The 57,671-nt window shown below is 41.6% G+C and carries 50 protein-coding genes and 2 pseudogenes (1 of these 52 running past the window's edge); 4 read left to right on the top strand and 48 right to left on the bottom strand.

The window, feature by feature from the left end:
* From uvrC to ligA, 29 genes and pseudogenes are all read right to left on the bottom strand, one after another.
* Positions 1–533, bottom strand: partial view of an excinuclease ABC subunit UvrC gene (uvrC, locus tag E4T79_RS03010; RefSeq protein ID WP_135027549.1) — the 5' end (the start) only. Its footprint begins 1,249 nt before the window's first position; 533 of the gene's 1,782 nt are visible here — the first part of the coding sequence; the start codon lies at positions 531–533; the stop codon falls past the left edge of the window.
* Positions 534–748: 215 nt separating this feature from the next.
* On the bottom strand, positions 749–1,609 hold the full coding sequence (gene ldcB / locus E4T79_RS03005; RefSeq protein ID WP_135027546.1) for an LD-carboxypeptidase LdcB/DacB: 861 nt from the start codon (positions 1,607–1,609) through the stop codon (positions 749–751).
* Positions 1,610–1,616: 7 nt separating this feature from the next.
* Positions 1,617–2,090: pseudogene (locus E4T79_RS03000) on the bottom strand (hotdog domain-containing protein).
* Positions 2,091–2,102: 12 nt separating this feature from the next.
* Positions 2,103–2,798, bottom strand: coding sequence for a YjjG family noncanonical pyrimidine nucleotidase (locus E4T79_RS02995; RefSeq protein ID WP_135027543.1), 696 nt, complete (start codon positions 2,796–2,798; stop codon positions 2,103–2,105).
* A gap of 1,235 nt (positions 2,799–4,033) precedes the next feature.
* On the bottom strand, positions 4,034–4,921 hold the full coding sequence (locus E4T79_RS02990; RefSeq protein WP_135027540.1) for an ROK family protein: 888 nt from the start codon (positions 4,919–4,921) through the stop codon (positions 4,034–4,036).
* A 41-nt stretch (positions 4,922–4,962) separates the two neighbouring features.
* Positions 4,963–5,880, bottom strand: a complete 918-nt coding sequence (locus E4T79_RS02985) for a dihydrodipicolinate synthase family protein (RefSeq protein WP_135027537.1) — start codon at positions 5,878–5,880, stop codon at positions 4,963–4,965.
* 25 nt (positions 5,881–5,905) lie between these two features.
* Entirely contained in the window at positions 5,906–7,009 is a 1,104-nt protein-coding gene (locus E4T79_RS02980; protein ID WP_135027535.1) for a Gfo/Idh/MocA family oxidoreductase, read from the bottom strand.
* 12 nt (positions 7,010–7,021) lie between these two features.
* The gene (locus E4T79_RS02975) at positions 7,022–9,115 is read right to left on the bottom strand and encodes an exo-alpha-sialidase (RefSeq protein ID WP_135027532.1); all 2,094 of its coding nucleotides are present in this window, start codon (positions 9,113–9,115) and stop codon (positions 7,022–7,024) included.
* A gap of 23 nt (positions 9,116–9,138) precedes the next feature.
* Positions 9,139–9,972 (bottom strand): carbohydrate ABC transporter permease, encoded by an 834-nt coding sequence (locus tag E4T79_RS02970; RefSeq protein WP_135027529.1) that lies wholly within the window; start codon positions 9,970–9,972, stop codon positions 9,139–9,141.
* A 2-nt stretch (positions 9,973–9,974) separates the two neighbouring features.
* Entirely contained in the window at positions 9,975–10,856 is an 882-nt protein-coding gene (locus E4T79_RS02965) for a sugar ABC transporter permease (protein ID WP_135027526.1), read from the bottom strand.
* A 64-nt stretch (positions 10,857–10,920) separates the two neighbouring features.
* Complete coding sequence (locus E4T79_RS02960; RefSeq protein ID WP_135027523.1) at positions 10,921–12,270, bottom strand: sugar ABC transporter substrate-binding protein; 1,350 nt, start codon at positions 12,268–12,270, stop codon at positions 10,921–10,923.
* A 12-nt stretch (positions 12,271–12,282) separates the two neighbouring features.
* Positions 12,283–12,735: a YhcH/YjgK/YiaL family protein gene (locus tag E4T79_RS02955; protein WP_135027520.1), complete on the bottom strand. Its 453-nt coding sequence runs from the start codon at positions 12,733–12,735 to the stop codon at positions 12,283–12,285.
* A gap of 165 nt (positions 12,736–12,900) precedes the next feature.
* Positions 12,901–13,611 (bottom strand): N-acetylmannosamine-6-phosphate 2-epimerase, encoded by a 711-nt coding sequence (locus E4T79_RS02950; RefSeq protein ID WP_135027517.1) that lies wholly within the window; start codon positions 13,609–13,611, stop codon positions 12,901–12,903.
* A 633-nt stretch (positions 13,612–14,244) separates the two neighbouring features.
* Positions 14,245–15,099 carry a MurR/RpiR family transcriptional regulator gene (locus tag E4T79_RS02945; protein ID WP_167752609.1) on the bottom strand — a complete coding sequence of 285 codons (855 nt, stop codon included), beginning with the start codon at positions 15,097–15,099 and terminating at the stop codon, positions 14,245–14,247.
* 92 nt (positions 15,100–15,191) lie between these two features.
* Positions 15,192–16,406 (bottom strand): amidohydrolase, encoded by a 1,215-nt coding sequence (locus E4T79_RS02940; protein ID WP_135027511.1) that lies wholly within the window; start codon positions 16,404–16,406, stop codon positions 15,192–15,194.
* A 900-nt stretch (positions 16,407–17,306) separates the two neighbouring features.
* The gene (locus tag E4T79_RS02935) at positions 17,307–18,140 is read right to left on the bottom strand and encodes a DNA/RNA non-specific endonuclease (protein WP_135027508.1); all 834 of its coding nucleotides are present in this window, start codon (positions 18,138–18,140) and stop codon (positions 17,307–17,309) included.
* 30 nt (positions 18,141–18,170) lie between these two features.
* Positions 18,171–18,365 (bottom strand): DNA-directed RNA polymerase subunit beta, encoded by a 195-nt coding sequence (locus E4T79_RS02930; protein ID WP_135027506.1) that lies wholly within the window; start codon positions 18,363–18,365, stop codon positions 18,171–18,173.
* Positions 18,365–19,639: a UDP-N-acetylglucosamine 1-carboxyvinyltransferase gene (gene murA, locus E4T79_RS02925; protein WP_135027503.1), complete on the bottom strand. Its 1,275-nt coding sequence runs from the start codon at positions 19,637–19,639 to the stop codon at positions 18,365–18,367. Before murA ends, E4T79_RS02930 begins: the two co-directional genes overlap by 1 nt.
* Positions 19,640–19,711: 72 nt before the next feature.
* Positions 19,712–19,942, bottom strand: coding sequence for a DUF1146 family protein (locus E4T79_RS02920; RefSeq protein ID WP_135027500.1), 231 nt, complete (start codon positions 19,940–19,942; stop codon positions 19,712–19,714).
* Positions 19,943–20,947: 1,005 nt separating this feature from the next.
* Positions 20,948–21,364, bottom strand: coding sequence for a F0F1 ATP synthase subunit epsilon (locus E4T79_RS02915; protein ID WP_135027497.1), 417 nt, complete (start codon positions 21,362–21,364; stop codon positions 20,948–20,950).
* 9 nt (positions 21,365–21,373) lie between these two features.
* Complete coding sequence (gene atpD / locus E4T79_RS02910) at positions 21,374–22,780, bottom strand: F0F1 ATP synthase subunit beta (RefSeq protein ID WP_135027494.1); 1,407 nt, start codon at positions 22,778–22,780, stop codon at positions 21,374–21,376.
* Between the two features lie 747 nt (positions 22,781–23,527).
* Positions 23,528–24,403 carry a F0F1 ATP synthase subunit gamma gene (locus E4T79_RS02905; RefSeq protein ID WP_135027491.1) on the bottom strand — a complete coding sequence of 292 codons (876 nt, stop codon included), beginning with the start codon at positions 24,401–24,403 and terminating at the stop codon, positions 23,528–23,530.
* Between the two features lie 12 nt (positions 24,404–24,415).
* Entirely contained in the window at positions 24,416–25,921 is a 1,506-nt protein-coding gene (gene atpA / locus E4T79_RS02900; RefSeq protein WP_135027488.1) for a F0F1 ATP synthase subunit alpha, read from the bottom strand.
* Between the two features lie 21 nt (positions 25,922–25,942).
* Positions 25,943–26,476 (bottom strand): F0F1 ATP synthase subunit delta, encoded by a 534-nt coding sequence (locus tag E4T79_RS02895; protein ID WP_135027485.1) that lies wholly within the window; start codon positions 26,474–26,476, stop codon positions 25,943–25,945.
* Positions 26,476–26,979: a F0F1 ATP synthase subunit B gene (atpF, locus tag E4T79_RS02890; RefSeq protein WP_135027482.1), complete on the bottom strand. Its 504-nt coding sequence runs from the start codon at positions 26,977–26,979 to the stop codon at positions 26,476–26,478. The genes E4T79_RS02895 and atpF overlap by 1 nt, the downstream gene beginning before the upstream one ends.
* 17 nt (positions 26,980–26,996) lie before the next feature.
* Complete coding sequence (atpB, locus tag E4T79_RS02885; protein WP_135027479.1) at positions 26,997–27,713, bottom strand: F0F1 ATP synthase subunit A; 717 nt, start codon at positions 27,711–27,713, stop codon at positions 26,997–26,999.
* A gap of 36 nt (positions 27,714–27,749) precedes the next feature.
* A complete protein-coding gene (locus E4T79_RS02880) occupies positions 27,750–27,953 on the bottom strand; it encodes a F0F1 ATP synthase subunit C (RefSeq protein WP_067089042.1) in 204 nt (67 codons plus the stop codon).
* A 141-nt stretch (positions 27,954–28,094) separates the two neighbouring features.
* Positions 28,095–29,126, bottom strand: a complete 1,032-nt coding sequence (locus tag E4T79_RS02875; protein ID WP_135027476.1) for a diacylglycerol kinase family lipid kinase — start codon at positions 29,124–29,126, stop codon at positions 28,095–28,097.
* 9 nt (positions 29,127–29,135) lie between these two features.
* Positions 29,136–31,094: an NAD-dependent DNA ligase LigA gene (gene ligA / locus E4T79_RS02870; protein ID WP_135027473.1), complete on the bottom strand. Its 1,959-nt coding sequence runs from the start codon at positions 31,092–31,094 to the stop codon at positions 29,136–29,138.
* A gap of 244 nt (positions 31,095–31,338) precedes the next feature.
* On the opposite strand from ligA, the gene E4T79_RS10970 reads away from it, so the two are divergent.
* From E4T79_RS10970 to zwf, 4 genes are all read left to right on the top strand, one after another.
* Positions 31,339–31,479 (top strand): SPJ_0845 family protein, encoded by a 141-nt coding sequence (locus tag E4T79_RS10970; protein WP_167752608.1) that lies wholly within the window; start codon positions 31,339–31,341, stop codon positions 31,477–31,479.
* A gap of 10 nt (positions 31,480–31,489) precedes the next feature.
* Positions 31,490–32,392, top strand: a complete 903-nt coding sequence (locus E4T79_RS02865; protein ID WP_135027470.1) for a permease — start codon at positions 31,490–31,492, stop codon at positions 32,390–32,392.
* Position 32,393: 1 nt separating this feature from the next.
* Entirely contained in the window at positions 32,394–33,209 is an 816-nt protein-coding gene (locus tag E4T79_RS02860) for a TIGR03943 family protein (protein ID WP_135027467.1), read from the top strand.
* Between the two features lie 95 nt (positions 33,210–33,304).
* Positions 33,305–34,789: a glucose-6-phosphate dehydrogenase gene (zwf, locus tag E4T79_RS02855; protein WP_135027428.1), complete on the top strand. Its 1,485-nt coding sequence runs from the start codon at positions 33,305–33,307 to the stop codon at positions 34,787–34,789.
* A 1,325-nt stretch (positions 34,790–36,114) separates the two neighbouring features.
* On the opposite strand, the gene E4T79_RS02850 is transcribed toward zwf, so the two are convergent.
* The 19 genes and pseudogenes from E4T79_RS02850 to E4T79_RS02755 all read right to left on the bottom strand — a co-directional run.
* Complete coding sequence (locus tag E4T79_RS02850; RefSeq protein ID WP_135027425.1) at positions 36,115–36,552, bottom strand: hypothetical protein; 438 nt, start codon at positions 36,550–36,552, stop codon at positions 36,115–36,117.
* A 426-nt stretch (positions 36,553–36,978) separates the two neighbouring features.
* Complete coding sequence (locus E4T79_RS02840) at positions 36,979–37,368, bottom strand: hypothetical protein (RefSeq protein ID WP_135027422.1); 390 nt, start codon at positions 37,366–37,368, stop codon at positions 36,979–36,981.
* A gap of 1 nt (position 37,369) precedes the next feature.
* Positions 37,370–38,053 (bottom strand): ribonuclease domain-containing protein, encoded by a 684-nt coding sequence (locus E4T79_RS02835; protein ID WP_135027419.1) that lies wholly within the window; start codon positions 38,051–38,053, stop codon positions 37,370–37,372.
* Between the two features lie 375 nt (positions 38,054–38,428).
* The gene (locus E4T79_RS02830; protein ID WP_135027416.1) at positions 38,429–38,746 is read right to left on the bottom strand and encodes a hypothetical protein; all 318 of its coding nucleotides are present in this window, start codon (positions 38,744–38,746) and stop codon (positions 38,429–38,431) included.
* Positions 38,746–40,650, bottom strand: a complete 1,905-nt coding sequence (locus E4T79_RS02825) for an RHS repeat-associated core domain-containing protein (protein WP_245168034.1) — start codon at positions 40,648–40,650, stop codon at positions 38,746–38,748. Before E4T79_RS02825 ends, E4T79_RS02830 begins: the two co-directional genes overlap by 1 nt.
* A gap of 300 nt (positions 40,651–40,950) precedes the next feature.
* Positions 40,951–41,412, bottom strand: coding sequence for a hypothetical protein (locus tag E4T79_RS02820; protein ID WP_135027413.1), 462 nt, complete (start codon positions 41,410–41,412; stop codon positions 40,951–40,953).
* A 4-nt stretch (positions 41,413–41,416) separates the two neighbouring features.
* Positions 41,417–43,309, bottom strand: coding sequence for an RHS repeat-associated core domain-containing protein (locus tag E4T79_RS02815; RefSeq protein WP_245168031.1), 1,893 nt, complete (start codon positions 43,307–43,309; stop codon positions 41,417–41,419).
* 39 nt (positions 43,310–43,348) lie between these two features.
* Positions 43,349–43,822, bottom strand: coding sequence for a hypothetical protein (locus E4T79_RS11275; protein WP_228063771.1), 474 nt, complete (start codon positions 43,820–43,822; stop codon positions 43,349–43,351).
* 60 nt (positions 43,823–43,882) lie between these two features.
* Entirely contained in the window at positions 43,883–44,245 is a 363-nt protein-coding gene (locus E4T79_RS02810; RefSeq protein WP_135027410.1) for a hypothetical protein, read from the bottom strand.
* Between the two features lie 9 nt (positions 44,246–44,254).
* Entirely contained in the window at positions 44,255–45,100 is an 846-nt protein-coding gene (locus tag E4T79_RS02805; RefSeq protein ID WP_135027406.1) for a hypothetical protein, read from the bottom strand.
* A 340-nt stretch (positions 45,101–45,440) separates the two neighbouring features.
* The gene (locus E4T79_RS02800) at positions 45,441–45,818 is read right to left on the bottom strand and encodes a hypothetical protein (protein WP_167752607.1); all 378 of its coding nucleotides are present in this window, start codon (positions 45,816–45,818) and stop codon (positions 45,441–45,443) included.
* Positions 45,811–47,928, bottom strand: a complete 2,118-nt coding sequence (locus E4T79_RS02795) for an RHS repeat-associated core domain-containing protein (RefSeq protein ID WP_228063770.1) — start codon at positions 47,926–47,928, stop codon at positions 45,811–45,813. The genes E4T79_RS02800 and E4T79_RS02795 overlap by 8 nt, the downstream gene beginning before the upstream one ends.
* Positions 47,929–48,764: 836 nt before the next feature.
* Positions 48,765–49,232 carry an SMI1/KNR4 family protein gene (locus E4T79_RS02790; protein ID WP_135027400.1) on the bottom strand — a complete coding sequence of 156 codons (468 nt, stop codon included), beginning with the start codon at positions 49,230–49,232 and terminating at the stop codon, positions 48,765–48,767.
* A 28-nt stretch (positions 49,233–49,260) separates the two neighbouring features.
* A pseudogene (locus E4T79_RS11505) lies at positions 49,261–49,911 on the bottom strand (HNH/ENDO VII family nuclease).
* 333 nt (positions 49,912–50,244) lie between these two features.
* Positions 50,245–50,499 carry a hypothetical protein gene (locus tag E4T79_RS02775; RefSeq protein ID WP_135027395.1) on the bottom strand — a complete coding sequence of 85 codons (255 nt, stop codon included), beginning with the start codon at positions 50,497–50,499 and terminating at the stop codon, positions 50,245–50,247.
* An 11-nt stretch (positions 50,500–50,510) separates the two neighbouring features.
* Complete coding sequence (locus E4T79_RS02770) at positions 50,511–52,847, bottom strand: RHS repeat-associated core domain-containing protein (protein WP_228063769.1); 2,337 nt, start codon at positions 52,845–52,847, stop codon at positions 50,511–50,513.
* Positions 52,848–53,372: 525 nt separating this feature from the next.
* A complete protein-coding gene (locus tag E4T79_RS02765; protein ID WP_135027391.1) occupies positions 53,373–53,621 on the bottom strand; it encodes a hypothetical protein in 249 nt (82 codons plus the stop codon).
* A 20-nt stretch (positions 53,622–53,641) separates the two neighbouring features.
* Positions 53,642–53,848: a hypothetical protein gene (locus tag E4T79_RS02760; protein WP_135027388.1), complete on the bottom strand. Its 207-nt coding sequence runs from the start codon at positions 53,846–53,848 to the stop codon at positions 53,642–53,644.
* A gap of 1 nt (position 53,849) precedes the next feature.
* A partial coding sequence (locus E4T79_RS02755) for an RHS repeat-associated core domain-containing protein (protein ID WP_194183771.1) occupies positions 53,850–57,671 on the bottom strand: 3,822 nt, incomplete at its 5' end.

The following is a 57,671-nucleotide window of genomic DNA, read 5'->3' as shown; positions in this document are numbered from 1 at the left end:
TTGCGACTTGGCATCTGTTCACCATGCGCCAGACATTGCCCTAAGTGGTAATACAGACAATATTTGTTTTCTGGCAACTTGCATTTCCGAAATGGATAGAGGCGCTCCAGAAGTTTCAAGGTCTGATTAGCAGCACCTACATCAGGATAGGGGCCAAAATATTGTCCACCATCCTTAAGAACCTGACGAGTAATGACCAGCCGTGGATGTCGCTCATTGCTAATCTTGATAAAGGGATAAGACTTGTCGTCTTTGAGCATGATATTATAGCGCGGCTTATTTTCCTGAATCAGGTTGATTTCTAACAACAGGGCTTCAATGTTAGACTCGGTCACGATAAACTCAAAATCAGCAATTTCTGATACTAAGGCCGTTGTCTTGGTATCATGGCTCCCACGAAAATAAGAACGAACGCGATTGCGTAGATTTTTCGCCTTTCCAACGTAGATGATCTTACCGTACTGGTTCTTGTGCAGATAACACCCTGGGCTATCTGGAAGTAATTCTAGTTTGTGTCTTATCAAATCATTCATTAAATGTATTGTAACAAAAAAAGTAGAACTAGCCTACTTTTTTGTTAAGAAAGTCACCCACTCGTTTTAATTCATCGCTCCAAGGCAGGACATGTTGATAGTGACTTTTTTACTGTTCTACCTATCTGTTCAATTTGCTTCCAAGTCAAGGAAGTGACGATTCTCCATAAAATTGATTGGAAGCTGTAGAGTTTTGTCATCATGCATATTACGATTTAATCCTCATACCCGCCACCTGGAAGATCAAAGTATTCTTCTAGGGTTTGACCAGATTGGTAAATATCGCTCGCTTCCTCACCAATATAGCGGATATGCCAGGATTCTGGCATGTAACCTGTGCTATCCTCTTTCCCCGGTAGATAGCGGACAATGAAACCGTAAGAATGGGCGTTTTCAGCCAGCCATTGAGTCGCACCTGGTTCGGTTAGAAGTGCTCCACTACTATCGAGCACATCGTAAGCTAATCCTGTCTGGTGTTCGCTGTATCCTGCTCTTGCTGAGTAGCGATCTGCATTGTCTTTTCCATCTTTTGCGACATAGGATTGGTAAAGATCTGCCTGTGTTTCATAGGAGCGAAAACCGCTGTAATTCGTCGTTGAAACAGCATAGCCCAAGGACTGCATCTTGGTTACTATCTCATGAAAGGCAGACACTGCTTCAGGAACCTCACCTGGAACATAATCGCTTGAGAGGGGATGTTTCTTATTAACAATAATAATCTCACCATATTTCCCCTGTACACTATAGTATGAACCGTTGAAGCTCGCCTTAGTAAACGCTGAAGCAGATTTTGGAGTTTCTTGTGTGAAGTGACTAGAGGGGCTCGTTTCTTCAACTTGTGACCTTGTACGAGTGCTAAAAGCCACTATACTGGTCGAAGAAGATTGCTTGACCTCCTTTTCTTCCTTAGAGGATACACAGGCTACAAGAACGAATAGGGAGAGGCTAACCAATACCTTTTGAATATTCCTACTATACCTTGTCAATTTTTCTCGATAAGGTCCAGTTCGCTCCTCAAAGACCTTTCCTCGTCCATTTTTTATTTTTGTTGAGCATACAATAGACACTCTGTTCATGTAATACCTACTTTCTATCGCTATCCTGCAAGGCTTTGTCATACCTACCGGTGACAAACATGGTGAAAGTTGCTTTGACAATTTCTTCCTGCTTCTGATTGGTTACAGTCACATCAACCACCTTGGTCGTACGTCCGTCATGAACACATCTGCCGTCAATGACAAGGGTATCCCCTGGCTTACCTGATGCAAGATAGTTGATATAATCATTTAGTTTTTATTACTTCGTTCACTCGTCTTGCTGTACTCCAGTACTACCTGCGACTCGTTGCCTAGTACTCAAAATAAACGAAACGGCTATACTAGATTGGAGGGTCACTGCATCATATCCTGTCGAAATCACCACCAAACCACCAATCTGATTACAACAGTTCAAGGATTTTTCGACCACCTCGGTCGTTACTACAACACGACCTTTTTCAAAGGATCACATCTCAAAATGTTCAAAGATGCGAATTTTGTGCAAAGACCTGTCTTCCATTTTTCTCTCCTGTTATTTCTTTCTCTTCAATAAGGCGAGCAATTCTTGGTAGTTTTTCACCTCATAGGTTGGCTGGGCACTGGTCTGATTTTTTAGAGAGGCTGGGTTGTACCAAACAGTATCAATTCCCGCATTATTGCCCCCTTGAACATCCGCTGTCAAACTATCACCAATCATTAGAGCCCGCTCTTTCGTAAAACCTGGAATCCGTTTCGCTATTTTTTCATAAAAGAGAGGCTCTGGTTTTTTCGTTCCCATCTGCTCTGAAATAAAGATTTCCTTGAAAAAGGATTGAATTGATGAACAAGCCATCCGTTTTTCCTGAATGTAGGTCACACCATTGGTCGCTCCATACAACTCATAACCCAGCTCTAGTAATTGCTGCAACAGGTCGACCGCACCATCAAAGGTTTGCCCCTGCTGGCTGATGTACTCTTGATAAAGCAGAGCCATTTTTTGTCCATCTACCTCACGTCCAAAATGTGCAAAGGCACGCGCAAAGCGCGTGTTGATGAGATGAGTCTTGCTGATGTTTCCCTGTTCCAACTCTTTCCACATAGCCTGATTCATGGGTTTATAATAGGTCTTAAAAGCTGTCCTATCCTCAACTCCCATAACTGTCAAAAATTGATTTAAAGCCTGCTCTTCTCCTGTTGCAAAATCTAGCAAGGTATGGTCAAGATCAAATAGTAAAAATGTATAATCCAATTTAGCAAATTTCCTTTCCAGAGGCCACCCACGCCCACCTAAACACTAATTTTATTATACCATAGAAATACAGCAGAATACAAAGCCCGTAAAAAACTCAAAGCAAAAATAGGCGGCCGAACAGAAGCGGAACGCTTCGTAGTGAGACCCCTGCGAGGATAGCTAGGCTCATCACAAATGAAATGCAGGGAGGAGCCAGATAGCTACCGCTAAGAAATACATTTATTTTTTGGGGTCACAGTCTTTTTTAGACTGTTTTTTCTTTTGTATACAGCTCTTAGCCCGTGTTCAATTACACCAAGATACGAGGGCGTTAAGAGCAAATCTGACGAGTGAAAAGCTCCAGTGGAGGTTTTCAGCCTACTTCCTAGGGAGCGTTTGCCCTGCAAACGTCTATTTCTCACCTCCAAAGGTATACTATACCTTTGGAGCTAGGCTAGTCCCAAACAAAGTGCAGGGAATTGCCAGCTAACTACCGTCAAGTGGCCGAACAGAAGTTGCTTGCAACTTCGTCGTGAGACCCCTGCGAGGATAGCTAGGCTCATCACAAATGAAATGCAGGGAGGAAACAGATAGCTACCGCACTGAGGAAGAACAGAGCTTGCTTGCAACTTCCTTGTGAGACCCCCTGCGTGGATAGCGAGGTTCGGCACACCAGAGGGCATCCGTATCTGTAAGCAAGCGTAGCCGGCAACGGCTATAAAAATAGAAATTCTGACGAAGAAACTTCGGATAAGCGAAGATATAGTCTTTTTATTTACTTTTAGTACTAGGCAACAAGCTGCAGGCTGTGCTGGAGTACGGCTAAGCGAGTAAACGAAGTAATAAAAGATAAACGAAATGACTATAAAAAATTCAAAACATGCATTCTCATTCCTTTGAACATAGAGAAAGAGAGTACCAAACTAGTACTCTCCAGGGGCTATCCACTACAGTTCATGAAAAGATACAAGAAATAGGTCCAAAACCCGTTCCACTTTAAGCTCTTGCTTTCTTAAAATCTGCAACGACGAGGCGAGCAGAGCAAGCAGACTGCTGTGAGGTTCCGCTAAGATTGGATAGGTAGTCAATGGGCCACCGACTAGCAAACGGACAGAGTACCACTAGCGCGGATAGATATACGATAGCACCATGACCTCTATCTAGCTTGAAATCCTCCTTTTGTAAGGTGAACGGGGGCAGACAGCTTCACACAAGAGCAAATCGAGATAAGACAGGAACGTTTATGGAAACTTTTATTGCTTCATCCTTTCCCTAAAATGATAGTAGGCTCCAAGCATTCCGGCACTATTCTCGTGTTGGGCAAAGACAAGATTGAGGTTTTCTGCTAGTGCTGGCACGAGCTTTTCATTCCCCGCATCTCTAATTTTGTTTGCGAGATATTCTTTTTGCGACATAATACCTCCTCCCAAAATAATCGTCTCAGGATTTACAACGTAGCAGATATTCGCAATTCCTGCTGCTAAATAGTGAACCATCCGTTCTATTCCTAGAATACAGTTTTTATTTCCTAGCTTAGCTTCTTCAAAAATCCTCAATCCTGACCATTCGCTTTCAAGGTCATTCTCTTGTTGGGCAACAAATCGAACCAATGCACTTGTTGAAGCTAGGTCTTGAAAAGAGCCCTCTGAAAGCTGGAGATAACCAACCTCACAAGCTGAATAGCTATGACCATGGAATACCTGTTTGTCGAGTAATAAACAGCCCCCTATACCTGTTCCGATTGTTAAACAGACACTAATCTTGCTGTTTTTTCCAGATCCCGATACTCTTTCAGCAAGACCGGCACAATTAACATCATTCTCCACTTCACATGGGATATGAAAAGCCGCTTCTATCTCTTTCTTGAAACAAGTCCCTGCATAGTTGGGGATTTGTGGCCCAGCATAAAATACTGTTCCCTCAATAGGGTCTACCATGCCTGCGGTAGAGATACAGACTCCTGTTAATGGATATTTTGAACGATACCATTTTACCAATTCTTTCACAGTTTTTAAGATATGAGGTCCACCTCTGTGGGCATTGGTCTCCATTTTATCTTGTTCCAGAAAATGTTCATTCGAATCAAGAATCCCAAATTTTATAAAAGTTCCTCCAATATCAATTGCTAAGTAATAAGTCATCCAACTTCCTCCTCTTACCTTACTCACTGGAAAATAGGAGCTTAACAAAACTCTTCCATCGTATCCTTTATTCGCTTTGCTGCACGGGCAATAATCTCATCATCTTCAGCCGTGGCAGCTACGAGTGGTAGACGGACAGAGCCTAATTCCAACCCCTCATTATACTTCAAAACACCCTTGATAATAGCATACATATGTCCCTTACCTGAGCAAAGAAGAGAGATAATGTCGTTGATACGATACTGCAATGCTTGTGCTTGCTCCCATTCCTTGTGGAGCAAGAGTTCATTCAATTTTAAGAATAGTTCAGGCATGGCTCCATAGGTTCCACCAATGCCACCCGTAGCCCCCATGAGACGACCGCTAATAAATTGTTCATCTGGACCATTAAAGACAACATAGTCATCCCCTCCAAGGGATACAAAGGTTTGAATATCCTGAACTGGCATTGACGAATTTTTCACCCCGATAACGCGGGGGTTCTTCAACATTTCCCGATACAAGCTAGGGGTCAATGCGACACCTGCTAATTGAGGAATGTTATAAATGATAAAGTCTGTATTTGGTGCACCTGCACTAATATCATTCCAATATTGGGCGATTGCATGCTCTGGTAAACGGAAGTAGATTGGTGGAATAGCTGCAATAGCATCTACACCTAATTCTTCCGCATGCTTTGCCAACTCTACGCTATCCTTTGTATTATTGCAGGCAACATGAGCGATAATCTTTAGTTTATCCTTAGCTACCGCCATTACATTCTCTAATATGATTTTACGATCTGCAACACTTTGATAAATGCATTCCCCAGAAGAACCATTGACATAGAGCCCTTGCACCCCCTTGTCAATAAAGAACTGCGTTAGAGTTCTCACACGATCTGGGCTGATGTCACCATTATCATCATAACAAGCATAAAACGCTGGGATAACACCTGAATATTTACTTAGATTACTCATAGATTCACCTTTATTAAACATTTCATTACTTCATAATCTCTGAGAGCTTGACTTTTCTATCCTCATTGATAGAAACCGTACAAGCATCCGCAGTAGCGATTGCTTCGAGAGCTGCCTCGCCTGTCAACAACTTCTTATACTCATCACCAACAGGTTTTCCTAGCATAACGTCATGCAAGAAACGCATTTCCTTATCAATGATAGAGGAAAGCCACATCGGGGTACGCTTCCCCGGTTTACCGTACGCAATCGCACCATCCATTTCTGTACTGTGGTAAATGCGAGTCCGGTCATCATCCTCTTCCTGAGACTCATGAACTAAGAAATAGGTTTCTTTCCCGTCAACCTTTAAGGTTCCTCTGCAATGAAACATATCTAGTTTAATCGCCCCTTTGGTTCCCTGAATGAGAACATAGTGTTCACCCCAACGATAGGCTGAGCCCCATTCACAAATGGCAAAACGTTTGTTTGAAAACTCCATATTGACTAAAATCATATCATCTTCATCACCAAATCCCTCACCATCATGAGCAACGTTACCTCCAGTCATCGTGACTGTCTCAGGAGTTCCCCCCATAATGAACTGCACACAGTCTAATTCATGGATATGGTGGTACAGATGACCACCTGATTTTTCCCGAATTTTCTTCCATGAAACAGACGGCTGCACCTCTTCCCAACCATTGCGTGCTGTATGACAATATAAAACATCGCCAATCACACCCTCATTGATGAGTTCCTTAGCATGATGAACTCCATTAAAGAAGTTCATAATGTGACCAGCCATAAAAATAACCTCATGCTTTTTACAGATATCAACCATCTCACGGCAATCTTCATACGACAAGGCGATCGGTTTTTCACAAAATACATGCTTGCCATTTTGTGCCGCTTTCACGACAGGCTCCTTATGAAGATAGTTAGGTGTCGCTACGACAACGCAGTCAACCTCCGGACTAGAAACCAATTCATCTAGAGAGGAAGCCACCTTTGCACCCAGTTCTTCTGCAACTTCTACTGCATTATCTGGATCATACACTAGCGTAATGGTTGCCCCATCATTTTTTTGCAAATAGCGTGCTAATTCTGCTCCGAAATAACCTGTCCCCACTATACCATATTTAACCATTGTCCTTCTCCTTTATTTTAACAAATCATTTATTTCAAGATCGATATACTGTACTACGTTTGTTAGATGCAATTCATTACGAGACCAAGAATCATACTTTTCAAATAGTACACCAATATGATGATTCGGTAATTCTGTAATCGCCGAGTAGGCGTATCCATACTCAGGTAAGTCTACATCATAATGATATTTCCAGTCGATTGTATCATCTGCGGGGTTCATAAGACCGACCCATATTTGACCGCCTTTTCTCCCAGTCCTTGAATTTGGTGTGCTGAGTAGTACAGCTTCCTTGCCATCAATCAACTGAGAATACTTAATAACAGAAACTTGCGTACCATAATTCGTTTGTTTTACTATATCTAAATAGGAAACATCCGACCAAGTATCCCCTGCATCATAACTTGTCATGTAGGCAATCTTACCAGTTGTCGTTCTAAAGAACGTTCGGATAACTCCGTCACGAAGTTCCACCATTTGTGCTTCTGCAGTTGCATTCGTAAACGGTACAGGTGCAGATGCTTTTTTCCAAGTTTGCCCTGCGTCCTCTGTAATCAAGTAGGTTAACTCTCCGCGGGTATAGGTAGCAAATACTAAACGCTTGCTATTTTTAAGTGCCAATCCTTGTCCAGGGCTTAAATAAGTAGCATTATGATCTACTCCTAAAAACGGCGGTAATAATTTAAAATCACTCCATGATTCTCCTCCATCGTCACTTGTAGCTACTCCAATATAGTTGGTAGGAGCTACCTTGAATAGAGAATCTTTATAAAAGATATTCATTGGAACAAGGGTTCCATTATGAAACTCATTTAAACTTTCACCGTTAAAGGCTACTGAATACTGCTCAACGGTCAATGGCTGACCATTTTCAAACAACTCATATTTTGAATTGACTGAATAAGGTGTTGGCTGCCCCCTTGTATCATCGTATACCTGACCGTCTTCTCTGATAGAATACTGATAGTGAGTGTCGCCCTCTTTTTTCAATTTAACAAAATAGTGACCGTCTATTTCTTTAAAGCCTGAATCTGTTTTTACTGCATTATTGTTGCCTATCCCTGCTGGCATAACATCAGCCAACATCACAACTTTCCCTGTTTGTTTATCTTGAACGAGCGCAGAGTCAATAAATGAAGCGCTACCATTGATTTGACTATTCTTGGCCTGATTCTTTCTTGGCCATTCGACCAGTTGCTCTGCATAGTCATTAAATTTCATGGCAAGGTTCGGCTCACTCCAAGATTCTCCATTATTATCACTAAAAGATGTAGCAATATTGATTTTACTTCGTGAATCGTGTGTCCCACCGTAGCGTGCATCGATGCTTGCCAGAACACGACCACTATCTAATGTATATAAGGCTGGAATTCTAAAGTAATTTGCCTGGGTTGAGTCTCCTGATTGGAAGATTAGTTGATGAGGTGCTGATGCGGTAAACGATTGAGCTTCTGAGGGAGAAAATGCTTTATTGTAGAAAGATACACTTTCAATACGACCGGTCATCCCATAGTCAATCTTTCCTTCTCTATTGACACCACCAAGAGTAACAGTATTCTGTCCCCCAATACCTGTAATCGGGAGAAAATTTTCAACTGTTTCTGTAAAAACTTTCGTACCATTTACATACATGGTGTAGGTTTTCTCTGTTGCATTACTAACAAAGACAACCATATTTTCCGCGTCTTGTCCCTTGTGTTGTCCCCACAATGATGCAGGCCTTGCAAACAGGTAATTGATTCCTTTTTTCGCATCACGGATTTCAACACCGACTTCACCAGTATCTCGAATAAAAATAGAGAAATAATGATTTCTAAAACCTCTAGAAGCGTTGGAAATTCCCACTAAAGCTTGTAAGGCATTCGCATTATTCGAAGAAAAGCGTACTGCTATACTTTGTGTATCGGACTTAAAATTCTCTAGAACACTGGAAGTGATATCAGAGCCCTGCTTATTCAGGTCAATCGGTCCTGTTTGATAGACTGGAGTATCCACTACTTGTGTAATACTGGGAGCATTTGCTACAATCGTGGTCGGAACAGTGACGAGTACCGTTCCTGCCACGAGTAACAGACCAAGAGAAGAGTAAATCTTCTTGTGTTTCATTGTGAAACCTCCATATGATGTTTTTATTTGACAGATCCTTCTGATAATCCGCTCGCGATTTTATTTTGAATGATAGAGAAAAATAGAATAGATGGTAAGACTACAATAACGGATGCCGCCATCATATCACCCCAGTCTAAAATTTCTGAACCGTTTAAAGAACGCAAGGCTACCGCAACGGTCATCTTACTGGTATCATTGATTAATATCAGTGCATACAAGAACTCATTCCAAGCGTTGATAAATGTATAAATCGCTGTTGCTACAATACCAGGAGCGACAATGGGTAAGACAACTTTATAAAAGGTGACAAATTTGTTGGCACCATCAATCCGTGCTGCTTCTTCAATTCCAATAGGGACTGTTTGGAAAAATCCCACTAAGAGCCAGACAGCATAGGGAACACTAAAGGATAGATAGATGAGCGACAAGCCAAATAAGCTATTGGCTAAACCTGCTCTTGCAACTGCAATAGAGTAGGGAATCGCAAGTAAAATAGGCGGGAAAATATAAGTCGTCACTAGAAGACGTGACATAATCGCTCCAAGTTTTGGAAAGAACCTTACAATCCCATAAGCTGCCATAGAGGATATAATTGTGGCAACGACAGTTGAGCCCAGAGAAATCAATAAACTGTTCTTTATATTATCCATAAAATGAAGATCATTGATTACGTGAGTAAAGTAGTCTAGTGTGAAATTTTCCGGGAAAAAACGAGTTGGAAATTGAGTGAGTTCTCCTTTTCCTTTTACAGAGGATACAATAATCCATAGTAGGGGGAAAATGGCAACAATGGTTGCTAGAATCAGTACAATATGCGAGCCAATATCAAGTAGTAGGTTTGATTTTTTCTTCATAATTATCTTCCTTCTTTCTCCCACTTACTGATAACCTTAAAGTAAACGAAACATACTGTTAACAGGAAGAGGAACAATAGGACTGTGACAGCTGATGCTCGTCCTAGAAGCTTTGTTCCCCAGCCTAGGTTGTAAGCAAAAATTGGTAAGGTCATGGTCGCATTGGATGGACCACCTCCTGTAATCAGGTATATAATATCAAAGTTATTAAAAATCCAAACTGTACGTAAGACAACTAACAAGCCAATCACAACTTTTATATGTGGAAAAGTGATAAAGCGAAATACTTGCCAGGGTGATGCGCCATCAATCCGTGCTGCCTCAAATTGTTCTTGGGGCACTGTTTGTAAGGCAGACAATACGTTCACCATGATCATTGGTGCACCAAACCAAACGTTGATAAACACTAGACAAATAAATGCCCATGTACTATCCGTCAAGAATGAGGGTGCCATCTCCATCAAGCCCAGTTTGACAATCATATTCGGAAGATAACCGTAAACACCATTTAAAATCCACTGCCATGAAAAAGCAATGACAATCGTTGGGAAAGCCCAGGGAACAATCAACAATGTACGATATACTTTTTTAAATCGCTTCACTCTGTGGAGTGATAGTGCTAGAACAAAACCAACCAGCACTTGCCCCGCTAGTGAGATGATTGTCCATTTCAATGAATTAAAGAAAGCATTGAAGAAATTTGGATCTTTTAGAACTGCAATATAGTTATCAAAGCCAACAAACTTGTAGTTTGGCATGATTAAATTTTTGTTCGTAAAACTATAAAAAATACTTGAAAAAAACGGGTAGATAAAGAGTAGACCTACAATAATCATGGCAGGAAGCACAAACATCCAACGGGTCAGGTTCCGGTCTTTTTCCATTCTTTCTCTCCTTTCTAAAAAGTAGACCAAGGAACTAGTGTCCTTAGTCCACTTGCTTTGAACTCTATTCTACACTTACTGCTACTGTTTCAAACAAGTCATTCAATTGTTTTTCTGCATCTTTTGCAGCTTTCTTAGAATCTGTACCATTTGTGATAATATCTTGGAACATTTGTTCAATGATATGTTGGTTTGTCAACAAACCTGCCTGTACACTTGGACCGTTTTCATAACCAATCGCTGTACCAGATGCTACTGCATTCAAAATAACTTCTTCAGCGTGTTGGAACTTCTGACGAGTTTCATTCGATTGATAGCTTTCTAAATCTGTAATACCGCTTACTGCAGGAAGCATACCAACAGGCGTTGAATTTAAGAATTCAAGGTAGTTATCTTCTTCATACAGGTACTCCAAGAATGCTTTTGCGACATGAGGTGCTTTAGATTTTTTCCAGACAACCATTGGAATATTGGAGGTTTCAATACCATAGTCTTTATCAGAAACCTTGACTTTTGGCATCGGATAAGCATCAATATGGTCCAAAAGTTGTGGGCTGTTGGCTTGAACCCCTCCGATATGGAAGCCCGAGTTAAAGTCAAACGCTGTTTGACCTTGATAGAATAATGTAGCTTGTTGGAGCACATTGTAGTTCAAGGAATCTTGAGGAGAAATTTCCTTATACATCTTAACCCAGTAGTTGATCCCCTCTTGAGCTAAATCACTAGTCAAATCAGCTTTCAAATCTTCTGTAAGAAGACTTCCACCTGCGCTACGAACATAGAAGTTTAGGAAACGAGTCCCCATAAAGTCATTTGTACCAAAAGGTACGGATACACCATAAACTCCAGCTTCTTTTAGTTTTTTACTTGCTTGATAGAGCTCCTCCCATGTCTTTGGAACTTCTAAACCGTGTTGTTTCAAGAGGTCTGTACGAACCCACATAACTTGACCGTGAGAGTAGAGGGGAACTGAATAATAACTTCCACCAACTTTCGCCTCATCTAGTGCTGTTTTATTAAAACGGTCCTTACCGAGACTATCAATCGTATCATCCAATGGAATAATCGCGTCAGAGTTTACCATTTCCATTACCTGATTAGGCAAGGCTGTACTCACATCAGGCACATTGCCATTCGCTAAACCTGTTGTCCATTTGGTGTAGAAGTCATTCCAAGAGAATGTTTCAATTTTAATAGTGACTTTGGGATTCTTCTCCATAAATTCGTCTGCAGATTTTTGAATGGACTCCAAGCGTGGTCCTTGTGTAAAGGAATGCCACATGACAATCTCACCAGACAATTCGCCTGATTTATCTGCTGGCGTGGCAGTATCGTTTGTGCCTGAGGAACAACCTATAAGAGCTACTGTGGTTGCTGCCAAACAAATTGAGCTGAACATTTTACGAAATTTCATTATACTTCTCCTTTATGAAATAGCGATTTTGAAAACTACTTTTTTAACTTCCGAATCATTTACACCTACCTTGGGCTGGTGTAAATCTTCAGGAAAGGTAATCAAGCAAATACCTGGATTTAATCGGACGATTTGCTCATATTCCCCGCTATATAATTCAATATCTTTTTCCTCATCATACGCTTGCGTAACTGTTACTTTTTCTGGAACTGTTACAGCCATATCTTCAACATTTTTTATAACAAGATGAACATCGATATATTTGTGATGCGTTTCAAAAAAATCACCTGCTGTGCCATCTGCTATATAAGTGAAACAATTTCCGAATACCTTATCTTCATGAATCGAAATCGATCCTTCTGCAATTTCTTCCAAAGTAATGGATTGGAAATAATCAACCAGATACTTCATATACGGGTTTACCCCGATATAGGTTGATAGGTATTCAATATGGGTGATAATCATCTCTATCTTCTCCTCCTATTAAAAAATTCGTTTTCCTATCTCGGCAATCAAAGAAATATTCGTTAGCACATGCACCCTCCAATCTAATAGACATGAGAGATTACTGTTTCAGTATTTTTTATAAAGTTCCTTTCAGTTGCATTCCAACAACTTTCCAAAAGCTCTTTACATTGGCTCGTGAATAGCTTTGATAAACCGTTCTGCAATCTCTTTTGGTCGCGTAATCGCCCCTCCTATTACGATTCCTGCCGGATTGAGTGCCTTAACAGCTTTTGCATCCTCAACTGTATGAATTTTTCCTTCTGCAATGACATCTACTCCGACATTGCACAGTCGCTCTATCAATTCTAAATCTGGTCCTTCTGCCTGTCGACTATAACGTGTATACCCTGATAAGGTCGTTCCTACAAAATCAATACCTAGGTTAAATGCTTTGAGTCCCTCATCAAAGGTACTAATATCTGCCATCAATAACTGGTCAGGATATTTGGTCTTTATCTGGCTGATAAATTCCGTAAGACTTAAGCCATCATACCGTTCTCTATTTGTACAATCAAATGCAATAACATCAACCCCCTCTGCAGCCAATTCATCAATTTCTCTCATGGTTGCAGTGATAAACGGCTCTTGGGGAGGATAGTCTCTCTTGATGATACCAATAATGGGAAGATGCGTGTGCTCCTTTATCTCCCTAATATCTCTGATTGAATTAGCACGAATCCCCACAGCTCCAGCCTGTTCAGCAGCTAAAGCCAAACGGGGAATAATGCCTCCCTCTTCCGTATAAAGCGGCTCTCCAGGTAAGGCCTGACAGGATACAATGATGCCATTTTTTACTAATGATTTAAATTTTTCCTTAGTAAGTTTTTCAGTCATGCTTTCTCGTCTCCTTTCTTGAAAACGTTTACAATTTTATTCTACCAAAAATTTTTTAAAAAGCAATCATTCCTAAAAAATCATTTTTACTTTCAATCTTCTACAGATAAATCCTCTCTCCCTTGAAAATAGTTCCAGCCCAATCTCATATAAGATATAGCCTTTTCATTTGCTTTTAGTACTAGGCAAGGAGCTGCAGGCTGTACTAGAGTACGGCAAAGCGAGTGAACCAAGGAATAAAAGATAAACGAAACGGCTATAAAAAAGAAATCATGGGAACTCGATTAAGAAAAAAATCGCAAGGACTTCAACCAAGCCCTTGCGATTTTCCCTGTCCCTCACCTGCAATCAGTCAATACAGGTGCAATGATATAGTCATTTAGCTTATATTTTTATTACTTCGTTAACTCGTCTTGCTGTATTTCAGTACTACCTGCGACTCCTTGCCTAGTACTAAAAATAAACGAAACGGCTATAAAAAGAGTTCGTTTTCCCCTGCCCGTATACAAGTCAAGCACGCGCTGAGCACTCTAAAAAAGGGGCTAGACTCAAGTCTAGCCCCTAAATCCTATTCTAACATCTTCACTGACTATGATAGGTTTACAGCAGAAGACTAACTGATAGCGCCTACTACTATTCTTCTGTCTGAAACAATCGTAATACCTTATCGTTATCATCATGATTAACAACTGTCTTGTTAAAAATTTCAAGCCTCTGTGATTTATTGGCTGATAAAAAATAACCATAAATAATATCAATCATAAATAAAATCGGCAACTGTGGGGAGATTCTAGTTCCCTGATCAAGATTTCTCATCGAAGCGACTTGCACGACCTCATCCACATGACTATTTCCGTCGGGCTGGCTCGTTAAAAGGATACTTTTTGCTCCTATTCTCGAAGCATTTTGCAAAGCATTTACGACAATCCTAGAATCACCTGATAAGGAGAAACCAATAACGAGACAGGAGGAATCAATAATCCCACTGGTCCAAACCAAATTATCCAAATCGTGAATAACTTCGGTCACTAGCCCTAAACGAACAAAGCGAATTTTAACTTCTTTAGCAACCAAGCCTGAAAAACCAGCTCCATACAAATAGATTCGTGAAACAGTAACCAACATTCTAGAAATTCTCTCTAGCTGCGCCTCATCTATCAAAGACTGTGTTTTTTCAATAATTTCTTCATAGTCTCTAAAGATATTGGGAGTCACTTCATTTTGAAAATGCTTCACTCTCTCTTTTAGCTGTTTTTGACTTTTTCGGTACTCAAAAATAAATTCTCGATAGCCTTTGAATCCACATTTTTTAGAAAACCGTGTCAAAGCCGATAAAGAGGCATGGACAATTTCACAAACATGCTCCGCAGATAAATCAGATTCTTTGTGTGCCTCTGCTATAAAAAACTTAGCAACATTCCCCTCTATCTCACTCATTCTAGCCATGTTTGATTCAATATGGCTGATAATATTCAATCCTGTTTCCATAATCATTCTCATTTCAAAAGAAAGTATATACGTGTATTGTACCACAATCATGGGGATTTAGCACACATAGGCAAGCTAAACGACTCCAGCACTCACTTCCCAAGGTAACATAAGACGGCAATAATGGCAGCTTCTGTTCCTGTTCTAAGGGTCGGTTGGATAGCTGGTGCGAATTTTGGATTGTGGTTAGCATAGCTTGTCTGATCTTCTGTGAAACCTCCGAATCCCCAATAGAGATAAGGAATATTAAGGGCCTGTGGAATGTAGGAAAAATCTTCTGAAGCAGTCATAGGGTGGTAAGCCACTACCCGTTCTTTACCTAGATAGGTCTCAAAGGCCTCTGTCACCTCAGCTGTGATCTTAGCATCATTCTCCGTCAGAGGATAATAGTCAAATACTTTTATTTTAGGGGATGTTGTACAGCCAGCTGCTTCACATTCGGCATGGACAATCCGCTTGATACTATCTAGCACTTGCTGTTGAACTTTTTCATTATAGGTCCGAATGTTGACCTGTAAGTTTGCTGTATCTGGAATAATATTGGCTTTCAATCCTGCCTGAAAACTGCCGACAGATACTACCGCAAATTGGAAAGGATCCATTTCTCGAGAAACAATGGTCTGTAGTTTCATCACAATGGATGAGCCGATTACGATTGGATCGACACTCAAATGCGGCATCGAACCATGTGCTCCTTGACCATAAATCGTGATACTTAGCGATGCAGCGCTGGACAAAAATGATCCAGAGCGGGTCCCTACTTTCCCTGCTACCGGTTCCGTCAGAACATGCTGGCTTAAGGCCACTTGCGGATGTGGAATTTTCTCAAATAGACCATCTGCTATCATGGCCTTTGCCCCCGCAGCAATCTCTTCACCTGGTTGAAAGAGGGCAATATAGGTTCCCTGCCATTCATCCAGATGCAGCGCTAGAGCCCAGGCGGCTCCTAATCCAGCTACTATATGAACATCGTGCCCACAGGCATGCATAACTGGAACCATATCCCCATTTAAGTCTTTCATCACAACCTGTGAAGCATAGTCCAGGCCAGTTTTCTCTTTGATAGGAAGACCATCCATATCTGCACGAAAAAGAACAGTCGGACCATCTCCATTTTGTAACACACCAACCACACCACCGCCAATCAGTTGTGTCTGATAGCCATAACCTTGTAATGTTTCGAAAATAAATTGCGCTGTCTGCGTTTCTTGCATCGATAGTTCTGGATGAGCATGAAGATACTTATAGGTTTCTTCCTGCCATTCTTGAATACCGTCCAATGATTGTAACACTTGTTGAATAGACATATCATTTCCTCCTTAACAACAAATCATTTTATCCTAATTGATCATACCCCACCTACTAGTATAGCACAAAATTTCAAGTAACCTGTAAACGAGCTTTAAAAGAAGCAATGATGACGAGAATGACACTTCGATACGAGGGTGTAGAGTCATTGAGCTTATCTTTTATTCCTTGGTTCACTCTCTTTGCCGCACTCTAATATAGCCTGCGGCTCATTGACTAGTACTAAAAGACTATAAAAGAGGGCAGAATAATATTATATAGTCATTTCGTTTAATCTTTGCCGTACTCTAATACAGCCTGCGGCTCATTGACTAGTACTAAAAGGCTATAAAAGAGGGCAGAATAATATTATATAGTCATTTCGTTTATCTTTTATGACTTCGTTAACTTGCTTTGCCATACTCTAGTACAGCCTGCAGCTCGTTTCCTAATACTAAAAAGACTATAAAATACGTGCAACCAAAAGAATACCTATTTCTAAGGGAGCGATAAAAGGCTTCAAATCAAGTTAGCTAAAACCGGATTTGAAGCCTTTCCTGCTAGGATTATTCATTGTAAGACTGCTATAAATCGAGCTTATCCAGCCCAGTGAAGAGTTAGAAATTGCTATTTTCAATCTGGTAGCTAGCCATTATCAACACTCGCTTTTTAAGCATTTCTTAGAAAATACCAACGTTTCTATGCTTATAGTTGGCTAACACAAGTACCCGACTTCTTCCTTAGATCATTTAACCTTACTAGGAGTTTTGGCACAGGCAAATCTTCCGTTAACCTCTTCGTCGTTTCTACATTCCACTCTTGATAGCTATATCTGCTTATAGCTATCAAGAGGTGCATTCACTTTTCATTCCATATCTGATGTCTATCTCGTCGAAAAACATCTGGTTTCATCTGTTCTCCTACTGAATAAGGCGAATCTGCCCGCTGTTATAATCAATAGTTAATCCTTGTTGCACATTGGGGACAAAGACGTTGAACTCAAGACTACCGTCTGCTGCTTTTGCTTCCAAGTGGCTACCTACAGGTACCAAATCATCTTCAGATTGATAGATTAAGGTCACGCGATAGCGGATCCGCTTGTTCTTATCCAAGGCTCTACGAATCTGCGTTTCAAAATAATTTTGACCTGTCGCATCGTGACGGTTGGCCTGATTGGCCCAAGCAGTCTGGACAGCTATGTTCTTAGGATTGCTGGTGGAGGCATCGTAACCCTTTAAGCCTCCCACTAAGGAATAAGCCAGTAAATGCCCTCTATCAATAGCGTGATTGTACTCTCCTTCTAAATTTTTCACCTGATGCCAGCCAGCCGGCCTCCAGCTGGTCGAGCCATTACCTGTTTCTTCACGCTTTTGATACTGGCGTGTTGTCTTGCTTAAGAGAGCATTGGCGACTGTTGGAACCACTTTTCCTTGTGCCGTCTTAATCTTATTCTCCGCATAGGGTTTACTAGCTACAGAAGCATCAAGAGCGGTCTGATTGCCATTGACAACAAATGCACCCGCTCCATTATAGACGATATCTGTCCCTAACTGTTTTCTTACCGAGTCGGTCAAAATGGAGCTAGCCAACTCCTCTGAGGGAGCCAGACCATTATCCCTTGGCCTTGTTGTTACCTGCTCATTTGATACCGAAGCTGGCTGTTCTGTTAAAAAATAACCTCCCAACGCCAACAAAAGCGCGACCAAAAAACTAGCCAGACGAATACTCTGTGTTTTTGTTTTTCTTCTTACCATCTCTCTCCCATTGAAAAAAGTAGGATTCTCCTACTTTCCTGTAAACTTTCCAATCAATTCCTGCCATTTATCTGCAGATAAAATCGCCCAGATATTATCTCCATCGCCAATGACACCGTAGCCAACCATCAGACCTATTGCAAAAATAATCACCGCTAAAAAAGCAATAAAGAGAACCATTAAAAATTGATTAGCGACAAAACGTAGCTGTTCTTTCTGATCCATTAGCTTTCTCCCTTTATTCGTTCAATATCTGCTCCTAAAGCTGCTAATTTTTCATGGAAGCGATAATAACCACGATCAAGATGTGTCAGCATTCCAACCGTCGTCACACCCTCTGCTACAAGCCCTGACAAAATCAAAGCAGCACTAGCTCTCAAATCTGTTGACATGACTTCTGCCCCTTGAAGCGGAGTCCCGCCTGTGATAATGGCTGTATCACGCAAAATATCTGAGTGTAAGTCCATACGACGTAATTCTTCCAAGTGTTGGAACCTGTTCTCAAAAACCGTCTCAATCATGGTCGATTCCCCCTTGGCCACTGCCATGAGGGCTGTAAATTGAGCCTGCATATCTGTCGGAAAACCAGGATGCGGCAGGGTCTTTACTGTTACAGATTTTAAGCGAGCAACCGTTGAACGAATGCGGATGCCCTCGTCTTCTTCACTCACTTCAACTCCCATTTCCTGCATTTTTGAAATCAAAGGGCGATTGTGTTCCCAAATCGCATCCTTTATCAAGACATCTCCGCCCGTCATAGCTGCCGCAACCATAAAGGTCCCTGCTTCAATACGGTCTTGAACCACCTGATGATCGGCTCCATGGAGGGAAGAAACACCTTTTATCGTAATCGTTTCTGTACCTGCCCCCTTAACCTTAGCACCCATTTTATTCAAGAAAATTGCCAGATCAACGATTTCTGGCTCACGCGCAGCGTTTTCAATTACAGTTGTTCCCTCTGCTAATGTCGCTGCCATCATCAAGTTTTGCGTAGCGCCCACGCTAGGGAAATCCATATAGAAATGCGTTCCTTGTAAACGTTCAACCCTTGCCTCAATATAGCCTGCCCGCTGGTAAATCGTAGCTCCCATTGCTTCCAGACCTTTTAGATGCAAATCAATCGGCCGACTACCAATGGTACAACCACCAGGCATCGATACCTTAGCATAGCCATTTCGTGCCAATATTGGTCCTAATACCACGATAGAAGCCCGCATTTGATTGACATACTTGTAGGGCGCTTCACTACCGAGTTCACCTCGAGCATCAACGATAATCTCATTCTTCTCCTGGTGGAATGAAACCTGCGCACCCAAACCAGCTACCACATGATTCATGGTGAAAACATCAGATAGAATCGGTACATTAGAGAGACGCGACTGTCCTTCGCTTGCTAAGATAGTGGCTGCTAACAGGGGTAAGACTGCATTTTTAGCTCCCTCGATAACGACCTGACCTTTTAAGGGCGTCTTTCCACCTTTGACAATAATTTTATCCATTTTCCATTTCCTCTTAGACTTTTCTAACAGATTTTCACTTATCCATCAACCTGATAGATATTCATACATCTTCTAGCGAAATAGTGCTGCTAGGTCCCGACTAATGGATAAGACATCTAAAAAGAACGCCGAAACCAAGTAGCCCAGGGCAACTGCCAAAAATACAATGAATAGCTGAATTTTCTTTTGATTTTCTGCCGTCCCTTTTAAGCATTTTGACCAATCCATGACTGATAGCAGCAATGAATGGGCAAGATAGATGAATAAGAGATGGCTACAAATTGTAACTAGTGAAATAAACATAGTCCTATTATACCAAAAATTCCTGAACTTTCGTATTTTAAAAACGATAACAAGTACAACAAACACATGACATTATCATTACAAACTGTTATATATCATCCAACTGTTTTATAGTAGTCACAGATTAAACTATAGCTTCTCTCTGAATTAGAGATCCTTTCTATCATTGTCATGGATAACCTTAGTTCATCCTAAAGGTCCTCAAGCTAAGGCTTGTAGGGAAAACTTTATCCCCCTCCTCCTACTCACCAAAATCTAATCCGATTAAGAAGAGCTGGGCTGGGAAAAGTAACAAATAGGGTTAGAAATCTACTACCAGCACTCCCGTCCATAACAGGATGCCTTGAATAGTGTTTCAAATTATTATAGTCTTTTAGCTTATTTTGAGTATCAGGCAAGGAGCTGCAGGCTTGTACTAGAGTAAGTATGGCAAAGCGAGGTAACGAAGTAATAAACATAACGATAAAAAGAGGCGGGAACCTCCCGACCTCTTTATCAGTATCTTTCCTTTGGAGCATCTACTACTCTGATACTCTATAGAACTCAACATTTCAGCAGCTTTCAAAATTGAGAATGGTATAGCCGTTTCGTTTATTTTTAGTACTAGGCAAGGAGTCACAGGTAGTACTGGAGTACGGCAAAACGAGTGAACGAAGTAATAAAAATATAAACGAAATGACTATAAAAGCTTGGTAATAAGGTTAGCAAAGCTAGCCTCCTCTAAACCGAAAATAAAGCCACAGATTAAACGATGAAAAAGGTGATTTTTACACCTATTAAAACCGGTAGCCACAGCTCAACACACCCATTCAAGATTACTTTCTACTATTCAGTATCATTTGTTTTTCAACATACAAAAACAGCCTTGATACTCAAAGAGCGAGATGTAGGTGCTCTAGTTTTTATGGACTAGAGCTGAGATACCGTCTTCGTGGGCTTTTATTTCGATTCTATATAGAGTAACAATTCTCCTAAATCAAAGTAGCCCACCCAGGATACCATTCCTTACCTATTCCCAACACGAATTCGGTTAATTGCGCGCTGAAGCGCAATGGCTGCCCGTTTTTCCATGTCAATATTGTGGGCACTTTGTGCTTCTTCTAAAGCTTTCTCTGCGCGTAACTTCGCACGTTCCGCACGACTAACATCGATATCACGTGCACGTTCTGCGGAATCCGATACAATGGTAATCAAATCTTTAGAGATTTCGATAATCCCACCATTGACCGCAATCCAATCGACATGATTTTCATCATCAATTCGGCGAACCTTAATTTCATCAATAGCCAGAACAGCGATCAACTCCACGTGCCCAGGATAAATCCCAAGCTCACCTACTGTTGTCCGAACCAGTACGAAAGCCGCATGGTGATCATAACGAATACCGTCTGGCGTTACGATTTGTACTGTCATTTGTGCCATAAAACACCTCTAAAATCCCATTTTGGCTGCTTTGGCAATCACATCATCAATCGAACCAACATTACGAAAAGCATCTTCTGGTACCTTGTCATGTTTACCATCCAAGATTTCCTTAAAGCCACGCACAGTTTCTGCAACCGGTACGTAGGAACCTGGCATACCAGTGAATTGCTCAGCAACATTGAAATTTTGTGATAAGAAGAATTGAATTCGACGAGCACGACCAACCAAGGTCTTTTCATCATCAGACAATTCATCCATTCCCAAGATTGCAATGATATCTTGCAATTCGTGATAGCGTTGCAAGACGCGTTTTACTTCCATGGCAACCGCATAATGTTCTTCTCCAACGACTTCAGGCGCGAGAGCACGAGAGCTAGAAGCAAGAGGATCAACGGCTGGATAAATTCCTAACTGGGTTAACTTCCGCTCCAAATTGGTTGTTGAATCCAAGTGTGCGAAAGCTGTTGCTGGCGCTGGATCGGTATAATCATCAGCTGGAACATAGATTGCTTGAATAGAAGTTACCGAACCTTTCTTCGTTGAAGTAATCCGCTCCTGTAATTGTCCCATTTCAGTTGCTAATGTCGGTTGATACCCTACGGCTGATGGCATCCGTCCCAAAAGGGCAGACACTTCTGAACCAGCCTGTGTGAAACGGAAAATGTTATCAATAAATAAAAGGACATCCTGACCTTCCACATCACGGAAGTATTCTGCAATGGTCAAACCAGTCAAGGCAACCCGCATCCGAGCTCCTGGTGGCTCATTCATTTGACCGAACACCATGGCTGTCTTGTCGATAACACCCGATTCTTTCATTTCCCAGTAAAGGTCGTTTCCTTCACGGGTCCGCTCTCCCACACCGGTAAATACGGAAATACCACCATGTTCTTGAGCAATATTATGAATCAATTCTTGGATAAGAACGGTTTTACCAACTCCGGCACCACCGAAGAGACCAACTTTACCACCTTTCAAATAAGGAGCCAAAAGGTCAATAACCTTAATCCCTGTTTCTAAAATTTCTGTCGCAGTTGACAATTCAGCAAAGGTAGGAGCTTTTTTATGAATCGGCTGGCGTTCTACCGTATCGTCAAATGGTGCTTCCAAGTCAATGGTATCACCTAGAACATTGAAGACCCTACCCAATGTTTCTTTTCCAACAGGCACAGAAATTGGACGACCCGTGTCTAACACTTCCATTCCACGAGTCAAGCCGTCTGTAGATTCCATAGCAATAGTTCTAACGACACCTTCGCCTAGCTCTAAAGCAACTTCAAGTACGACTTTTTGTTTTGATTCATCGTTCTTATAAACGATAAGTGCATTGTTAATTTCAGGAAGTTTATCATCAGCCGAAAATGTGACATCAACGACCGGTCCAACAACCTGCGTAATTTTGCCTGAACTCATTTTTTCTCCTTTACTAAGATATGAGGGCGTGAAGCAACTCCTAGACAAAATAGGCAATCGAAGCAGGTTGGCTTGCAACCAATGAGATTGGTCTTTTTGTTAAAGAGTTGTAGCCCGAATTCAATTACACCAAGATACAAAAGCCGTAAAACGAGCAAGGTAAAAATAGGAGGTTAACGCAGAGTCTGTAGACTCCAGGAAACCTATACCTAAAGGTAACCACACCTGTAAGCAACCAAAGTTGCAACAGTTGCGTTTCTTTTTTACGCAGCTCGTAGGCTGTGTTCAATTACATCAAGATACAAGGGCGTGAAGCAACTCCTAGACAAAATAGGCAATCGAAGCAGGTTGGCTTGCAACCAATGAGATTGGTCTTTTTGTCAAAGAGTTGTAGCCCGAATTCAATTACATCAAGATACAAGGGCGTGAAGCAACTCCTAGACAAAATAGGCAATCAAAGCAGGTTGGCTTGCAACCAATGAGATTGGTCTTTTTGTCAAAGAGTTGTAGCCCGAATTCAATTACATCAAGATACAAGGGCGTGAAGCAACTCCTAGACAAAATAGGCAATCAAAGCAGGTTGGCTTGCAACCAATGAGATTGGTCTTTTTGTCAAAGAGTTGTAGCCCGAATTCAATTACACCAAGATACAAAAACGTACAATGTCTAAAAACTCTCCACTGGATAGTTTTTGGTATCTGTACATTATAACAGCTTTGCATGCGCATGCTTTTGCCTACTGCTTCTCTACTCAAGAGCGCTTGCTCCTGCAACAATCTCCGTAATTTCTTGGGTAATGGCTGCCTGACGGGCACGATTATAGCGAATGGTTAAATCATCAATAACAGATTTAGCATTGTCTGTAGCTGTCTGCATAGCAATCATACCTGCCGCATTTTCAGCTGTCTTAGCATCTAAAATCGCACCGTAAATCGTTGATTCCGCATACTGGGTCAAGAGTTGTCCCAAAATCGCTTCTCGACTTGGTTCTAATTCAAAGGTAGCAGTATATCCGTCTGCCTCGTTGTGATCCAAGTCCTCTACAGGTAGCATTTGCTGTACACGAACTTTACGGCTTAAACTGTTGATATGGTGATTGTAACAAACATACAGTTCATCAAAAATTTCATTCTTATACATCTCAACAGATTTTGAAATAATTTTTTGAACATCATCAAAGCTAGGATTATCTGCTAAACCACGTAATTCAAAAATGGGCTGAATACCACGTGCCCGAAAGAAGTCTGCCCCCATGCCACCAATCGCAATGATTTCATACTCATCCTTAGTCACATGATCCTGTTCAATCATGTCCATAACAGCTTTTAAAATCATTGCATTGTAACTGCCTTTTAAGCCACTATCAGAAGTAATGACGATGTAGCCTGATTTTTGGATTGGACGGCGAATCAACATTGGGTTGGTTGATCCTTCCATCAATTCACCCCGGAGTAAGTCCGTCGTGATTTTCCGCACCTTACCAGCATAAATCTGAAAAGATTTTGCCAGCTGCTCTGATTTCGCTAACTTGGCAGCTGACACCATTTGCATAGCACCTGTGATTTGACTGGTTTTCTTTGTAGAGGCAATTTTTGTTTTAAATTCATTGAGAGAACCTGCCATAACACTTCTCCTTTACTTAAAAACAGACTGATCTTTGAATTCCTGAATAGCAGCATTCAATTCATCTGTATCTGGCAAATCTTTTGTGATACGAATAGTATCCAAAAGATCACCATGGTGCAAGTCAAAGTAGGCATACAATTCTTCTTCAAAGCTCAAAATATCATCTATTGGAACAGAATCCAAAAAGCCATTTGTCAATGCATACAAAATCAAGACCTGTTTCTCAATAGGCAAGGGCTTGTGAAGCGGTTGTTTCAAGACTTCTACTGTCCGACGTCCGCGATTTAATTTCGCCTGCGTTGCCGCATCTAAATCCGAACCAAACTGGGTAAAGGCCTCCAATTCACGATAAGATGCAAGGTCAATCCGAAGCGTACCTGCTACTTTTTTCATAGCCTTGATTTGAGCTGAACCACCAACACGAGATACCGATGACCCTGCATCAATCGCTGGACGAATCCCTGAGTTGAACAAATCATCTTTCAAGAAAATTTGCCCGTCTGTAATTGAAATAACGTTGGTTGCGATATAGGCCGAAATATCTCCTGCCTGAGTTTCGATAAATGGCAGGGCTGTAATCGATCCACCACCTAATTCATCTGATACCTTTGCAGAACGCTCTAACAAGCGACTGTGCAGATAGAAGACATCTCCTGGATAAGCCTCGCGACCAGGTGGTCGACGAAGAAGTAAAGACAATTCACGATAGGCAACCGCTTGTTTTGACAAATCATCGTAGACGATTAAAACATGCTTTCCTTCATACATGAATTCTTCTGCTATGGCAACACCTGCATATGGTGCTAAAAATAACAAAGGCGCCGGTTGAGAAGCCGAAGCTGTTACTACGATAGTATAATCAAGCGCCCCGTACTGGCGAAGCGTTTCTACCTGGGCTCGAACAGTTGATTCTTTTTGCCCAATCGCAACATAGATACAAATCATATCTTGATCCTTCTGGTTCAAGATTGTATCGATAGCAATGGAGGTTTTCCCTGTCTGACGGTCTCCGATAATCAACTCCCGCTGACCACGACCGATTGGCACGAGAGCATCAATGGCTTTCCAACCTGTCTGTAAAGGCTCATTAACGGATTTCCGTTGCATAACACCTGGTGCAGGATATTCAATCGGTCTTGTTTTACTAGTCCGAATGTCGCCAAGTCCGTCCACTGGCTGTCCAAGCGGATTGACCACACGACCAATCAAGGCTTGACCAACTGGTACCTCCATAATTTTTCCTGTACGGCGAACAACAGAACCCTCCCGAATGTCAGTAAAGGGACCTAAGATAATAATCCCCACATCCACCGTTTCCAAGTTCTGGGCCATACCGATAGTGCCATTTTCAAAGACGAGTAGCTCCCCACTCATGGCATTATCAAGACCATGGGCACGGGCAATTCCGTCACCAATATAGGTCACGACTCCCGTTTCTGTATAGTCAAAATCAGGTTGAAACCCTTCAATTTGTTGTTTTAGTAAAGCGCTAATTTCTTGTGCATTAATCACCAAAAGAACACCACTTTCTATTTTCTAAAGTCTATTTCGAATTTCTTTCAACTGCGTCCGCACACTGGCGTCAAGTACCTTGTGGTTGACCGTAATGATAAAACCACCGAGTACCTCTTTGTCAATTTCTTCTACAATATTGCGAACTTTCAATGAAAAACGACTCTCCACTAGATGACGCACTCTTGCTTTTTGCTCATCTGTCAATGGGTAAACAGATACAACATGCGCATCAAATTCTTGCTTGCTCTTGCTAATAAAGACCAAGGCAGCTTCTAGTGTATCAACGAGTAAATCAGCATGACCATCCCGAGCTACAGCTTCAACTAGGTCATTGACTTCACGATACGTTGATTGACGAATGGCATGAATAAATTCTGCCTTTTCATCCTGAGAAACCGTCGCAGATAAGAGAATTCGATTCAATTTACTATCATGGATAACCGTGAGAATAGCTGAAATTTGATCATAAATGGTCCAAACATCCTCACGATCATATACCTTATCAACGAATGATTGAGCATATTTTTGCACTAAGGCAGTTTCTCTAGCATTCATTATTCTTCTCCTAGCCTATCAAGATAACGATTAATCAACTCACTATGTGCCTGCTGATCCAAGTCTTCCAAGATAATTTTACTAGCCAAATCAACAGCCAAATCTGCAACTTGAATATGCAATTTCTCTTGAACTTCTCGCTTCTCAGCTTCAATTTCTAAATCTGCTTTCTTTTTCAAGGCTTCAATTTCTACTTCAGCTTGTTCTAAAATGCGTTTTTTCTCCAATTTTGCCCGTTCAACAGCATCTTGAACAATCTGTTGTCCCTCTGCGCGACCTTGTGCCAACTCTTGTTCTCTCTGGTCAACAAGGCTAGTGGCTACTGCCAATTTTTCTTCAGCAGCGTCGATGTCACCTGAAATTTTAGCAGCACGTTCTTCAAAAATACCTGTAATCTTATCCCAAGCAAAGAGGCGAATTGCTACAATCAATACAGCAAACGAAGCCGTTACTAGAATAAAATTACCCAGCATAGTGCTGTTTATACTTAGTCCTGTAATCATGAATACCTAATCCTTTCCTATTCACCTTCAACTTGAATTTTTTTGTTCAAATACATCGAAACCAACATGACAAACACATAGGCTTGCAAGCAGGAAATAAAGACTGAAAAACCAGTCCAGATGACATTTAATAGGAAGGCGATTGGATAAGCAAACGCACTTTTTTGCGACATCTGTACCAGCAAGGTTACCAAAATTTCACCGGCAAAGATATTTCCGTATAAACGAAGTGCAAGGGAAGCTACGTTGGTCACTTCTTCCAAAATATTCATCGGAGCCATCGCCCAAGGGGTAACAAATGCTTTTAAATAGTTTTTAAATCCTTGGCGGCGAATCCCCTCTACATGGCAGAAAACAACCGCCATAATAGCTAGTCCAAAGTCATAGGCCATATTAGAAGTTGGCGATGTCCAAAAGTTTACACCCTCTGATGACTCTAACTTGGTCATCAAGCCAAGGTTATTAGCAACCAAGAGAAATAGGAAAAGAACAAAGAAATAAAGAGAATATCTTTTTGATTCCACATCGCCCAAATTCCCCTTAGTAAAGTTTATTGTTAGCTCATAGACATATTCCAAAACATTTTGCTTTCCTTTTGGTTTCAATGTCATACTGCGACTTGCCCAAAATACAAGTAAAAATATAAGAGTGATTGTAACCATTGTGACAATGACCATGGTTACATCAAATGTTACAGGACCTAGAGTAATAGTTGGAGCTGCAGTTCCTTCCACGATTACTCCCCCTTTCTAATGATTCTGAGGTATTCCTTATCCACGTAAGAACAGTGTCATCGCAAGAGTTACGAAGAAAGTACCCTCAATGAAAGCAACACCCATGAATACCCCTGTCATTAGTTTGCTTTGTAATTCAGGCTGACGTGCTGTTGAGCTAAGATAGCTAGCAACCAAAAGTCCCTCACCAACACTAACACCTAAACAGGCAACACCTAAAGCTAATGCAGATACATCCATTTTTTTATTCTCCTTTAAAATTTTTATACCATGATAGCATACTCCTAAAAAATGCGTTTGTCAAGAAAAGACAGTATTTGAAAACGTTTTTCGCAAAGAATGTTTATAAAAAAGAAAAGATTAACGATCTTTTCTTCCTATTTATATAGTCTCTTCCAAATTGTCTGCTTCTTCAATAAAGCGTTTGGTCATATCTTCTCGACTGATATCCTCCGTATCAAGAGTAATGGCCTCATCTGCTACTTTGTCGGTATCTGCGAAAAATTCGATATGATTGGCAAGATTGATCAATTCAACTGGAGCATCTCCTCCATATTCACCATCAAGGTTCAACATCATCCGATTGCTGCTGTCCAAGGATTCTACTGTGAGCTGGCGTGTCTTAATATACTCAATCTTATGGCTATCAACATGCTTACCACCGTCAATTACTAAGCGGATTAGATGTAGAATTTCAAAGAGATTTCCTGTCTTGACCATGATGAGTGTAAACATACCGTCGTCTAATTTAGCATCTGGGACAATTTTCTCAAAACCGCCGATTGAGTTGGTCAGAGCAACAAAAATCATCGAGATTTTCCCTTCAAATACTCCCTCATCATGGGTTACACGAACTGGTGTAAATTGAACCTGCGGCAATAACTCTGCACCTTTTACAACATATGCTAAATACCCAAAAATCGTCTTTAGCTGACTTGGAACACTATAAGTCAATTCAGTCAAGGTTCCAGCCGCAGCAATATTGATAAAGTAATTATCTCCAAATTGTTCATTTTTAGCCAAACCGATGTCCATGAGAATAGTCTGTTGCTTGCCAATCACCTTGGCTGCTTCAATCGGATTTCCCCTTGGAATCTTCAAGGCGCGAGCATAATCATTGGTCGTTCCAGTCGGGATAATCGCCATTTTGGGACGCTCTGGGAGAAAACCAATTCCATTGACTACTTCGTTGATTGTCCCGTCGCCACCCGCCGCAATAATCAAATCAAATCCTGCTCTAGCTGATCTGGTCGCTTCATTTTTAGCAGAATCCGGTTCAGGACTTGTTTGAAAGACGGAGGTTTCGTATCCAAAACTTTCTAAAATATGCAAGACTTCTGCTATATGTTTCTTCATCATTTCCTGTCCAGAAACAGGATTGTAAATCAATCGAGCACGTTTTCTTTGTTCCATTTTTTGCACCTATAGACTTTCTAACCAGGCTTCATCTCGTACTTCAATCCCTAGTGCTTGCGCCTTGGCCAACTTACTTCCTGCATCACTTCCTACGATGACAAGATCTGTTTTTTTTGAGACCGAACCTGCCACATTCGCTCCTAAACTCTCCAATTTGGTCTTAACCTCGCTTCGCTTGAGATGCTCTAATTTTCCAGTCAGTACAATGGTCATACCAGCCAAGGGTGCATCCGATGATGCCACTTGTCCCAGATAGGATAGGTTGACACCTGAAGTTGCTAATTCTGCTACCAAGGTTTTAGCACCATCACTTCCAAAATAGGTAGTCAAAGACTCCGCAATCACTGTCCCAAGACCGTCTAAGGCTGAGATTTCTTCAAAACTCGCCTCTGCAAGACTTGGAATCGTCATGAATTTTTCAAGAACTATCTTACTAGCCTTGCTACCAACGTGGCGAATCCCCAGACCAAATAAAAGACGTTCTGCTGAATTATTTTTTGACCCTTGAATGGCCTGATAAAGCTTAGTCGCAGATTTTTCTTTGAACCCCTCTAGGGATAGCAAGTCCTCTACAGACAGGCGATAAATGTCTGCTACATCGTGAACCAAATTGGCTGAAAAGAGTTTTTCTACAATAGAACTACCCAGCCCTGCAATATTCATCGCATCTCGACTTGCAAAATGTTCTAGTTTACTCTTTAGTTGAGCCGGACATAAAGGATTGATACAGCGCAGAGCTACCTCTTCCTCATAATGACGTAGCTCACTACTGCAGCTTGGGCATTCTGTTGGAATAAGCAAGGGCTCTTGCTGGTCACGTTTTGCTTTCACAACAGATAAGACTGCTGGGATAATATCTCCAGCCTTATACACGATGACCGTATCATACAGGCGGATATCTTTTTCAGCAATGTAATCCACATTATGTAAGGTCGCACGACTCACTGTTGTTCCTGCTAACTGAACAGGTGTTAAATTAGCTGTCGGTGTCACAACTCCTGTGCGACCGACTGTCCAATCGACAGAAAGGATTTTCGTTTCTTTTTCCTCAGCAGGAAATTTATAAGCAATGGCCCAACGCGGTGCCTTAACTGTAAAGCCTAGTTCTTCTTGAACCGCTAGATTATTGACCTTAATCACAACGCCGTCAATATCATAAGGTAGATCTTGTCTGCGACCTGCCAATTCTTCAATAAATTGCCAAACCTCTTCAATCGTGTTTGCCAAATGGTAATCGTGATTGGTTACAAAGCCTAACTTCGTCAGTTTTTCCAGTACATGCAACTGACTATCCACCTCTGTAGGACTGGCTTCTTGGTATAAAAACGTTCCAAGACCGCGCTTAGCAACAATCCGCGTATCAAATTGACGTAGTGTCCCTGCTGCTGCATTTCGCGGATTGGCAAATTCGACCTCACCTGCTTCTTGGCGAATCTGATTCACTCTGGCAAACGAAGCCCTTGGCATGTAGCATTCCCCACGAACAGTGATATCAAGTGCCTCAGGTAGGATTAGTGGGATATCCTGCACCCGCTTAAGGTTTTCCGTGATGTTTTCGCCAATGCTTCCATCACCACGGGTTGCTCCCACGACCAACTGTCCTGCTTCATAAGTCAGCGAAATCGACAAGCCGTCAATTTTTAATTCGCAAATATAAGTCACTTGAGGAAATTCCTTGCGAACACGGCTGTCAAAGGCTTCTAATTCTTCAAAAGAAAAAGCATCTTGTAAACTATATAAGGGATACTGATGCTGGTATTTACTAAATCCATCCAAGACCTTGCCACCTACACGATGGCTGGGACTGTTTGGTAAGACTAACTTAGGGTTGGTTGCTTCTAACTCCACCAATTCGCGATACAGCTTGTCATACTCTGCATCTGAGACAAGTGGCTGATCCAAACGATAATAGGCATCTGCGTATTGATTGAGCTTTTCTACTAATTCATTCATTCTCTTTTTCATACTTTCATTATATCATGATTTGAAGAAGAATTAGGGAAGAAAGTCTGAAATCCTGCAGATACAGTCTTTTAATTCGCTTTTCGTACGAGGCAAGGAGCTACAGACTATACTATAGAGTACAACAAAGCGAGTAAACGAAGTAATAAAAGATGAAGTACTAGCCTAGCCTTACGGTGTAGCAAATGATTGCGACCCAAGCACAGAAAGGGTATAATAGGGGTATTAACTGATTTGGAGGTGCCACATGGCTATTACATACAAACGCAAAGATGATTTAGAAAAAATGTTAGAAGAATTTGCTTCTTTTGATGTCCTCGAAACAGTCGACTTTCCTAACCCTATAGCAAAAAAAGAAACTCCTGAGAAAAAAGTTTCAGAAAAGTAGAGGGATAGTTATGTTAGGATTACAACACTTGCCAGCTTCTGTCTTACAAGCAGGAGCCATTTTTCTTTCTATTATGATTGAAGCCCTGCCTTTTGTTCTCATTGGTTCCTTGATTTCAGGCTTCATTGAGGTCTATATCACACCTGACCATGTACATAAAGTCCTGCCTAAGAACCGTTTTTTTCGTATCTTATTTGGTAGCTTTATTGGCTTTCTTTTTCCGTCTTGTGAATGTGGAATCGTACCGATTGTCAACCGACTGCTAGAGAAAAAAGTACCGACCTACACAGCTATTCCTTTTCTAGCAACAGCTCCGGTTATCAATCCAATCGTCCTCTTTGCGACCTTTACTGCCTTTGGAAATTCTATTACATTCGCTCTTTATCGTGCACTGGGCTCCATTCTGGTCGCCCTTGTACTAGGTATTTTTCTAGGTTTTATCCAGACGAACTCTATTTTAAAAGAGGGGGCCGCACCACTACATACACATGATTTTTCGCAGGTAAGTGCCTGGAAAAAAGTAGGTCAAGCCTTCATCCAGAGTATCGATGAATTTTTTGATACCGGTCGCTACTTAGTGTTTGGTTGCTTATTTGCTAGCCTCGTTCAGGTCTATATTCCAACTAGCATGTTGACCCACATCAGCCACAATCCATTTACAGCAATCCTTTTGATGATGCTCCTTGCCTTTTTGTTATCCCTTTGCTCAGAAGCCGATGCCTTTATTGGTGCTTCCCTGCTGGCAACATTTGGCTTTGCGCCGATTATGGCCTTTTTAGTGATTGGTCCCATGATTGATATTAAAAATCTCATCATGATGAAGCATTCCTTTAAACCAGCCTTTATCCTACAGTTTATCGGGATTATATCTGTCGTCATCACCTTATACTGTCTTCTATTAGGAGGTTTCTAGCATGATCCGCTTCTTCATTTTAACGGGTTACTTTGAAATGACTCTCTATCTCTACGTTTCGGGAAAACTCGATCAATACATCAATCTCCACTATTCTTACCTGGCCTATCTCTCCATGGTATTAACCTTTGTATTAGCCTTGATTCAGCTTTATATATGGGTCAAGCAATTAGAACCCCATAGCCATCTATCAACTAAAATAGCAAAATGTAGCAGTATTGCTCTCCTCCTCATTCCCTTGCTTGTAGCCTGGGGCTTTCCAACAGTACATCTTGACTCAACAACAGTCGCTGCTAAGGGCTATCATTTCCCACTCGCAGCGGGAGCAGATACTGAGATTCAAGAACAAGAAGGGACAACTGTCCAATACTTGAAGCCAGACACTTCAGCCTACTTCACCAAGTCAAGCTACCAAGACCAAATGCGTCAGGTTGCTGATCGCTACCTAAAACAAGAAATCATTCACGTGACTAGTGAAAATTACATGGAAATCATGGAAGCTATTTATGATTTTCCCAATGAATTTGTTGGAAAAGAGATTGAAATGGTAGGATTTGTCTACAATGATCCTGATAATGCTCATCAGCAATTTCTCTTCCGCTTTGGAATTATTCATTGTATTGCTGATTCAGGTGTCTACGGTCTTCTCTCAACAGGTCAGTCAGCAAAATTTCCAGATAATACCTGGGTTTCAGCCAAGGGAAGCATTCAACTGACCTATCACACTTCCCTCCAACAAGCACTCCCAACGCTTGAACTGAGAGAATACACCAAGATTGAACAACCCAAAAATCCCTATGTTTACCGTGTTTTCTAGCTGGGAAAATATCTTCTTCCCCTCTGGAAAATCAGGTGAATTTTCAGACAATTTATGATATACTAATATTAAATTCTACAGATTGGAAATTATCTATGTCATCACATGTATTATTTACTATTTTTGGAGCGAGTGGGGATCTTGCTAAACGCAAACTCTATCCCTCACTTTTTCGATTGTATAAAGCTGGACATATCGGGCAGCACTTTGCTGTGATTGGTACAGCGCGCCGTCCTTGGACCAAGGAATATTTTGAACAAGTCGTGATTGAATCGCTCGGGGATTTACCAGACAATACGCGCCAAGCACATGAATTTGCCAGCCATTTTTACTACCAAAGCCACGATGTCAACGATACCGATCACTATATTGCCTTAAAGCAACTGCAGGAAAAACTGGGATTAAAATATGAAACCAAGCATAACAAGGTCTTCTTCCTATCAATGGCACCTGAGTTTTTCGGGACCATTGCTAAACATTTGAAATCTGAACAAATTGTCAATGGAAAAGGTTTTGAACGTCTTATCATTGAAAAACCATTCGGAACAAGCTTAGAAACAGCCCAAAAGCTCAATCAAGAATTGTCAGAAACCTTTGAAGAAGAACAAATCTACCGCATTGACCACTACCTTGGAAAGGAAATGGTGCAAAATATTTTTGCCGTTCGCTTTGCTAATATCATTTTTGAGCATATCTGGAATCGCAACTATATCGAATCTGTCCAAATCAACTTCGCAGAATCAATCGGGGTCGAGGATCGTGGGGGCTACTACGACCATTCAGGAGCCTTGAAAGACATGATTCAAAATCATGCCCTGCAAGTTCTTTCCCTCCTTGCCATGGATAAGCCTGCCAGCTTTAACGAGGCAGACGTGCGGGCTGAAAAAATCAAGGTCTTCCAACATCTGAAACAACAAACCGCAGAAGAAATCAAGCGCAATTTTATCAGAGGGCAATACACCGCTGGGCACATTGATGGAAACGACTTTGTAGGCTATTTGGAAGAGCCAAATATCGCCGTAAATTCTCAAACAGAAACCTTTGCAAGCGGGGTATTCTTTGTAGATACCGAGGCCTTTCGTGATGTACCATTCTTCTTCCGTACCGGTAAGCGTTTGACAGAAAAAGGAACCCGCATTACGATTGTCTTTAAGCAGGCACATGATATTTTCGGTCAACATGCTCAAAAGAATATTCTAACCATTTATATCCAACCAACCGAGGGCTTTTCTCTTACAATCAATGGTAAGGAAGTTGGATCGCACTTTACACTTACTCCAGCTAAGCTCAACTTCCGTCACAATGCAACTGCCCTTGGTAATTCACCAGAAGCATACGAAAAACTCTTCTATGATGTCCTACATGGAGATTCGACCAATTTTAGCCATTGGGAAGAGGTGAAAGCGAGCTGGCAATTTATCGACCAAGTAGTCCGTATTTGGCAGGAAAATCAAGTACCGCTTCACTACTACCCAGCAGGAAGTATGGGGCCACAAGCTGCATTTGATTTATTAGAAAGCTATGGCAGCAAATGGACCTGGACACCAGATGTCTGGTATCGTGAACGCGGATTACTCTAAAAAATGATAGTAAAAAGGGAAACAGAAAAGGGACATCACCTTTCTCTGTTTCCCTCTTTTTGGTAAGAAATAAGCGCAATATAGTCTTTTATAGTCATTTATACTCATTTAAAATCAAAATTAGCATTTCTTACTACTTCCTTAAGTTTTGCGGACGGATACGGAGTTTCATTCCTCATTTTCGAGCTAAAGGTTTTGAAAATCCCGTCCTCAGTCACAAGGTATTTATTGCCGGGGATACCACTGCGGCGGAAGTAGTCTTTTAGCTCACTGCGTTTGCTTTCACTTGAAAACCTAATACACGACTACTATGGATTGTGATGCGCTATAGTAGTTCCTAATTGCACAGTGTTTCAAAAACTAGTAGTCGACTTTGTTTTCAGTAAATAATAGCTATTTTGACTTTAAATGAGTATTAGTTTACTTTTAGTATTAGACAACGAGCTGCTGGCTGTAACAGAGTATGGAAAAGCGTGCTAACGAAGCAATGAAAGAGAAACGAAAGGACTGACTATAGTACTAAGTAACAAGCTGCTGGCTGTAACAGAGTATGGAAAAGCGTGCTAACGAAGTAATGAAAGAGAAACGAAAGGACTATAATTCAATCTATATGGACAAAACTTAAGGGTGCAAGCATAGCTTGCACCCTTAAACACTCTGAAAAACTTCAAGAAAAACAGCCTTACTATGATGTACCCCATGGGACATCGCAACAAGACTAGCCAAAAAGCCCGTACACTTCTCAGACTCCGCACAAATATCTCAGCGCAGTAGTTGATTACCTCAACGGCTATCATACCATTGAAGATTGGAAATATTGCTTGTTTCAAGGAAACAGGCTAAAAATCCCCACTGGAGCTCTTCACCCATATTCGTTCACTTTTTAAGCATCCAATCTGACCTCTACGACTAATGCGGACGAATTCGCTTCATTTCCAACCTCCAACAGTCACTACTCTGATTGTTGGAGCTGTGCGGGATAGGAGTGAAACACACCATTCCCAGATCGCTCATCCCGAGTCTAGAATGTAAGAAACGAAGAAAAGCTGAAAAACTTACTCTTTTACAATATTGTAACTAGGACAAACTAGATAACTGTAAGAATGATATCAAAACACCCATGGAGTGTAACCTCCATAGGTGGGCGGGGAGCTAGGCAAGGGAGGACGGAAAACAATTAAATAATCTCCAACGTTTTCAAAGTCCTCGATGAATAGCTCAATCGCCTACAGCACCACGGAACATAATGTTATGAGGAAACACAGTAGTAATTCACTACTAAACCTTTTATATAAAAGTAGTTAAGAATTTTTGCGATTAATTTATTAGTTATCCTCATCCCAGAAAAAATGCTGATCCGCAATTAAAACTTTCGAAACTTCAATATCCTGACAAACAATATTAATAGACATATTGGCTAGGATAATCTTACTGCTATAAAATTCATCTCCCATATTTAATACTTGAATATCATATCCAGAGTAGCCTAAAAGTTGTCCCCCTCTCAAAGTTTTCACATCTTTCTCTCTCCATAATGTTTTTTTTCCTTGAGATTCCGTAAGCCAATTAGCATCTGTTTCATAATTAACCTTGGCACATCGTAAAAATTTTATTCTCCAACAAAATTTTTCAACATCTTCTAATGCATGGCTCTCTATGAATAAATTTACCTCATCTCCTAAATACTTTATTTCAAAATCTAAAATTTGTGCATCCCAATAGTCCGTCTGCTCGATTCCATTTAATATTTGTGTATGATTCATTTAATTTCCTCCATTATTCCATGGAATATGCCCCTCGGGAGATTTAAAATCTACAATATTTCCATCTAAATCTAATAAATTCTTATTTTTATCATAAAAATGCATATGAGGATATGTGGTCGTTCTATCTGGTGGATTTAATCTTATCCTCATCCTCCCTAAATCATCCTTAATGTGTACAAAACCATTATGTTCATAAATACTCCACCCTTTATCTGTTGGTACTGCTTTTGTCTTTTGCCTTTGTCATACTTTACTATGACAAACTAGATAATTCCCATGGTGATGTCTAAAACACCTATGGAGGATAACTCCATAGGTGGGCGGGGAGCTAGGTAAGAGAGGACGGAAAACGAGTAAATACATCCTAGCGTTTTCAAAGTCCTCTCTGACTAGCTCAAGCGCCTACAGCACCACGGAAACCTTTTAGCAGTCTACTAAATAAACATGGAATGACTTTTTTTTACCTCCAATAACATATTTTTCAACATCGCCATTCCACCAATCAATAGTATCAGAAAAGATTGTTAGTAAAATTTGCCTAAAATTCAAATTATCATGAAAAATTAATTGTTGATTAGTTAAAAATACATAAATAACATCATTACTTATCCAATAAGAATCACTAAGAACATCCCTTAAACCTGCCCAATTTGTTACTCTCCTCTCAATTTGAAAAGACTTACATATATAGTTTATAGCACTATTCTTTTCTTGTAACAGTCTGCCATCTAGACTAATTATACATGCTTTTTCTTGAATATTAAAAATAATTTCCAATTTTTCAAGTACACTAATTGTCTTTAAAATATTCATACTACTCCACCTTTATAAAATTATCGTAGTGGTTCCATGTATAATAAACACTACCATCACTACCTCTAACTAGTCTTTGACTATCACGCCCTGTTGATCCTGGAATATAATTATTCACATCATACTCTTTATAAGTAATTTTGTTACCAGAGGAATCCAATTCTGGAAGATATAAATCATCATTATCAAATCTCTTTCCAGCACGTGTCCCAGTACTTTGTCCCTTATAATTTCCTTTCCAATCAACTCCATCGTACCCCTTATAAGCTTCCTGTACATTCTGAGGTAGTTCATCTATTGATTTAGTTCCTCTTAATCCCTTTACCGTATCCTGTACATCATCCGCAGCTTCTGCAACTTTCAGAGCATCTTTAGTATCACCAACAGTATCCACAGCTTTCAAGGCTTTCGATGCGTCACTGACATTATCCAGCGTATCAATCACTTTACCGGCTGTCTGGGCTGCCTTGATAGCTTTTCCGGCTTTGGCAAACAAAATCATATAACTAGCCAAATCAAGACCAAGTTCGCCTGCCGCAAACCAACGATTCGCCATTTCTCCTGTTACAGGGTCTTTCCCTGTCCAAAGACGTTTGGCACTATACCAGCCACTGAGCTCTCCACCAAGTATCTTGAGGAGTTTTTTCCCCTCTACTCTTCTTGCTGCTATCTCTTTCTCAGTCAACTCTTTCGGTTTAGATGTAGATTTTGGCTGATAGCGAGAGCTTGAACCTGCCGTACCATCCCAGCTGGCAACACCTCCTAGATTTACTCCATAACTGGCAACACCTCCAAAACTAACTGGTGTACTGCTTTTGTCTTTCGCCTTGGTTATGCTTTACTATGACACCCGTGGTGATGTCTAAGCCACCTATGGAGTTATCCTCCATAGGTGGGCGGGGGGCTAGGAAAAAGAGGACGGAAAACGATTAAATCATCTCCATCGTTTTCTAAGTCCTCTCAGACTAGCTCAATCGCCTACAGCGCCACGGAAATAATGATTATAATATCTTTTACCTCTGGTAAGATATGGAAACTTTCTATAAGAATAGCCTTGTATTTACTTTAGCAACAATATAATGGTTTCATTTAGCTTATTTATAATATCATCTTCTATAGTAGAGATATCATCTCCCCAACTTAATATATAATAATTGTCTATATTATCTAAATCAAGTACTTCAATCCAAACATTTCTATACGGAGCAAAATCCGGGCTATTAACTAATACGCTCCATATTAGATTTGACTTAGAAATCTCAACTTCCAGACAATTTTTTTTATCAATAATATATTTTATATTTAACTTACCACTACTAAATTCAAGATTTTCTATCCAAGATTTAACCAAGGCTATTTTCTTTTCTACTTCCAACATTATTTTTCTCCTATTTTTTCAATATTATAAGCATCAAGCATTTCGTCTAAAATAGGTATTCCTCTTTTCTCTAATAATCTATCGAACTTAGACCCTGGAGCTACAATCTGTCCCCAATTTTTTTGTCCAGCTTGAAAAATATAATTTTTATCTACATCAAATTCAATATAAACAGAGCCCTTGGGAGCCGATTGAAATGCTTCAATATCAGCAGGATTGGAAACAAAAGTTCTATCACCATTAGGAGACACCTGTACTTTCCCCGTCTCCACCATCTTAGCATATTCCTCCGGTGACATCCAACGTCCAACACGGGTCATATTCTCTAAATTAGGAAGAGGTTTTAACGGTTCCAAATTCCCACTAGCTGGTTGGGGACCATAGGGTTTCAATGGTTCTAATGGTCCGTTAGCTGGTTGGGAACCATAGGGTTTTTCAGCTTGCTTTGGTTGGTTCAATATCACACCTGACCCAGCTACTGCTCCACTGGCAGCTATATATACAGCTTCAACATACTTACCAACAAAATAACCTTGTAAAGCACCGCCTGCTGTATTCATTGCCACATCAAATGGCTTGTCACCATTAGAATAACTTGTTAAACCTGAGCTAACAGCTCCATAAGTCGCAAAGCCAGCCACTGGTCCTCCTAATAGTCCTGCCAATACGCCTGCTACCCCTGCGAGTGCTTGAATATTCCCTGACGAAAGATTTTTCAGACCGCTTGGATCAAATGCATGTCCTTTTTTACTACTTTTTTGTGCTTGATTACTTGTGCTAGAAGTACCATCCCAGCTGGCAACACCTCCACCTCCAAAGCTAATCGGTTTCGGGGTAGAACCCTTATCCCTTGCCTTGGTTGTCCTCGGATTGCAGACATGCCGTATCGTTTCCTCTAGGGCTTTCGTCCAGTTGCGATCGATATGCTGGGCTTCTCGGGTCTGTGAAGTTCCCCAATGATGCGTAGATAGACCACTTACTCGTGCTTCTTGCCAACGATTCACAGCCGTATAATGAGGCTGATATGCCTTTCCAGTTACCCAATCATACGTTGAATGGGGTTGGCTTCCTATAGATGGTCTTGTAAAGGATCGTGCAGGTTGTATCTGACTACCTCCCCGACTTCCACCAGAAATAAACTCCGTCAGCTTATTCAACGAATGGCTAGCCAAATTCTGACCCGCATTCGAGAGATTCCCTACAAATCTCTCAACCTTGTGATAGAGTTTCTTAGCACCATTCCACAAGTTATTGCCGAATTTCTTAGCACCTTTCCATAGCTTGTTCCAGAAGTGTCCACTTGGATCTGTATAATTAACTGGATTGTTATGGACATAGGCATAGCGGTTCTGACTGAGGGGGTCTGTTGCTTGACCCGCATAGCTATCCTCGGTTAAGAACGTCCCAGCCCTGCTATCATAGTATCTTGCACGCAGGTAATCAAGTCCTGTGATGTCCCTTGCTTCCCCATTGTAGGCAAATGGATTGCCTGTAGTGTCTGTACTATTCTTGGTTGAGCCGTAAAGACTATAACTATAGCTACTTGAAGCAACTGCTACTCCGTCCTTGGTCAAGCCAGTCACAGAACCTGCTTGGTTGCTTAGGTAGTAGTAGTGTTTGCCCGTTTCATTATTGAGGTAGGACACTCTACCCTGTCCGTAGGTATAGGTCTCACGGGCTTTCAGCTCCCGGTCATAGGTCTGGAGAACTTCGGTATGTGCCCGATTGACATCATTGACATAGTTGCGCTCTTCATAATAGTTGAATGTGTCTTCTCTCGTGGTGTAAGGGATAAGAACTTCCTTGACTCGGCTGGCATAGGTCACCTCACCCTCGCCAGGGAGATTTCCTAAGTCTGGTGGGTTGATGACAAGCCCCTCCTCATTGGCTCTGTCCTTAGCCACTTTCTTGTGATAGGCGGTGGATACATCGTCAAAAATCTCATGCCAGATAGTACCAACGGTCTGTGGTAAGGTAGAGAGCGACTGTAGAACGTTCTGACTAAAGCCATACCAGAAGAGGCTATGTTCCTCCCCATTTGGAGAAGTATAGGGAGATTTCTTCTTCTCCTCGCGTTTGAAGAGTTGATAGGTATGCTTGCCCTCTTTACGGTTGGCGGTAAATACTCGGTTATCATCCCCATCATAGAGGGTGCCATCAGGACAGACCTTTAGACGATATTACTTAAGTTCCCAACCCAAATTTTATAGTTTCATTACCACCATTTTTCCATTCGGATATGCTCCCTCATATCCAACAGGAATGTACCCCGATTTATAAATATTATACATTTCTTCATAAAATTGAAATGAAAAACCATATTCTTGTTGAATGGACTTATATATAATAACATTTCCCATATCAAAACCAATACTTATGACTGTTTCCTCTGAAAAAAACTGAGTTCTTAAAAAATCTTTTATCGAACTAGAAAATTCCTCTCGATAATGGCGAGCAAACTGATTCCAGCCTTTAGCACTCTCAGGAGAATACGATAACTTGAATTGAAACAACATATCATTTCTTAAATCTAAACAAAAATTTTCCCATTCAATTGAATTAATTCTTTTTTCTCCCTCCTTTCTTGAAACTTGAATAATCAATAACTCAGTTTCCTCTCTTTGTTCTTTTAAACTTTTCAATATACTTGCTATTATTTTATCCATTATACTACTTTCTAGGTAGGTTTAATCTACCAGGTAACTGTATTTCACTACTCTCGTCTAAACCATAGTATCTTTGCTCTACTTTAACCGATGACATAATCTCGTTAATTTGACTATCTTGTAATCCAGCATTACGCAGGGACTTTTCTGTTGCAATATTATAATCATTAACTGTTGGAATTTCAAATTCTAGTTCTCCACCTTTTCTATACTGATTATAAAAATCTTCCATACTAGCATGAGCATTATAATGAGGACTACCGATATCTTTTCTTATATTCCCAATCAATGGAACAGTCACACCATCATTATAACTGTAATTTGGAACGGTCTTCTTCATCATAGCTCCTTGATTAATATGATGTGCCTGATAATCGGTGCCTTTTAGTGCTTTAGTCTGATTTTTATATGTTCCTGCTTGAACATTAACTCTCGATACTTCAAGTCTCGGTGTATCTGTTCTTGCATCATTTAGTACTTTCTGCGAGGAGGACTTAGCCGGCGTTATATCTCTAACTGGTCTCTGATGTATATAGTCCGCATCTAACACTTCACCTGTCGTTGGTTTAGCTGTATTCACATCCGCCTTAGGGGCTTTCTTAGGAGATACACTACCTGCTCCATTGCTTACAAGATTATAAGCAAAATTCATGGCTACTGTTTGACCAGTAAGCTGATTGCCTGTTGCGACATCAAGACCTGTGTCAATAGCTGTTTCAATACCAGCTTCAACACCAACCTTGGCTACTTGACGGACTGCCTGATTGCTAATATTCTGTGTCACACTGGTCGCAATACCTGAGCCTGCTCCCATCAATGAGCCACCCGCAAAACCAGTAATCGCTCCTAAGCCTGTGCCTTTTCCAATCGCTCCTGCTAGTGCCCAGCCGCGTTGTCCAGAGCTGTAAGCATCGTAGCCAGAGATAATCGCTCCTGAGGCAGCTCCTCCAATCGCCATAGCGATTGGGGCTCCCAATCCGCCTGTTGCTATCGTGAGGGCAACACCCACACCAATAGCACCTGCTGTAACAGCTACCTTCTTCCAGTCAATCTTCTTAGCAGCTTTCACAATTTGCTTGCCAACTCGCTTGGCTGTTGTACACACATGCTTCAAGGTCTTGGCAAGGGCAGCACCCCAGTTCCGAAGAAGGTTCTTCCCTTCTCGACTCTTCGGTGTGCCTTTCATACCAGTTGCTTGGGCATACTCATTTTGAACAGCTTGTTGACGCTGGGCTTGAACTTGAGCCTGCACTTGCTGGTGCTGGGCTTGGGTATAGCTACTTGCACTATGATAGACCTGTTGGCCTGCTTGGTACACCCTGTTAACTTGATTGCCAAACCAATTTGTGACATTATTCCACTGCTGACTTACCCACTGCTTGGCTTGATTCACCTTGTTACCAACCCAACTAGCTGCTGTGTTATAGGCGCTCTTAACGGAATTCCATGTATTCGTCGCAACTCGTTTAACGGTATTCCAAGTCTTACTTGCCGCTTTCTTCACACCGTTCCAAGCGTTGCTTGCCGCCCTCTTAATGCTCTTCCAGAAGTGTCCACTTGGGTCTGTGTAGTTGACTGGGTTATTATGGACATAGGCATAGCGGTTCTGACTGAGGGGATCCCCCAGTTCACCTTGGTAGCTATCCTCAGTTAAGAAAGTCCCAGCCCTTCTATCATAGTAGCGGGCTCTGAGGTAGTCAAGTCCCGTGATGTCCCGTGCTTCCCCATTGTAGGCAAATGGATTGCCTGTTTCATCTGTTGACTGCTTGGTTAATCCGTAAAGACTATAGCTGCTTGAAGCAACTGCTACTCCGTCCTTGGTCAAGCCAGTCACAGAACCAGACTGGTTGCTTAGATAGTTGTAATGGTCGCCCGTTTCATTATTGAGGTAGGACACTCTACCCTGTCCGTAGGTGTAAGTCTCACGGGCTTTTAGCTACCGGTCATAGGTCTGGAGAACCTCGGTATGTGCCCGATTGACATCATTGACATAGTTGCGCTCTTCGTAATAATTGAATGTGTCCTCCCGTGTGGTATAAGGGATAAGAACTTCCTTGACTTGACTGGCATAGGTCACGTCGCCCTCACCAGGAAGATTTCCTAGGTCTGGTGGGTTGACCACCAGTCCCTCACTACCCGCCCTGTCTTTCGCCACTTTCTGGTGGTAGGCGGTGGATACATCGTCAAAGATATCGTGCCAGATGGTCCCGATAGTTTGTGGCAAGGTAGAGAGCGACTGTAGAACGTTCTGACTAAAGCCATACCAGAAGAGGCTATGTTCCTCCCCATTTGGGGCAGTGTAAGGAGATTTCTTCTTCTCCTCGCGTTTGAAGAGCTGATAGGTATGCTTGCCCTCCTTGCGGCTGGCGGTAAATACCCTATTATCGTCCCCATCATAGAGAGCCGCCATCAGAAGGCCCTCCTTATCCTTGACCGCAAGGAGACTGTTCCTTATCCGTATCGTACTTTACTACCACAAATCAACTCTTGAAGTAATAAACTGAATGTACTCTCCTCTTTTAATTTCTTCGGGTATTCCCTCAATATCATGAATTTGTATTTTACCTATTTGAACAATTCCTTTAATACCATCAATAAGGCGAGCAACAAAAAAATATTTACCATTTCCCATATGATTGACTACATATTCTGTTTTCTGACTTCGCATAAGGTTAGAATGCTCAAAAACTGAAAGTATGCCGTTTATTTCCTCGCCTTTCTCTTGATAAAAAGGATGTGAAAAACACATAATTTCATAATTACCATCTGTAACTATGACATCTGCTTCTCCAATTTCTTTACTTATCCAAATAATTTCCTTTATTCTAGGCATTTCTTCCTCCTATGGAGTTACTTCAAAACTTGGTGATTTTTTCAAAATCTGTTTTGCATATTTCACGTGATAGGTTGTGATATTACCGGTAGCTCTATCTAAACCAACAAAAGCATATTTTGTAGATTTTCCGCTCCCTCCTATCTTCGTGACATAACCGTTCATCTCTGGAATATAGGTTCCTTTTTGTATAATATTATTTGCATCCTTTAAATACTGTTCCATAGTATAATTAGGCTCATTAAGAACATTCGCGAGTTGTTTACCATGTTTATTATAATGAATCTCTAACTCGCCAGGCTTAAACGTTTTTAGACTACCTGTTGCTACATCCTCAACACTATCAACAGCATTCCCCGCTTTAGAACCAGTAATATTGGAAATCGCCCTGCCAGCTAGACCAAAGAGGACATTAGCTACGACATTGCCCGCAAAATTACTAGCTAACTCATCTAGACTAATATTCTCACCATTTAATCCTGAAACAATGGTATCAAGAGCGGTTTCTCCTGTCCCATCCACAAGAGCTTGACCTAGAAGAGTTTCAGCCCCTATCTTTGTACCAAGCTTACCTAAGGCATAGCCTGAGGCAGCTCCTATAAAGGTCTTGCCAATAATATGAGCGAGCGATTCTTGTCTATGGATACTTGTTAAACCTGCATTCACTCCGCCATAAGTTGCTAGGGTATAAACAGGATTCTTCGTAATTAGTCCAACAATGCCAGCAGCTAGAATAGCTCCTGCTTTTGAACTCTCTTCAGTTCCCACATAAGTTGGGGCATAACGATGTTGCCAAAGGAGAGCCAAAAAAGCTGTAGAATCGCCTTGATTAGCCCGTCGAATAGCTTCAGACAATTCTTTATCAGAAAGTTTTTTATCGACGTTCTGCTTCCCTTTCGATGGAGCAGAAACATTCGGCTGATAGCGGGAGCTTGAGCCAGAGGGACCATCCCAGCTGGCAACGCCTCCACCTCCAATGCTAACTGGTGTACTGCTTTTGTCTTTCGCCTTGGTTATACTTTACTATGACAAACTGGATAATTCCCGTGATGATGTCAAAAACACCTATGGAGTTATCCGGCGGAGAGCTAGGCAAGGGAGAAGTTTTCAAAATCCTCGCTGACTAGCTCAAGCGCTAACAGCACCACAGAATACATTCTAACATAAGCTTAGTTCCCCGTCTTTGTAAGCTGTATTAGGTTTGGTACTTAATATTATCAAGTGGGATACTTGAATAATCTTCAATATCAAATCCTGCTGCATCAAAAATTTCAAGTTCATCTACATAGCCATCAACTACATGTAATAAAAATTCTATGGGTCTATATCCTTTAAAATCATCTATATACACTAACATCGTAATAGGTACTCGTTCTGGGAAAGGATAGCGTATTCTTGTAAAAGTTCCTAGCTTAATCGAAGCGAATCCTCTTGCTATTTCCTCCGAAACAACATATGCATTAGATAATTGCTCAGTAATAATTTTTTTACCTTTAAAATCAGCCTTGAGCATTAATTTAATCCATTTTTTTTCTAAAGAATATAGTTCTCTCATTTCTATTTCCTCACTCATTTTTAGGAATATATGTCCCAATATTAATTCTTCCATCCCCCAAATTATAAGGCCTGTATTCTACAATTTGCCCATTTACATTAATTTTAACTCTAGGAGATTCTCCTATCTTTGGAGGATTTTTAGAAACATGTTCAGCAATAGCGTTCTCCACATCCGAAACATCTATATTAGGGATATCTTCAAAATGTCTTGCCCCATGACCAAATGTTATCGTCTTGTCTCCTTTGATAATAGTTGAGGTTGTTCCTCCGCCTCCTTTAGGCGCTTTATATCCCTCTGATACATCCCCAACATCATCAACTGCATTTCCCATTTTGGAGCCAGTAACATTAGATATCACCCTGCCAGCTAGACCAAAGAGGACATTAGCTACGACATTGCCCGCAAAATTACTAGCTAACTCATCTAGACTAATATTCTCACCATTTAATCCTGAAACAATGGTATCAAGAGCGGTTTCTCCTGTCCCATCCACAAGAGCTTGACCTAGAAGAGTTTCAGCCCCTATCTTTGTACCAAGCTTACCTAAGGCATAGCCTGAGGCAGCTCCTATAAAGGTCTTGCCAATAATATGAGCGAGCGATTCTTGTCTATGGATACTTGTTAAACCTGCATTCACTCCGCCATAAGTTGCTAGGGTATAAACAGGATTCTTCGTAATTAGTCCAACAATGCCAGCAGCTAGAATAGCTCCTGCTTTTGAACCCTCTTCAGTTCCCACATAAGTTGGGGCATAACGATGTTGCCAAAGGAGAGCCGAAAGAGCTGTAGAATCGCCTTGATTAGCCCGTCGAATAGCTTCAGACAATTCTTTATCAGAAAGTTTTTTCTCGACGTTCTGCTTCCCTTTCGATGGAGCAGAAACATTCGGCTGATAGCGGGAGCTTGAGCCAGATGGACCATCCCAGCTGGCAACACCTCCTAGATTTACTCCATAACTGGCAACACCTCCAAAGCTAACTGGTGTACTGCCTTTATCTTTCGCCTTGGTGGTCTTTGGATTACAGACATGCCGTATCGTTTCTTCTAAGGCTTTCGTCCAGTTGCGGTGAATATTCTGGGCTTCTCTCGTCTTAGAGCTATCCCAATTATGGGTTGATTGTCCTGATTGGACAGCTTGCTCATATGCACTAGGTGGTGGCGCAAGGACGGCATTGGTATAAGCTTGACTTACTGTCGCAAATGGAGTAGAGCCATACCCTATTGGAGAACGTGACGGAGCTAGAGAATCTCGTAAAATATCTGGAAGAGGATCATAGGTGTATCCCCTAGTATCTTTGATAAAACGTTTCTGCGCCTCTATCAGCCCCCGAGCTTTGCGGGAATCCGCAATAATAAGTTGTTGGTCAACAATAGAGGTACCGCTAGGGAAAATCGGATAAAGGGTTTCCGCTTTCCTTGTTGGTTTTGTCTTGTTTGCCCGTTTTCGGACATGCCCACTCGGGTCGGTGTAATTCACCGGATTATTATGGACATAGCTGTAGCGGTTCTGACTGAGGGGATCTGTTGCTTGACCCGCATAGCTATCCTCGGTTAAGAACGTCCCAGCCCTGCTATCATAGTATCTTGCACGCAGGTAATCAAGTCCTGTGATGTCCCTTGCTTCCCCATTGTAGGCAAATGGATTGCCTGTAGTGTCTGTACTATTCTTGGTTGAGCCATAAAGACTATAGCTGCTTGAAGCAACTGCTACTCCGTCCTTGGTCAAGCCAGTCACAGATCCTGCTTGGTTGCTTAGGTAGTGATAGTGGTCTCCTGTTTCATGATTGAAATAGGATTCTCGTCCCTGTCCGTAGGTGTAGGTCTCACGGGCTTTTAGCTCCCGGTCATAGGTCTGGAGAACTTCGGTATGTGCCCGATTGACATCATTGACATAGTTGCGTTCCTCATAATAGTTGAATGTGTCCTCCCGTGTGGTGTAAGGGATAAGAACCTCTTTCACTTGAGAAGCGTAGGTCACCTCACCCTCACCAGGGAGGTTTCCTAAGTCTGGCGGGTTGATGAGAAGCCCCTCATCATTGGCCCTGTCCTTAGCCACTTTCTTGTGGTAAGCAGTAGAAACATCGTCAAAAATCTCATGCCAGATAGTACCAACGGTCTGTGGCAAGGTAGAGAGCGACTGTAGAATGTTCTGACTAAAGCCATACCAGAAGAGGCTGTGCTCCTCCCCATTTGGAGAAGTATAAGGAGATTTCCTCTTCTCCTCACGTTTGAAGAGTTGATAGGTATGCTTGCCCTCTTTACGGCTAGCGGGGATACTCTATAAAAATGAAACTCTGACAAGGCAATAAAACCGCAGGTAGAACTGAGGTTCAGCAAGATGAAGTAACGACGTCAGAGTTTGATTTTTGACGAGTATAAAGACTCGGTTGTCATCCCCATCGTAAAGAGCCGCCATCAGAAGACCATCCTTATCCTTGACCGCCAAAAGACGGTTCTCCGTGTCTTAGATGTAGTCTAACTTCTCATCATGCTTTTTACACGAGATGCGGTTACCGTTCTTGTCATAAGGCAAACTCGCCTGTCATTCCTTGTCATCAACTACTAATGGTCTTAGCCTTAAAAAAACTTTAGTATGAGCATAATGAACACCAGTTCCTAACCATTCTATCATGGCATTCTGTAACTAATAAAAATTTGTTTATGACCTATTTTTTATCCTGTTTTACGAATAAATAAGTAAGCCAATCTTTACTCCCTTGTTGTACTTTAATAACAAACTAAGTAATTCCCGTGGTGATGTCAAAAACACCTATGGAGTTTCCTCCATAGGTGGGCGGGGAGCTAGGAAAGAGAGGACGGAAAACGATACATCATATCCAGCGTTTTCAAAGTCCTCAATAACTAGCTCAAGTGCTTACAACACCACGGAACATCATGCTAATCCTTAATTTTATTACTATTATAAAGCAAACACTATATAATCACTTACAACAAATTTTTCTATTTTATCGTCAATTCTCTAGTAACAATATCCAAAAGAAAATCACCAAAATTATCATATACTACTTCATATTTGTAATCGTTTCTACTTGATATAAATGATACAATTGTAGGTTCTCCATTTAAATTTAACTGATTGTAATCGAAACAAAATAGTTCTCCATTACCTGATGCATAAACTATTACTAAGTGCTTAGGAAAATCTATTTCTTTTCTTTCTAATAGAGTTAACCAGACTGAGTCAGGTACACCAGAGTTTAAAAAGTCTTCCCTAAAAACACCATAAATCTCTGAAGAACCAAAATTACCAGCTCCAAAGTTTCTAATAAAATCCCGATAATCTTTGGGATATGTTACCCCCAATGTTCTCTCTGCTAGCTCTATAATATGATTAGAGCATTTACCAAAATAATCCATCATATCTATATTTTCAATAATCAACAATTTTGCTTTTTCATAATTATTCATTTTATTTTTTCTCTCTCTTTAACCCGTATTACGGAATGAAATCATTTGCTCTATTCTTCCAATAGCTACCTCGCCATTTACCAAATTCACTACGATTAATTCCCGAAGGTATTCCTCCTGTATTAATATGAATAGCACTATAATTACTACTATGGAAAGTTTTGGTTACTTCAGCTATTGAACCACTTTATCTTTGGGTCATATGATGCAATTCCATTGATCTCCCGTCATATCCTATAGGAACTAAACCTTTTTGCATACGTTCAACATTAGTTCTACCAAAACTATCAGTCAGGTTCGGATCTATCAAGTCATCTCGTTGATAAACCTTGTTGCCATTAAACCCTACATCATTTGTCCAATATTTCCTATTTTGACTATAATCTGGTTTAGGGGTTGATACATTAGAGCCAGAATTACCTAATTTCGGTTTATCAATATTAACATTCGCCTTAGACGCTTTCTTGGTTGATACACTGCCTGCCCCGTTGCTCACGAGGTTATAAGCAAAATTCATAGCTACTGTTTGACCAGCAATCTTATTCCCCGTTGCTAAATCGAGACCTGTATCAATCGCTGTTTCAATACCAGCTTCGACACCAGCCTTGGCTACTTGACGGACTGCCTGATTGCTAATATTCTGTGTCACACTGGTCGCAATACCAGAGCCTGCTCCCATCAATGAGCCACCCACAAAACCAGTAATCGCTCCTGCTAATGCCCAACCACGTTTGCCAGAGCTGTAGGCATCATAACCAGATATGATAGCCCCTGAGGCAGCTCCTCCAATCGCCATAGCGATTGGGGCTCCCAATCCGCCTGTTGCTATCGTGAGGGCAACACCCACACCATTAGCACCTACTGTAAAGCTACCTTCTTCCAGTCAATCTTCTTGGCATAGTTCGCTATTGGTCTCCTGACCGTCCTTCGTTTCAAGACTTTTAATCTTATTCTCAGCTAAGTCTTAGTTGTAACTAATTCTGTCCTTGTAACAATACTATACTGATAGTCTCTAGTGCTTTCCTTTTTTAATTTCTTCCTCTATTTTTTCCAAATATGTGATGATGGGACTTTCAAAATCCATTGTAGCATCTACAAAGCATCTTACTAAAGAGGGAACATCCAGTACAACATCTCCATCTTTTTCTAAAACTCTTGTCATTAATTCATGTATGTCTTTAATAATCCCTGAAAATTTTAATTGTTTTGAATAATTCGTATTTAAAATAGACATAATTTCATTTGCATAATCTTGAAGTTTTGTCATCGTCTCTCCAATCAATTTGGTACTAAGTGAATATCAGTTATCCATTCTAAAGGCCAATCCTTAGGTAACAAAATTTGGTCGGCACCTCCTTTTAAGATAGTTCCCGTGGAAGTGATTTTTTGAGGAGCAACTTGCCCAATATTAAGAACTTCGCCTTTTGGGACTCGAATTTCTGCCTCATACATTCTCGAGTTCTTCCACTCAGGCTTCAAAGCGGTATCAATTTTCGCTTGAATTCTATTTTGAGCTGGTGTTGTTGTAGCGAATGCACCTGATGCATCTGCATTCCCACCAAATGTCCGGTATAGAATCACATCTTCATCCGTAATAACAGTACGATAATTTCCATTTGTAAAAGTCTCTGTTAAACTCTTAGGCAATTCTTTATGAGCAATGGGTATCACTTGATTATCTATTTTTGTTCTAAAGTCTTCCACTTTAGGCTTTCTTGTATTAATTTCTACCTTAGGCGCTTTCTTTGTTGATACACTACTTGCCCCGTTGCTCACGAGGTTATAGGCAAAATTCATGGCTACTGTTTGACCAGCAATCTTATTCCCCGTTGCTAAATCGAGACCTGTATCAATCGCTGTTTCAATACCAGCTTCGACACCAGCCTTGGCTACTTGACGGACTGCCTGATTGCTAATATTCTGTGTCACACTGGTCGCAATACCAGAGCCTGCTCCCATCAATGAGCCACCCGCAAAACCAGTAATCGCTCCTAAGCCTGCGCCTTTTCCAATCGCTCCTGCTAGTGCCCAACCGCGTTGTCCTGAACTGTACGCGTCATAACCAGATATGATAGCCCCTGAGGCAGCTCCTCCAATCGCCATAGCGATTGGGGCTCCCAATCCGCCTGTTGCTACAGTGAGGGCAATGCCCACACCAATCGCTCCTGCTGTGACTGCTACTTTCTTCCAATCAACTTTCTTCAAGGACTTCATGGTCTGCTTACCGACACGCTCGGCTGTCTGACACACATGAGTGTAAGTCTCTTTCAGAGCTTTGCCCCAGTTTCTTAAAAGGTTCGCTGCTTCACGGGTTTTAGGAGTACCATAGTGTCCGGTTGATTGTGCATACTCATGTCGAATCTGCTGCTGACGATATCGGACCGCTTGAGCATGGGCTTGAGCTCTAACTTGTGATTCCTGTTGCTGAATATACTGATAAGCGGAAGCTGTTGGAACATAGGTTGGGACATAAGTGTAACTATACACACCTGTCTGCTGCTGACGGATTTGATGAGCCTTATTTTCAGGTGTATTAGGCGCATAGAGGGTGCCATTCTCATAGTTAATCAGTGGTCTTGGTTGAGTATATCGAGGTTTCCCACCACCTAAAAACATGGTAAACGGAGAAGAAGCGACATGTCCACTCGGGTCGGTGTAATTCACCGGATTGTTATGGACATAGGCATAGCGGTTCTGACTGAGGGGGTCTGTTGCTTGACCCGCATAGCTATCCTCGGTTAAGAACGTCCCAGCCCTGCTATCATAGTATCTTGCACGCAGATAGTCAAGACCTGTGATGTCCCTTGCTTCCCCATTGTAGGCAAATGGATTGCCTGTTTCATCTGTTGACTGCTTGGTTAATCCGTAAAGACTATAGCTGCTTGAAGCAACTGCTACTCCGTCCTTGGTCAAGCCAGTCACAGATCCTGCTTGGTTGCTTAGGTAGTGATAGTGGTCTCCTGTTTCATGGTTGAGGTAGGACACTCTACCCTGTCCATAGGTATAGGTCTCACGGGCTTTTAGCTCCCGGTCATAGGTCTGGAGAACTTCGGTATGTGCCCGATTGACATCATTGACATAGTTGCGTTCCTCATAATAGTTGAATGTGTCTTCTCTCGTGGTGTAAGGGATAAGAACCTCCTTGACTTGGCTAGCATAGGTCACATCACCCTCACCAGGGACATTTCCTAGGTCTGGTGGGTTGATGACAAGCCCCTCACTATCCGCCCTGTCTTTCGCCACTTTCTGGTGGTAGGCGGTGGAGACGTCCTCAAAGAGGTCATGCCAGATAGTCCCAACGGTCTGTGGGAAGCTTGAGAGTGCCTGAAGCACATTCTGACTAAAGCCATACCAGAAGAGGCTGTGCTCCTCCCCATTTGGAGAAGTATAAGGAGATTTCTTCTTCTCCTCGCGTTTGAAGAGTTGATAGGTATGCTTGCCCTCTTTACGGCTGGCGGTAAATACCCTATTATCATCCCCATCATAGAGAGCCGCCATCAAAAGACCATCCTTGTCCTTGACCGCAAGCAGACGGTTCTCCGTGTCGTATAGGTAGTCTAGCTTCTCATCATGCTTTTTAGACGAGATGCAGTTGCCGTTCTTATCATAAAGCAAACTCGTCTGTCATCCCTTGTCATCAACTACTAATGAATGGTCTTAGCCTTAAAAAACTTTAGTATGAGCATAATGAACACCAGTTCCTAACCATTCTATCATGGCATTCCGCAACTAATAAAAATTTATTTATGACCTATTTTTACCCTGTTTTGCGAATAAATAAGTAAGTCAATCTTTATTCCCTTGTTGTACTTTAACATAACAACTTCGGCGATTCTAATGGTGATGTCAAAAACACCTATGGAGTTATCCTCCATAGATGGGCGGGGAGCTAGGCAAGAGAGGACGGAAAACGCGTAAATACCTCTTAGCGTTTTCAAAGTCCTCTCTGACTAGCTCAAGTGCCTACAGCACCATGGAAATACACTTATATTAATATTTATATTCTAAAAGCTAACATCTAGTCTATTTTAATCATAAAAGTCCATTTGTTGCATTTCAAATAATTATTCCAACCTATCACTCCCATATTACAATCCTCAAAATACCTTCTTAGTATATTAGAAAAAATAATAGTATACACTACTTCCATTCAGATATTATTCTTTTATAATACTCATTTAATCTTAATAACTCTAGTTCTAACTCATCATCAAAATTCCATGAATCTATTATTATCCTAGGGTATGTCGGAAAAAACGGTACTCTTGTATCAAAAGATGCCATCATCAACTGTATTTCAGACGCTATTAAATCTATTTCAGCACCATTCTCAATTTCTTTTTTGGGTAATAATTTTGAAATGAGATTTGCTGCTTGTTTTTCAAACATTTCTATTTTACCCCTTAATATCATCCAAAATAGAAAAATAAATCTTTGCAAAAGTTTAAGTCCGCCTCTGTAAAGTCTTGAATTTTATGTTCATCTAAGCTATATAATACTCCCCTTACTGACTGTGCTACTCGAGCTTGTTCCAACAGTTGTTCTCGAATTTTAGCATCACCAATGTAGCGATTAATAATCTCAAATAACCTATGTTCTACATCTTCATATTCCATTTTAGTCTCCTATTATATCTAACTTATCAAAGTTAATTATTGAATCTGTTTTTAATTGCGGGTATCCGCCCTTACCGTGTTGAGGATAGTATGAAGTAAGCGGTTCTAATAATTTTCCAGTATCTCCAGCTTCCCTAGGAACATATACTTTATCTATTATTTGTAAAGTATTAAACTCACCTCGTAATTTTGCATTACTCCAAGTGGGTGAAATTTGATATGCGTCTTGTACTTGTTTTGCTGAATCAAACTTTTCAAAACCTATGTAACCACCAGGAGCTTGCATTGATTTCATTGTTTGAATTGTATGTTTAGAATCCATATATCGATAACCAGTCGCCGGTAAAGTAGTTCCATTTGGAGTAACATAAAAATCTGTTGTTTGTGGTTTTGCAATGGTCACGTTTCCAGCTTTAGACTTGTTAGTAGGTACATCCGCTTTGACAGTTCTAGCTGATACCCCCTCTGAAACCGCATTAAGTACAAGATTGGTTCCAATACTAGCTGGTGTAACATTGCCACCTGTCGCAGAATCCACAAGGGTGTCCACTACCGTTTCAGAAGCAGTGTCCGCCCCATAACGGAGTAGAGGATTAGAAAGACCTGCGGTGCTACCTGTAAGGACACTGCCGAAACCTCCCGTCAAGCCTCCTGAAGTAAAGCCATTCACAGCTCCATTCCAAGTATTCTTGGCAATGGTCTTAGAACCTCTATTGAATAGAGAGCCCTCTACCAAGCCATAAGTTGCTCCACCTGCTGCTCCACTCACAGCTCCTATTCCTACTCCAATCGCAAGCGTTGTCCCCAACCCTACTGTTCCCAGTGCTAATGCGGAAGAACTAACTCCCAACATTCCTGCAATCACCGGGGCTGCTGCTCCTGCTGTCACCACTGTTACGGCTACGGCTGCTACGGTAGCTGTTGCAACAATCGCTACTTTCTTCCAATCAACTTTCTTCAAGGACTTCATGGTCTGCTTACCGACACGCTCGGCTGTCTGACACACATGAGTGTAGGTCTCTTTCAGAGCCTTGCCCCAGTTTCTTAAAAGGTTCGCTGCTTCACGGGTTTTAGGAGTACCATAGTGTCCGGTTGATTGTGCATACTCATTTCGAATCTGCTGCTGACGATACCGGACCGCTTGAGCATGGGCTTGAGCTCTAACTTGTGATTCCTGTTGCTGAATATACTGATAAGCGGAAGCTGTTGGAACATAGGTTGGGACATAAGTGTAACTATACACACCTGTCTGTTGCTGACGGATTTGATGAGCCTTATTTTCAGGTGTATTAGGCGCATAGAGGGTGCCATTCTCATAGTTAATCAGTGGTCTTGGTTGAGTATATCGAGGTTTCCCACCACCTAAAAACATGGTAAACGGAGAAGAAGCGACATGCCCACTTGGATCAGTATAGTTAACAGGATTATTGTGGACATAGCTGTAGCGGTTCTGACTGAGGGGGTCTGTTGCTTGACCCGCATAGCTATCCTCGGTTAAGAAAATGCCAGCCCTGCTATCATAATATCTTGCACGCAGGTAGTCAAGACCTGTGATGTCCCTTGCTTCCCCATTGTAGGCAAATGGATTGCCTGTTTCATCTGTTGACTGCTTGGTAGAACCGTAAAGAGTGTAGCTGGTGGAGGCTACTGCTTCTCCCTCCTTGGTCAAACCTGTCACAGAACCAGACTGGTTGGCCAGATAGTTGTAATGGTCGCCTGTTTCATGATTCAGGTAAGACGTTCTACCCTGTCCATAGGTATAGGTCTCACTGGCTTTCAGCTCACGGTCATAGGTCTGAAGAACTTCGGTATGTGCCCGATTGACATCATTGACATAGTTGCGTTCCTCATAATAGTTGAATGTGTCTTCTCTCGTGGTGTAAGGGATAAGAACTTCCTTGACTTGGCTGGCATAGGTCACATCACCCTCACCAGAGAGTTTTCCTAAATCTGGCGGGTTGATGACAAGCCCCTCCTCATTGGCTCTGTCTTTCACCACTTTCTTGTGGTAGGCAGTAGAAACATCGTCAAAAATCTCATGCCAGATAGTCCCGATAGTTTGTGGCAAGGTAGAGAGCGACTGTAGAACGTTCTGACTAAAGCCATACCAGAAGAGGCTATGTTCCTCCCCATTTGGAGAAGTATAGGGAGATTTCTTCTTCTCCTCGCGTTTGAAGAGTGGATAGGTATGTTGGCCCTCTTTACGGCTGGCGGTAAAGACTCGATTGTCATCCCCATCATAAAGAGCCGCCATCAAAAGACCCTCCTTATCCTTGACCGCAAGCAGACGGTTCTCCGTGTCGTAGAGGTAGTCTAACTTCTCATCCTTCTTCTTAGAAGAAATCCGGTTGCCGTTCTTATCGTAAGTGTAGGTGGTCACACCGTCCTTGTTCTCCAACTTGATCAGACGGTTGTTATCATCGTAGCTAAAGGTGGTCTTGTCTTCCTTACCATCGGTGGCTTCGGTGCTGGTCAGCTTGTTTCCAGCCAGGTCATAGGTATAGGTGAGAGTGGACAGTTCTTTTCCTGCCTTGTCGGAGACCGTCATGGTCTCTACTTGTCCCAGGCTATCATAGCTGTAGGCTTGAATAATGGTTTCGCCGTCCTGTGTGATGGTTTCCTTGGTGATGTAGCTGCCATCGTCGTACTCATAGGCATAGCTAGAAATCAGCTTGTTCTTCTTGTCCACATGACGGAGTTCGGTCACACGGTGTGCCTTGTCATAGGTCAAGAAGCTCTTGGTCCCATCCCCACGTTTGACTTCGGTTATATCCCCTGCTTCGTTGTAGGTATAGGTCGTTTTGAGCCCGTTGACATCCGTCACAGAGGTCAAGCGGTCCAGCTCGTCATAGGTGTAGGAAACGGTGCTTCCGTCTGGATAGGTCATCTGACGGATATTGCCAAAGTCATCATAGTCGTACTGAATAAGACTGCCATCGCCCTGACGAACACCGGTGATTTCACCCTCCAGGTTGGTCTCGTAATGAGTAGTCCCTGTCAGATCACTCATAGACACACGGCGGCCGTCCGCATCATAGGTATAGAGGACTTGACCGTCTTCTTTCTTAGAATAGTCTACGGTGAGCAGTTGATCCAGCTTGTTGTAGTCATAGGTGATGGTCTCTCCATCGGCTTTGGTGACTTTCTCAAGCTGGTGATTGATGTTGTAGCTGTAGGTTTCCTTGTCGCCAAGAGCAGTCATCCGCTCAATGACATTGGAGAGTTGGTCATAGGTGTAGGTCGTGACCTTACCATTGCCGTTGGTAATAGAAGTGACATTGCCCACACTATCATAGGTATAGGTGGAGGTTGACGCCTGGTTCCCTGACCCTTGAGTGGCTGAAATCAACTGGTCTTTCAGGTCATAGCTATAGCTCTTGATGCGCTCACTACCAGATAAGACACTGGTTAGATTCCCATTGCCGTCATAGGTCCTGGTGGCTTGACCACCCGCTTCATTCATGACCTTGGTCACATGGTTGTCATGGTCATAGCTGTAGAGGTTGAGTTGACCTGCGGTATCACTCTCACTGGTCAAGCGATTAAGGGCATCATAGGTCCGCTTGGTCACTTGCCCCAGGGGATTGGTTTCCTCGAGGAGGTTGCCATTGGGGTCGTAGCTATAACTGGTCTCCCGCTTGCCGTTGATAGTTCGCTTGGTTACTTGACCGACTGGGTCATAGTGGGAAGCAAGCGCTCGACCGGTCGGACTGGTAATGGTCTTAAGCTGGTCGAGAGTTGTATAGTTAAAGGTTGTGGTCGCGCCTGACGGACTGGTCAGTTTCTCAAGGTTACCTGCTTCGTCGTAGCTATACTTGGTTTC

The organism is Streptococcus sp. LYSM12, from assembly GCF_004569635.1.
GTDB lineage: Bacteria > Bacillota > Bacilli > Lactobacillales > Streptococcaceae > Streptococcus.
This window is presented reverse-complemented; position numbering and strand designations above follow the sequence as displayed.

What these genes read in the sequence shown, in the direction of transcription:
- ligA (WP_135027473.1), bottom strand. Translation starts at nt 31,094, where the DNA reads ATGAAAAAGAGAATGAATGAATTAGTAGAAAAGCTCAATCAATACGCA.
- E4T79_RS02875 (WP_135027476.1), bottom strand. Translation starts at nt 29,126, where the DNA reads ATGGAACAAAGAAAACGTGCTCGATTGATTTACAATCCTGTTTCTGGA.
- E4T79_RS02905 (WP_135027491.1), bottom strand. Translation starts at nt 24,403, where the DNA reads ATGGCAGGTTCTCTCAATGAATTTAAAACAAAAATTGCCTCTACAAAG.
- ldcB (WP_135027546.1), bottom strand. Translation starts at nt 1,609, where the DNA reads ATGAACAGAGTGTCTATTGTATGCTCAACAAAAATAAAAAATGGACGA.
- E4T79_RS11275 (WP_228063771.1), bottom strand. Translation starts at nt 43,822, where the DNA reads ATGGCGGCTCTCTATGATGGGGACGATAATAGGGTATTTACCGCCAGC.
- E4T79_RS02975 (WP_135027532.1), bottom strand. Translation starts at nt 9,115, where the DNA reads ATGAAACACAAGAAGATTTACTCTTCTCTTGGTCTGTTACTCGTGGCA.
- E4T79_RS02865 (WP_135027470.1), top strand. Translation starts at nt 31,490, where the DNA reads ATGTTAGGATTACAACACTTGCCAGCTTCTGTCTTACAAGCAGGAGCC.
- atpF (WP_135027482.1), bottom strand. Translation starts at nt 26,979, where the DNA reads ATGATTACAGGACTAAGTATAAACAGCACTATGCTGGGTAATTTTATT.
- E4T79_RS02765 (WP_135027391.1), bottom strand. Translation starts at nt 53,621, where the DNA reads ATGTTTGAAAAACAAGCAGCAAATCTCATTTCAAAATTATTACCCAAA.
- E4T79_RS02800 (WP_167752607.1), bottom strand. Translation starts at nt 45,818, where the DNA reads ATGAGTGAGGAAATAGAAATGAGAGAACTATATTCTTTAGAAAAAAAA.
- E4T79_RS02840 (WP_135027422.1), bottom strand. Translation starts at nt 37,368, where the DNA reads ATGAATATTTTAAAGACAATTAGTGTACTTGAAAAATTGGAAATTATT.
- E4T79_RS02985 (WP_135027537.1), bottom strand. Translation starts at nt 5,880, where the DNA reads ATGAGTAATCTAAGTAAATATTCAGGTGTTATCCCAGCGTTTTATGCT.
- E4T79_RS02920 (WP_135027500.1), bottom strand. Translation starts at nt 19,942, where the DNA reads ATGTTTATTTCACTAGTTACAATTTGTAGCCATCTCTTATTCATCTAT.
- E4T79_RS02760 (WP_135027388.1), bottom strand. Translation starts at nt 53,848, where the DNA reads ATGGAATATGAAGATGTAGAACATAGGTTATTTGAGATTATTAATCGC.
- murA (WP_135027503.1), bottom strand. Translation starts at nt 19,639, where the DNA reads ATGGATAAAATTATTGTCAAAGGTGGAAAGACGCCCTTAAAAGGTCAG.
- E4T79_RS02970 (WP_135027529.1), bottom strand. Translation starts at nt 9,972, where the DNA reads ATGAAGAAAAAATCAAACCTACTACTTGATATTGGCTCGCATATTGTA.
- E4T79_RS02850 (WP_135027425.1), bottom strand. Translation starts at nt 36,552, where the DNA reads ATGAATCATACACAAATATTAAATGGAATCGAGCAGACGGACTATTGG.
- E4T79_RS10970 (WP_167752608.1), top strand. Translation starts at nt 31,339, where the DNA reads ATGGCTATTACATACAAACGCAAAGATGATTTAGAAAAAATGTTAGAA.
- E4T79_RS02810 (WP_135027410.1), bottom strand. Translation starts at nt 44,245, where the DNA reads ATGCCTAGAATAAAGGAAATTATTTGGATAAGTAAAGAAATTGGAGAA.
- E4T79_RS02990 (WP_135027540.1), bottom strand. Translation starts at nt 4,921, where the DNA reads ATGACTTATTACTTAGCAATTGATATTGGAGGAACTTTTATAAAATTT.
- E4T79_RS02955 (WP_135027520.1), bottom strand. Translation starts at nt 12,735, where the DNA reads ATGATTATCACCCATATTGAATACCTATCAACCTATATCGGGGTAAAC.
- E4T79_RS02915 (WP_135027497.1), bottom strand. Translation starts at nt 21,364, where the DNA reads ATGGCACAAATGACAGTACAAATCGTAACGCCAGACGGTATTCGTTAT.
- E4T79_RS02830 (WP_135027416.1), bottom strand. Translation starts at nt 38,746, where the DNA reads ATGTTGGAAGTAGAAAAGAAAATAGCCTTGGTTAAATCTTGGATAGAA.
- E4T79_RS02935 (WP_135027508.1), bottom strand. Translation starts at nt 18,140, where the DNA reads ATGGTAAGAAGAAAAACAAAAACACAGAGTATTCGTCTGGCTAGTTTT.
- E4T79_RS02960 (WP_135027523.1), bottom strand. Translation starts at nt 12,270, where the DNA reads ATGAAATTTCGTAAAATGTTCAGCTCAATTTGTTTGGCAGCAACCACA.
- E4T79_RS02790 (WP_135027400.1), bottom strand. Translation starts at nt 49,232, where the DNA reads ATGAATAATTATGAAAAAGCAAAATTGTTGATTATTGAAAATATAGAT.
- E4T79_RS02930 (WP_135027506.1), bottom strand. Translation starts at nt 18,365, where the DNA reads ATGGATCAGAAAGAACAGCTACGTTTTGTCGCTAATCAATTTTTAATG.
- E4T79_RS02940 (WP_135027511.1), bottom strand. Translation starts at nt 16,406, where the DNA reads ATGTCTATTCAACAAGTGTTACAATCATTGGACGGTATTCAAGAATGG.
- E4T79_RS02880 (WP_067089042.1), bottom strand. Translation starts at nt 27,953, where the DNA reads ATGGATGTATCTGCATTAGCTTTAGGTGTTGCCTGTTTAGGTGTTAGT.
- E4T79_RS02950 (WP_135027517.1), bottom strand. Translation starts at nt 13,611, where the DNA reads ATGACTGAAAAACTTACTAAGGAAAAATTTAAATCATTAGTAAAAAAT.
- E4T79_RS02965 (WP_135027526.1), bottom strand. Translation starts at nt 10,856, where the DNA reads ATGGAAAAAGACCGGAACCTGACCCGTTGGATGTTTGTGCTTCCTGCC.
- zwf (WP_135027428.1), top strand. Translation starts at nt 33,305, where the DNA reads ATGTCATCACATGTATTATTTACTATTTTTGGAGCGAGTGGGGATCTT.
- E4T79_RS02980 (WP_135027535.1), bottom strand. Translation starts at nt 7,009, where the DNA reads ATGGTTAAATATGGTATAGTGGGGACAGGTTATTTCGGAGCAGAATTA.
- atpD (WP_135027494.1), bottom strand. Translation starts at nt 22,780, where the DNA reads ATGAGTTCAGGCAAAATTACGCAGGTTGTTGGACCGGTCGTTGATGTC.
- E4T79_RS02775 (WP_135027395.1), bottom strand. Translation starts at nt 50,499, where the DNA reads ATGACAAAACTTCAAGATTATGCAAATGAAATTATGTCTATTTTAAAT.
- E4T79_RS02895 (WP_135027485.1), bottom strand. Translation starts at nt 26,476, where the DNA reads ATGAATGCTAGAGAAACTGCCTTAGTGCAAAAATATGCTCAATCATTC.
- E4T79_RS02945 (WP_167752609.1), bottom strand. Translation starts at nt 15,099, where the DNA reads ATGGAAACAGGATTGAATATTATCAGCCATATTGAATCAAACATGGCT.
- E4T79_RS02820 (WP_135027413.1), bottom strand. Translation starts at nt 41,412, where the DNA reads ATGGATAAAATAATAGCAAGTATATTGAAAAGTTTAAAAGAACAAAGA.
- E4T79_RS02860 (WP_135027467.1), top strand. Translation starts at nt 32,394, where the DNA reads ATGATCCGCTTCTTCATTTTAACGGGTTACTTTGAAATGACTCTCTAT.